Raw genomic sequence first — 57,671 nt, forward strand, 5'->3', positions numbered from 1 at the left:
CTCCTATCCCTGTTACTTCCTAATTCCTTTTTAGTGGGGGAGTGTGAACAGTTACACTCGTTTTCCTGCTATGTTTGAATACTTTATCCCTGAAATTTTTATCCCTATAGATAACCCATTCCCCATGTATACTGCACTAACGACTAGGGGAAGTACAGATACAAATCAGGAAAGACCTATTTTTGATGGTAGATTTTATATTCCTAATTTTGAAAACTTATATAGAGATAGTCAAAAAGATTGGTTTAAAAAAGATTTAAAATGGTCAATTGAAAACCTCAGATATATTCGCTTATTCCTTAAACATCTTACTTTATACCTCACCGCACACGCAGTTAAAAATCAAATTAAAGAAATTCAATGGTGTATTTCCTACCCTCCTAACTTTTCCCGTCGAGATAAATATGAATATGCTCAAATGTGGCAAAATATAACCGATGAGTTACAAAATCAAACAGGTATTAAACATCTTTCTCCAAATATCAATGATAACCAATATCTGCGATCAGAAAATTTAGCTTTGGCTCAATATTTCGCTGAATTTGAACAATATGACTTAGTAAATACGACTTGTATTGATATTGGTAATACAGTCTCTAATATATCTATTTGGCAAAATAACCAGCTTATTCATCAATGCTCACTTAATTTTGGTAAAAGAGATTTATTCTCTCAATTCATCACAACCAATCCTACTATTTTAACAAAATTTGATCCAAATTTTAAGCAAAGCGACTGGAAAAATTTACCAGAAGATGTTTTTTATCAAAAATTAGATGTATGGTTGCGTTTAGAATCTGCTAATTGGTTAGAAACAAAACGAGATAGATTTGTAGAAGATAAAGATTTTCAAGGACTAATTCGCTTAATGGCAATTAGTGTTTCTGGATTGTACTTTTATATCGGTCAAATTCTCTCAGCTTTACATAAAGAAGGTAAATACACTTTTAATGAAATTACTCCCGTTTACATTGGTGGAATTGGTTCACGTCTCTTGCATTGGTTAGCAGAAGGGGGTGAATTTAGCCACAATTCTGAAATCAATAGTTTACTTAGTAGCATTATCAGTGAAGGTTCTGGGTTTCCTAATACAGAAGAACTCACACGCATTAGTAAAAATCCTCAAGAAGAAGTGGCTTGTGGGTTAGTTTTAAAAGATAAGAAATTAGATGGGTTAGGTATAAAAGAAAAAGATCCTATCATTGCTGGGGAAGATTGTATCATTGGTCAAGAACAGTTTGGCTGGCAAGAACGGTTACAATTGCAAGCAAAGAGTATCAATAGAGGTGACTATCAAATTCCCACACTCAATCAATTGAAACTATTTCTAGATGCTTTTCATGTTAGTTTAGACCAACTCGGAATTGATGGTATAAAACCTTTAGAACGCTATGAATTAAAGGAACATTTAGATGATCATGAACCAGATTATAACGAGAAGTTATGGCGAGCGACAGAAAGGGAATTGAAAAATTCATTAATTACCATTGAAGGTAAAGTTGAAAACATTCGTGAAGAAGCTCCTTTCATCATTGGATTAAAGGCATTGCTGAAAGTTTTAGGGAAAGAATGGGCAGGAAAATAATGTATTTTTCTGGTTAATAAAAATATCAATTAGCGATTAAATCGCCCTATTATCTTCCCAATTAAATTCACATTTCAAATATTTTGGAGGTTAACAATGGTACAGCTAAAATGTCCAGTCTGTGGTCAAGAACATATTGAAAGTAAAGTTGAATTTTGTTTAAACTGTTCTTATTTGCTTACTACTTATTCGCCAAATTTATTGGAATATCCTGAAATACAGCAAAGAGAGAATAAAAGATTACTTTTAGCGAGGGAAGCTTGGAATAAATATTCAAATTTACAAAAACAATTAGAAACAGCTAATGAAGAAGAGTCACTTTTAAAGCAACAATTACAAGCAGCTAGTGAAGATAATCAACCTTCATTAAATAATTCATCAGTAGAACAATATTTGTCAAAGATATCTAGCAATATTCAGTATTTACCAAATATGCTGACTATTTTACAGCAAATACATGAAAATTTAGTTTCTCAATCTTTAGGTAATGGCTTAGTTTCTGCATATAATATTAATCCTCATTCCTTATCAGAACAAGCAATAACCGTTTATGAAACTGAATATTCATTTAAACAACGTCTTCTTGGAAAAAAGATTCAACCTATTCTAGAATCTGATAGTCGGGGTAATTATTGGATTATTACAGAAGGTAATGATGAATATCTTGTCCCAAAAGCAAATATTAAAATTAATGAACATAACTATTTAGCAACTATTTCTACCTTTTTTAATTGTTTAGGATATAATTCCAATTCTTCTAATACTTTTACTCTTGTAAAACCAGCAAAGGTATATAAAATAGGAGAACAATGGGAATTAATAAAAATCGGTGAATTACAATTCTGATTTATTTTGGTTTTAAGATATGATTCTAGCTAAGGATTGACATAATAAATGACTAACTTTGATAATCTGTTCCGTAAAGTTGAAACGTTGTACAAACTGTTATTTCCTCTTGTAGATAGAGTAACTCGTATAGAAAATCACCTGATTGAGCAGGTTCAAGACGGTGCATCCATCGTTACTGGACATTTCCAAATTGAAAAAATTACACCTCTAAATATCTCTGAATCTGAATTAGTACAGGTTTATAATGATGTTCCCAAGGTTTTATTAAAAAATTCAATTATTGCAGAATTAACAACTAAAAGTTATCGAGAAAGTATATACAATGAATCAGTATTTTTAGAAGAAGATAAAAATGGTAAATATTGGATTATTGTATGTAATCAAGATTATATTTGGCTTGTACCTAATATTAATATTAAATCAAAAATTCATAAATTAAAAACAGTAGCAAAATTATTTGATTTTCGTGGTGATACTCCTTTAATAGATACCCATTTTATCTTAATCAAACCTGCAAAGGTATTAAGTTTACCTAATGGAAAGGAATGGAAACTAGAAGAAAAAGGGATTTTAGAATTTAGTGATCCTTTTTCCCAGATTAAATTTGAACTTCCTGATTTTTCAGAATTGAAAGAAGATACTCATTTAGAAATTCAAAAAATTAACCAAACATTAGATAATTTAAAATTGCAGTTTGAACAATCTCAACAAGAACACATAAATTTAGAATCTCAGATCATTAATATATCAGAAATTAGGGATACTCAAGCAAATAGTCATTTAGAAATATTGAAAATTAACAAACAAATAAATGGTTTGAAATTGCAATTAGAAGAACTTCAACAAGAAAAAACAAACTTAGAATTGCAAATTAAAAATACACCAAAAATTAATCAACAATTAGATGATTTAAGATTAGAGTTAAATCGTTCTCATGAACTCCGAAAGAGTTTAGAATCTTGTATAGTAGAAATGTCTAAAGAATTAGATGATTTAAAATTACAACTATCTAATTCTCAAGAAAAACAGAAAGAATTAGAATCCCGTCTAGAGAAAATACCAGTTCTCAGAGATTATGCTTATCAACAAGACTTGCAAATAGACCTCCTCAAAGTGCGGATAGAATCTTTGGAAAACCGTAAAATTTAACAACAGTTAAATCCTGATATTATTTCACAATTAACACTGTTTTGCACTTTCTGGATTCACAAAATCATGTAAATCAGCATCCCAAATACTAATATAAATAAAATCACAGTTTTGTCGAATTATTTGACCTTTTACACCACCTTTACTAAAAGTAAAATTATCTATTTGTCGTTGTTGAACTTGTTCCAGTCCTTGTTTAATTTCTGCTGTAGCTTCTCCATTTAATAAACCATTGAGAGTTGTTTGCATAACTTCAGGTTCTACAGATGATGCAAAAGCTGCCTCTGTTTGTTTTAGCGTTCCAGTTTTCTTATCAAATAAGTAGCCTAAATCAATTTTATCAGGAACAATTTTATAAGTAACAGCGCGAGTATTACCCCATAATCCTCTTAAATCTTTCTTTTTACCTAGCGTTTTTTCTACAACACTTCTTGATGTACCTGTAGGAAATGCTGGTACAGTTTCTCTAATAATATTAGTAACTACTTGATCACGTTTTTCCTTTCTTTTTTTCTTTAATGTTTCTTTGATAGTTAAAGCCGGTTCTGGTGTGGGAACTACAGATGTTTGTTCCTCTTCATTTTTGATTTCTGGTTGTGGAGTTAATTCTATTGAAGGAGTAGGAGTATTGTCAGGAATTGACTCTGTGGGTTCAGGTAATATTGAAGGAGTCGGAGATAAAGTTACTTCAGAAATAGGGGTATTTGTATTTGTAATTGTTAGGGTTGGAGTTGGGGTTGGTGTTTCTGTGACGCTGGAATTAGTAGCAATAGAATTTGCAGTTTGTGGTCGGTTTATGCTAGAAATAGTTATTGCACCCATTAAACTCCCCACCATCACGCCACCAATAATAAACGCTGGTTTTTGCCAAATTTGAGGATTATTCCCAGTCTTAATCACGGGATTTTGAGAAGGTGAAGATATAGGTTGAATTGGTGCAGCAGGATTGATGCGAATTGTTGCTGCTGTGGGAGGAATATGATTAATCGGTGGAGAAGTAGCAATCCCAGAGTTTACAGCATAGAGCATTTTATTAGCAGTAGTAAAGCGATCGCCTGGACGTGGTTCAATCGCTTGAGTTAGTAACATTACTAATTGCTGAGAAATCCCTCCAGCAAATTGTTGCCAAATAACCTGTCCCGTGTGAGGATGAGTTTCTAACTCTTGAGGATATTTACCCGTAAGTAAATAAATTGCCGTTAAACCCAAACTATAAATATCAGTAGCATAAACCGGACGACCAATAGCTTGTTCACTAGGCATAAAACCAGGAGTCCCAATCACCAGAGACTGAGTAGGATGTCCCGCAGCATTGATAGTAGTCCGAATAGTTTCCTTAACCGCACCAAAATCAATTAAAACTGGTTTATTATCTATCTCCCGCAAAATAATATTATCTGGCTTAATATCTCGATGAATAATCCCCTTACTGTGGACATAATCCAACACAGACAGCAAACTTAAAAGAATATCTCTAACAGTATTTTCCCGTAATTGTCCTTGAGATTGAATCACATTAGTCAAAGTTTGACCATGAACCCATTCTTGCACCAGATAAAATAGACCATTTTCCGAGAAATAAGCATAAAGTTTAGGAATTTGGTCATTAGCTTCCCCCAAATACTCCAACGTCGCTGCTTCCCTCTCAAACCGTTGTTGAATTATTTGATAGATTTGGGGGTCATTGCTGATAGGTTTAAGTTGCTTAATCACACAACGACGACGAGAAGGCATATAAGTATCTTCCGCCAGAAAAGTTTCACCAAACCCTCCCGCACCCAAAACCTGAATCACCTGATAACGATTGTTTAGTAACGTCATAATTATGAAAAATTACCACTATATTTAATACCAACCTTATATAAAACAGCACAGAAAAATAATCATCCGTATTTATCTGTGTTCATCTGCGTTTATCTGCGTTCAATAATTCCGGAAATCTTAAGAACCAGGATAAACAGGATAAGAAAAAATCATTTAATCCTGAAAATCCTGATTCAGACAAAAACTATTTCACAGTCGCTAATTCCTTCTTAAAAAAAGCTTGTAAAACAGTTTCCGCAATTTGAGGACTACTCAAACCCAAAGCCGCAAAAGATTGATCCGGTGTAGCATGATCTACCAAAATATCAGGAACACCAATCCGCTTCACAGGCACAACAATATCAGCATCAAGTAAAGCCTCAGCCACAGCAGAACCAAAGCCACCCATTAAACAACCTTCCTCCAAAGTCACAACCCGGCCAATTTGTTTAGCCAAAGGTAAAATCAACTCAGTATCCAAAGGTTTAACAAAACGGGCATTAATCACAGTTGCCTCAATGCCATGTTCGCTGAGAATTTCCGCAGCTTGCATTGCCGGGTAAACCATCGTACCATAACCGACAATTAACACATCATCCCCTTGACGGAGAATTTCTCCCTTACCGATTTCCAACGATTCCCAACCTTCCTCCATTAAGGGGACACCGTGACCATTGCCACGAGGAAAACGCATCGCAATCGGTCCATCTGTGTAATTAATCCCAGTCACAACCATCCGTTGTAATTCCGCTTCATCCTTGGGGGCCATGACCACAATATTTGGAATACAACGCAGATAAGCAATATCATACATCCCTTGGTGAGTTGGACCATCAGCCCCAACAATCCCCGCCCGATCTAAACAGAAGAATACAGGTAGATTTTGAATGCAAACATCGTGAACAATTTGGTCAAAGGCACGTTGTAAGAAAGTGGAATAAATAGCCGCCACAGGACGCATACCTTCACAGGCTAAACCAGCAGCCAAGGTAACAGCGTGTTGTTCAGCAATACCCACATCAATATACTGATTTGGCAATTTAGCTTGTAGTTTATCTAAGCCTGTACCAGTAGCCATTGCGGCTGTGATACCGACAATTTTAGGATTTTGTTCCGCCAGTGTTACTAAAGTATGAGAAAAGACCTTAGCGTAAGCAGGAGGTTTAGGTTTACTAGAAGGAATCGCTTTCCCAGTAGATAAATTAAAGGGAGTTTGGGCGTGATAGCCAACTTGATCTTTTTCCGCTATTTCATAGCCTTTACCCTTAGTTGTGACTACATGAACCAAAACCGGTCCAGTAATTTGATGTGCTTGTTGGAATGTAGTAATTAATTCTTCTAAATTATGGCCATCAACCGGACCCATGTAAGTAAAGCCCAATTCTTCAAAAACTGCACCGACCTTGGGAACTGCTAACCGCTTCATTCCTTCCTTAATGCGCTCAAGTTCTGGAGAAATAGATTCACCAACAAAGGGAATGTGTTTTAGCTGTTCCTCAATCCCATCTGAGAGAAACTGCACCGGCGCACTCAGACGCATTTTATTCAGATAACGAGGAATTGCCCCTACGTTGGGAGAAATAGACATCTCATTGTCATTAAGAACCACCAGGAGATTAGTTTTAGGGAGGTGTCCAGCGTGGTTAATAGCTTCTAGCGCCATACCCCCAGTTAAAGCCCCATCACCAATCACAGCAACGGCTTTAAATTTTTCCCCTTTCAAGTCACGGGCTAAAGCCATCCCTAAAGCCGCAGAAATACTTGTAGAGGCGTGTCCTGCCCCAAAATGATCAAATTTGTTCTCACAGCGTTTGAGATAACCTGCAACGCCATCCTTTTGCCGGAGAGTATCGAAATTACTGTAGCGTCCGGTAATTAATTTGTGGGGATAAGCTTGATGTCCTACATCCCATATCACTTTATCCCGATCTAAATCTAGGGTTTGGTAAAGTCCCAGAGTTAATTCTACAACTCCCAAGCCAGGACCCAAATGCCCTCCAAAGGCTGCTACGGTTTGTAAGTGCTTCTCACGAATTTGACGGGCAATTTGTTGCAACTGCCGAATTGACAAACCATGCAACTGGTTAGGATGGGTAATTTCACTCAAGTGCATATTATCGGCTTTTCCTCTTTAGGTCTTCTTTTAGCATGATTTTATTTTCCCACTTCCGGTGGCTTCTAAAATCTGACTGTCGTTAATTGTTGTTGTTTCACTATAACTTTTGTAAGTTTTTAAGATTCATAGATAAATTTTTGCTTCATTTTTAGATGAGGGTAATATCAATGTTAAATCCTGGTTTTATCTGTACAATGGACAATTAACTTGCATAAATTGTAACTACCAAAATCCGCAAAACACCTTATCAACCGCTTTTTGGTGGTTTTTGGAACGTTATATGTAATCAGATCGTCACTAAATGCAGGATTGAATGGCAAAACATCAGGATATTCTTTCTTCTGGGAGAAGACATATAATAGGGTTTTCAGGCTTTTGGGTGGGATAATGGAAATGAATAGCCAAGCAAAAATAAAAATAAAATAACTTTAGTGTGTATATTCAGTTTCTACAGGTGATAATATCATCACCACCAAAAGGTTTGACAAAATCCTATTTCGAGAATTGATAGTTGATACCAAATAGCTACCATAAGTTTTTTGTAAAATAAATGGTTTGCTATATAACTAAACCTAGTTATTGGTTATAAATCTGACGATTCGTCTAAGTGCTGGCATTAATGAAATTATTGAGGTGAGGAGTGATCATGAAATTATTAGTACGTTGGGGATTGACATTGGGTTTAGCTGGTAGTGTGATGTTTGGAGGCGTATTGGGAATCAATAATCTCCCAGTCTTTGCCTTACCACAGGAGCAAGTGGTAAAAACTTTACAAGAAGTACCCGTTTTTACACTGACTAATCCCAAGGGGGAATTTGTAGTTATCTCTAGAAAAAATCAAGAAAAAACTATCTCTCAAGTAGGGTTTTTTCTGAGCAAGAAAGATGCTCAATCTTTCCTGGAACAGCGACTAAAAAAAGAAAATCCTCAGTTAGCAAGCACTATCCAAATCACACCTGTTTCTTTAGCGGAATACTATAAATTAGTCGTAGAAAATAATAAGAAGAAAGACTCTAATGTAGTTTTTACCTTAGTTCCCAAGAAAGAACAGGTAGATCAGGCAATAGCCATGCTGAATAGCAGCGGTAAAACAGACAAGAAATTTGATGGTATTCCTTTGTTTGTACCAAAATTTAAGCAAGAAAATAGCTATTTAACAATTCCCAAAGGACAAGCAGGAAAGGAGCGATTAATTCCTTTCTATTTTGATAAAGAACAAGCAGTGGCTCTTTTAGAAGAATTTAAAAAGGTTAAACCACAGGAAGCGGCTAATACAGAAATTCAAGTATTAGATTTATATAGAGTGATTGATACACTCAGTAGTAGTAATGATCCTAGCACTAATAAAATTTTCTTATTTCCTTCACGGGAATCAATAGAATTTATTCGTTCTATAGTTCCCACTCAACCGAAGAAATAGACAATTATTTTTACCTCCTGATATGTTAAAGCCAAATTATAAGGTTTCTGGATTAGAACTTTGGCAGTGGCGAAAGACCGCAATTCAAGCGGCTATAGCTGCGGATATATCCCCAATGGAGGTAGATTGGCTCTTATTAACAATAGCTGATTTAGACCGCTTGGCACTGCGTTTGGAGTCTTTCAAAACATGGCAGGAAATCCCCGTACAATTGTCTTTAACCGACTTAGAGCAATTGTGGCAAAGGCGATTAGATGACCGTTTACCGGTTCAGTATATTGCGGGGACGACGGCTTGGCGAAAGTTTCAACTCACTGTATCCAATGCGGTCTTAATTCCTAGACCAGAAACAGAGATATTAATTGATTTGGCTGTGACTGCTGCTAATGATGAGGTAAAAACAGGACATTGGGCGGATTTGGGGACGGGTAGTGGGGCAATATCAATCGGTTTAGCTGAAGTCTTGACAAATGCCACTATTCATGCTGTAGATATTAGTCCTGCTGCTTTAGCCGTAGCTGAAACCAATGCTGAAAATTTGGGTTTTGGGAAACGGATTCAATTTTATCAGGGTTCTTGGTGGCAACCTCTAGAATCTCTCAAGGGTCAGTTTAGCGGTATGGTATCAAATCCGCCCTATATTCCGAGTGATACGGTCTTAACTTTACAGCCAGAAGTGGTGAAACATGAACCCCATTTAGCTTTAGATGGTGGTAAGGATGGTTTAGACTATATTCGTCATTTAATTAATGTTTCCCCTGATTATTTGCGTCCTGGGGGGCTGTGGTTAATTGAAATGATGGCAGGACAGGCGGAAACGGTGCGGGAATTATTGGTAAGTAATGGTAATTATGGCAATATTTCTATTCATGCTGATTTAGCGGGAATTGAACGTTTTGCTGTGGCTTTTAAACAAGACTCTGACTACTGATTGGGCGCAGGCCCTGCGCCCCTACATCCTGCTGTATATTTTGGATTTTGGATTACTGGTATTAACCCAAAATCCAAGGTTGTTTAAGCTAGGGCTGGTACGGGAATTTCTAAGTGAGGATATAATGGGAAGCGATCGCACAATGCCGCCACTCTCATTAAACAATCTTTAGTTACTGTATCTGAATCGGGGGAAAGTAGGCGATCGCTAATAATATTCGCAACTTCCGTAAATTCTGCCACCCCTAAACCTCTAGTTGTCATCGCCGGAGAACCCAATCTTAAACCACTGGTAACAAAAGGTGATTCAGTATCAAACGGAACTGTATTCTTATTGGCTGTAATATTCACAGTGCTAACTAGTTGATCTCCTTTCTTCCCAGTCATGCCAATAGAACGTAAATCTACTAGCATCAAATGATTATCAGTGCCATCAGACACTAATTTAAAGCCTCTGTTTTGTAATTGAGTCGCCATTGCGCGAGCATTTTCAATCACCCGTCCAGAATAGTCTGTAAATTCAGGTTTGAGAGCTTCACCAAAAGCCACAGCCTTACCTGCAATAACGTGTTCTAGTGGTCCACCTTGAGTTCCTGGGAAAACTGATTTATCCAGCTTTTTACCCAATTCGGCATCACGGGTCAAAATCAAGCCACCTCTTGGTCCACGTAGGGTTTTATGAGTTGTGGTGGTAACGACATCACAATAGGGTAGAGGATTGGGATGATGACCAGTAGCGACTAAACCAGCAATGTGAGCAATATCTGCAAGTAAGTAAGCGCCAACTTCATCAGCAATACTGCGGAACTTTTCAAAGTCAATAATCCGAGGATAGGCTGAATAACCACAAATCAACAGTTTAGGACGTTCTTTAATCGCTAAATCACGGATTTGGTCATAGTCCAATTGTTCGGTTTCTTTGCTTACGCCATAATGACGGACTTGAAACCATTTACCAGAAACATTCACTGGTGAACCGTGAGTCAGATGTCCCCCATGAGATAAGTCCATACCCATAATTGTGTCTCCTGGTTGCAGCAGGGTCAGGAAGACAGCAAAATTAGCTTGGGCGCCGGAATGGGGTTGAACATTAGCATGAGCCGCACCAAATAGCTGTTTAGCTCGGTCAATGGCTATTTGTTCAATTTTGTCAACAAACTCACAACCACCATAATAGCGTTTACCGGGTAAGCCTTCGGCGTATTTATTGGTTAATACTGAACCTTGAGCAGCTAATACGGCAGCGGAGGTAAAGTTTTCACTGGCAATTAATTCTAAGTGGTCACGTTGACGCTGTAATTCTTGGTTAATTAGTTCGTTAATGGCAGGATCGGAGTTTTTTAGTAGGTCTGAGTTAGTTTTTGTCATTTTTGATGATGCTGATAAAGTTGATGAAAATTGAAATTGGGGTTAAACCTATTACCAAAGTTATAAATTAGGCAATTTGTTTATTATAAGAATTTAGACGGAAAACCATTGAGAACGGGGAAGGTCATTATCTAAGAATTTTTGACTTTAATCAACGTGGTAGTTGGAATTTAGGTATTATTTTGTACTCAATATTACAAAATTACCAGGAATACAAGATACAATAAAACTAGGTTTGATTAACAACTTTTTGTTATTAACTCAAGTTGCTAGTTATCTCGTTGAGGCTGGTAATGGGTAATTGGTAATAGGTAAAAAAAGCTCTGGTTTAATCCTGTTCATCCTTTAATCCTGGACATCCTGATTCTGACAATTTACCTAACTAGCGACTTACATTATTACCAAAATTTTTTAACATTGCTCTATTGAAAACCAGGAGGGGTTGAGATGTTAGTCATTTTCATGGACAATCAAATCCTTAGCTCTGAAAAGGTTTGTCAGTCTTGTTTACTAGCAAATGGTAGTGGACAACCTCGCTGGGGTGGAGGTAAACTGCGCTGTGGTCAAGCAATTAATAAGTTTACAGAACAACAGCCAGATCAATATGAGTGTGTGATGGGCTTTCGTGTCGCCAATATAAAATAGATTTGCCAGCAAGGTCAAGTATCTGCGTTATCCTAAGCTCAATAGCTATTGAAATTTAGCCACAGGAGAACACAAAATGTCTTGGCGCGAGTCTACAACTTTCCCTGATAGAATTTTCGCTTGTTTACCTTATTTGCTGCCTTTAATTGAGGTGTTTGCTTTCGGTCAGTTTTTGCTGAGAGATTTTCCCCTTTTAGGACTGATATTTTTACCTCTGTTCCCACTGTTAAGAATTTACTATGGTGTCCGCTTTGCCGGGATGATTATTTTCTTTGCTTTGTGGTTGTTGGTGGTTAGAAACGAGAAAATTCATCGTTTTATTCGTTTTAACACGATGCAAGCCATCATTTTAGATATTGTGATCTTTTTATGTAGCATCTTGACTGATATTGTCAAATTAGTTCCTGGTAGTGGATTTGCTATGCAAACACTGTATACAACTATTTTTATGGGAATAGTAGCAGCCGTTGTTTATTGCGTTGCTCAGTCTTTAATGGGGAAGTATGCGGAAATTCCCGCGATTTCCGATGCAGTGCATATGCAAGTACGCTAACGTCCCACAACTGTGTTTTCTAGGCGACCAATTCCTTCGATTTCCACACGGATGCGATCGCCTATTTGCAAAGCTCCTACCCCCATTGGTGTACCAGTTAATACTATGTCCCCAGGTAATAAGGTCATCACTTGACTGATATAAGACACCAAAAAATCTGGGGAAAATACCATTTGATCAATACAGGTAGATTGAACTGGGTAGGGATTATCATTCAAAAACGTCTGTAATTTAGCACCTGGGTTTAATTCTCGGACAATCCAAGGACCCAAAGGACAAAAAGTGTCAAAACCTTTGGCTCTAGTCCATTGAGGGTCTTTTTTCTGTAAATCCCTGGCTGTGACATCATTGGCAATGGTGTAACCCCAAATTTTACTTTGGGCTTGGGCTGGGGTACAATCACAGGTGCGATCGCCAATCACCAAAGCCAATTCTCCCTCATAGTCTACCCTTTGCGACTGATGAGGATACTTAATTTCTTTTGCAGACGCAATTACAGACGTAGGCGGTTTGAAAAAAATTAGCGGTTCAGCAGGTACAGGAGTCCCCATTTCTGCTGCATGATCAGCATAATTCTTGCCTACACCCACAATTTTGGAAGGCGCACAGGGGGCTAGAATCGTGTAAGAATTGGATGGCAGGATTAAATCCGTAGGTTGACCATCCAACCAAGGTGGAGCATCTAGCACCTCCACATTCTGAGTAAGCTGGAGCAACCCATAGTGAATTTTCCCTTCTTGACTTTGAACTCGCACATATCGCTGCGCCATAAGTTTGACAAATATCCTTAAATATGCTTCTTTTATGCAGAATGTGGTTAATGATTGCCATTGAAAACTTGTAAAATTATAAGATAAATATGGAAAACCTGATGAATTTAATTGACCAACTATAAACCAGTAGACAAATCTTGCTAAAAATTGTGTTAGTGTAGAATAGCTAAAAAATTGTCAAAATTCCTTGTTGCTTGAGATGTTGATCAATCAAAGTATCACTCACAGCAATCTTTGTGTGAATTAACACCTCTTCAGCCATTTTGTCCAAAAGGTAAATTTAAAAAACATGACCACAGTTTACGAAACCATGTACATCCTGCGTCCTGACTTGGGAGATGAACAGGTAGTACAACAAATTGCTAAATACGAAAACCTCATTCGTGAACACGGCGCTGAGAATATTGAAATTCAAAACCGTGGCAAACGTCGTCTAGCTTATGAAATTCAAAGACATCGTGATGGCGTTTATATTCAACTCAACTACACAGGTCCTGGAACAATAATCGCTATCATGGAACGGGCGATGCGATTGAGCGAAGAAGTAATTCGTTATATGACCGTCAAACAAGAAGTTCACAAAGAAAAACCAGAAGAAGAAGTTGTAGCAGCTTAATAACCGCGTTTTCCCAAGTGATTAGTTAGGATTTTAGCAGTATGGCTTGTGTCATGCTGCGACATCAAGAAGTCGGGAGTCAGGAGTCAGGAGTCAGGAGTCAGGAGTCAGAAGTCAGGAGTCAGGAGTCAGAAGTCAGAAGTCAGAAGTCAGAAGTCAGAAGTCAGAAGTCAGAAAGAAGAAGTCAGAAGGCACAAGGAAGAAGTCAGAAAGAAGAATTAGAGGGACGCTACGCTATCAGAAAGCCCTAATTAATAATTGTATAAATATTTCAGATACAAGCAACTACTTGTACTAGAGAAATCGCTAAATTATTTTAATCAAATTGCTCAGTATGTGATATGATCGGCGCAAGTCAGAAATCAAGTATAACTGTATATATATTAAGTAAGAGCTTTAAGTGCCGTGAGCCAATCTGATATACCAAACATCCAAGAACTGTCTACGGAAATATCCCAGTTGCGCCAAGACTTGCAACTGCGTGATCAATTAGTTCAACAGTTATCACAAGAACTATTTCGGCTAGTCAAGGGTAATACTAACTTTACACCGCCAAAATCTGAGCCAGAGATAGATTCCAGTCAATTGCAAGCTTTAAGAGATCAAATCCAGGCTGTAGAACAACAGGTAACGTTCTACCAAGAACAAATTACAAATCGTGATACAGAGATATATCAATTACGTCAGTCTGTGCAGGAACTAACTGATCGTAGTCGAATGTTAGAGCAAGTAGTACAGGAATTGCCCCAAATTTACCGTCGTAAGTTTGAGGAACGCATGACACCAGTACGAGACAAAGTCACAATACTACAACGAGAAAATCGCCAATTGCAAGCCGAATTGCAAAGTGTGAGTTATCGTTTAGCGCTCAAAAACCGCTACACAAATCATGGTGGTATTGATTTACCGACTTTTCCTCGTTCAGAAGTGACAGCCGATAGTATACCAGCGCCCCAGAATGCGTGATATATTCCTACACTGTACTCCAGAAGTCAGTGTAGGCTTGATATAGATTATAAACACTTGTTAAAAATCAGACTTAGGCAATTTTAAATTAAATTATTAGTAATACAATTTAGGGCGGGGAGACCCCGCCCCTACTGACCTTAGATATTATAGTAGCCGCCAAAACTTTTACTTTCTGTGACTCTGCGCCTCTGCGTGAAACAAATTCATATTTTCATTCACACCCACTTGTAATAAATCCAACCCTTGAGAAAAAATCTCATCAATTGGTAACATTTGCCCTTCTTCAGTCATGAATTTATGATCTTTTGTAGCGCGAATAATTGCCCCATTTTCTAATAAATATTCGTAAACTTCTTGTTGTCCTCGATTATGCCATTGGGCAATTGATTGAGTATAAAGCATTCCATTATGATCAACAGTATAGACTTTACATTCAATCTGTTTTTCGACAATTTCCCCAATCTGTAAAAAACCATATTCAACAGTTAAAATTTCTGTGTCATAACTTAAACAGTATTCGGCAAACTTCAACATATCAGCAAATAAATGTTCAGAAACTTGGGGTACTACACCGTTTTTTGCAGAACCATCAATAAAATTTTGTTTTTGTTTCTCCATTTCTGATACTTTCTTTTTACCCATAGCGCGACGAAGTAAATCAGCTTGTCCTAAACTATAACCAGCCATATCTTGAGCAATTTTCATAATTTGCTCTTGATAAACCATGATTCCGTAGGTTTCATTTAAGATTGGTTCTAAAATTTGAGTATCATATTCAATTTCTTCTCGTCCATGTTTACGATTAATAAATTTAGGAATTAATCCGGCATCTAATGGACCCGGACGATACAGTGCTAAAATAGAAGAAATATCTTCAATATTTGAAGGTTTCAAATCTCTAACTATCTGTTTCATTCCTGAAGATTCTAATTGAAATATGCCTTCTAAATCACCAGCTTCTAATAGTGAATATGCGTTTGCCACATCTTTAGGTAAGCTAGTATGATCACCTTTAGCTAATATTTTTTGTGACCTTCTTTCCTGTCCTGTAATTTCATCAGGATCAATTCTGTATCCTTTGCTTTGTTCAATTAAATCAATGGTTTTTTGAATTAGGGTTAAGTTCCGCAAACCCAAAAAGTCCATTTTTAATAATCCCAATGATTCTAAATCTTCCATGAAATATTGGGTAATTACAGAACCATCATTATTGCGTTGTAGGGGAACAAGTTCGTCTAATGGTTCTGCGGAAATAACGACACCGGCAGCATGAACACCGAAGGTTTTGTTTGTACCTTCAATTCGCATGGCCATATCAATCCAGCGCCGCACAGTGGGATCATTATCATATTTGGCTTTAAATTCTGGTTCGGGAGTTTCATCGGAAATCATTACTTTCAGTTTAGTAGGTTTACCCCGAACTACAGGAATCATTTTTGCCATTTTGTCAGAATCCCCGTATGGAATATCTAATACTCTAGCGACATCTTTTAAGACTGCTTTGGATGTGAGACGGTTAAAAGTAATGATTTGAGCAACTCTATCAACACCATATTTTTCAGTTACATAATCAATGACTTTATCTCGTTGTTCAATGCAGAAATCGGTGTCAATATCAGGCATTGATTTTCGTTCAGGATTGAGAAATCTTTCAAATAATAAGCCATGATGTACGGGATCTATATTCGTAATTTTCATGGCATAGGCTACTAAAGAACCTGCCGCCGAACCTCGTCCTGGTCCGACGGGAATATTATTATCTCGCGCAAATTTGATGTAGTCCCACACTACTAAAAAGTAGGTAGAAAATCCCATTTGTTGAATCATTTTTAATTCATATTCCAGTCTTTCTTTATAGACTTGATCTACTTCGTGGCGAGATTTACGATTTAATCTTTCTAAAAGTCCTAGCCATGCAACTTCTTCTGCATAAGTATCTGCTGTATGTCCTGAAGGGATTGTGGGGGTGGGAATTTGGGGATCTCCCATGATGTGATAAGGTTCGACTTTATCGGCAATTTCTTCTGTGGTAGCGATCGCTTCAGCAATGATATCATCGGGTAAATGGTCACGGAATAGTTGGTGCATTTCCTCTGATGATTTGAGGTATTCTGTGCCGCTATACCGCATTCTTTTATCTTCGCTGATGAGTTTACCTGTTTGAATACATAACAAGGCATCGTGGGATTCTACATCAAAACAGGAGATAAAATGGGAGTCGTTGGTGGCGATAAATTTAATTCCTAATTCTCTGGCAATTTTTACTATTTCTACATTCACAATTCGGTCTTCTTGAGAACCATGATCTTGAATTTCTAAATAAAAATCTTCACCAAATACATCTTTATACCATTTAGCAACTTTTCTGGCTGCATCTGGACGATTACTCATAATTGCTTGGGGAATTTCTCCACCTAAACAAGCACTGGTGACTATTAAACCTTCACGATATTGTTTGAGTAGATCTTTGTTAATACAAGGACGGGAAAAAATGCCTTTACCTTGTACTCCTTGAAGATGGGAAATGGTTGTTAATTTAACTAAGTTTTTATAACCTTTAGTATTTTTAGCTAATACGACTTGATGATATTTGGGACGGCGTTCTTGTTTGTCAATTTCACCGTTTAAAATATACATTTCGTTGCCAATTATTGGTTTAACGTTCTTGTTGCGGCAGATTTTAATGAGTTCAACTGCGCCATACATGACACCATGATCTGTGAGGGCGATCGCTTTCATTCCTAGTGCGATCGCTCGATCTACTAATTCTGGTAGTTGACTAGCACCATCAAGCAAGCTGTAATCACTGTGAATATGTAAAGGAACAAATGACATATTAGTATTTGGTAGATTAAGAGAATTTTAGATTAACAATGATATCAAGTATTTGAGTTAATGATAACGCGATTCCTACGGAGCGCTTCGCTATCGCACATCTTTCACAAAAAGCTACATCATTGCCAATAATAGAGGCTTGATGTACTGATAGAAGTACACGGCTATTAGCTGCTAAATTTGCATACATATCATATAATAACTTATTATGACTCACTACAAACTACTCGCTATCTCTTAATTATGAATCAATCCAATAATGGTGGTATCCTTGAACAGTTTGTCAACACAGTGATGGGTGTAAAAACTGGGACTCAACAACAGTCTCTAAATACATCAGCAGCGGATAAACAAGAACTAGATATCAAAGCAGTTTTAGTTTATAAATTAGGAACTATTCTGCAAATAGGAGTGATGATTCTTGTGTTGCTGGGAATGGAAAAATTAGTAATATTGATTGATAATAATTCTTCTTTTCCCAGTTGGGTTAGCACTGTAATCACGGCATTATTTTTTGGTCTATTAAGTATCCGTTCCCGAATTTTTTCGCTTTTAGATAATACTCGTTCTCGGACAACGTATGATCAAGTAATTAGACCAAGATGGTCTCCTCCACCTTTAGCATTTCCCATAGTTTGGATGTTCATTGCTTTATTGCGGGTCATTTCTTCTGTATTAGTTTGGCAGGAAATGAATCACAAATTTTTGGTATTACCTTTAATTCTGTTTGTCGTACATATGGCTTTAGGAGATACTTGGAATACGATTTTTACCGTAGAACGGAGATTAGGTGCGGCTGTTCCTGTGGTGATTTTAGGTCCTTGGTTATCGGCTGTAGGAGTGACAGCAATTTATTGGCAAACTGTTCCTTTAGCGGGAATGATTTTATGTTTTTCTTGTGTGTGGTTAACTGTAGCTGCTGTATTGGTGTTGAGAATTTGGCAATTAAATGGATCTGAGCCTTTGTATCCTTTAAAATTAGCTGTTGTGGAGAAATAAATACTCTAAGTTCACTAAATAAAGGTAGGGGAAATTAATTCTCTACCACTTTTTTTGTTATTATATTAACAGTTGCACACCCCTTATTAAAATACCATTTATCACCGATAATCACGCTCCATATCACCACAAAAAGAAACAGCAACTTTGTAGCCAATGCGAATACCAAAAAGTCGAGCTAATGGGTTTTTATTCCGTAAATAATGCGCTGATTCTATGCCTATTTTATCAATGGCATATTCACCTGTTTCTATATCAATAATTATCATTTTACCGATATTTTCTTCGGTGTCTACTTGCTGACGAATGCCATTTTCATATAATTCTTTGGCACGTTTTGCGACTTCTTCGCTGCTGAGGAGAATGGCTTGCATTTTGTTTCATCCTTTTTCGTGATTAGTTCATTATACTTTATCAAGCGATCTCCTTTGGCACTACGCTCCGCACAATCGCACACCTCCACCATCATCTAAATAAGAGCTAATCCTCATACTGCTTCCTCTTCCATATTGAACTCAACTCGACTTTGCAAAACAATTTCTTCAATTACTTGAATACCTCTCTGAAATTCCAGGACTTTATTAAAACGAAGTATTAGTTCTGGAATATTTATCACTTCCTCTATACATTCCATGTATTTCTTAATAATAGCCTTGATCTGATATCTTATTCTTGCTTGTTCCTCAATTTTATTGAGCAAATATTCAACTTCTTGCTCAGTTTTGATCACAAAAGTCACTGGATATTTTTGTACTTTATCAATATCTAAAAAATATTTGCCTGCATCTATAGTTTCTGTAACTTGAAAAAAACGTCCCAGAGGCTTCATTACAAAATCTATACCACCATCATTTGCATTTGTACGTCCAGTTTTATACAAAATCAAATGCTCAAGATTTAATTCATCTTCTGACCATCCCCAGTATATTTTTTGTTCAGCATAATACTGTTTTAAAATTGCATAGCTAACAATCTCAAATACTCTTGCATCTATATTTGGTTTTAATAAACTTCTAATAAATTCAATCGCTGTTTCCGATGAATCTTCTTGAATTTCCATCAATTTTTGACAATAAATCATAAATTCATTGAATGAGTTCATTCTGGCTTGAATATAAGCATCAATGATATCTCTAACAGATTCAGCAATATTGATGGTTTGATTATCAATTTTAATTTTTATAAGATTTTCATTAATCCAATATCTATTTGTTGTAGAATTTCTTATTATTGGTAAATAAAGTGATGTACGAAAATATCGTTTAAATTCTTCATTCAAACGATGATTTAAAGCGTGATTTTGAAGTTTACTTCCAAAAGGTAGTTGTCTTTGTCTCATTAAAAGCAAAGTATATTGTGCGCCTTCATAATCTTCATAGCCATTTTTAGTATGAAATTCTTTTTCTAAATAATCTTCAATCAAAACATATATAGCATAATGATTAGCAAAGCTGGCTCTCGATTTTGATCCACGATTTGCAGCCTTTGTTTTAATATTGATGTATTGCAATAATTGACTGTTACTTACAATAATATCTCCATACCCAGGAAAATATTTATTAACAGTATCTATTATAGTTTGCGTGAAATCATGCTGTAGTATTGGCATCAAAGATACTCCCTTGTATAAAATCCAAATCTATTTTTTTACCATTTTTATTTTTGACATTATGGTTTTTCTGCGGTGGTAAAAGTTTTTCTCCTTTACATTCTTGTAATTCTAAAACTCTTCTCAACCCGATTTTTAGATATTCTTCTTGTAATTCAATACTGATAGATTTTCTACCTAAACGTTTAGCTACAGCAGCAGTTGTAAAAGTTCCAGCGAAGGGATCAAGTATTAAACTTCCTTCATTAGTGCTTGCTAAAATGATTCTTTCTAGTAATGACTCCGGTTTTTGTGAAGGATGATTTTCATATTCTTCCATGCGATATCTTACACGAGGAAAATACCAAGCATTACCGGGGACTTTTTCTGTATTGTAGGGAGTTGGAACTGATTTTCTATAATCAATTAATTTACGTTGTGCGCCTGTTTTTGCTTCAATTTTGATATCATCTCCATTAAAAATATAATTATTTTTATCTTTTACGCAATGAAGAATAGGTTCATACATTGAACCAAAGTATTTTGTGGCTTGTACCCCAGAACTATCATAGTGCCATATTATGCGACTAAGAATAGTTAGCTTTTTTCTCAAGTAAAGGTCAAAATAAGGCATTGCTTGGGTACTTGTCATGACATAAATTGTACCATTTGGTTTGAGAATGCGAATACACTCATCAAGCCATTGATATGACCAATTTATATATTGTTCTTCCGATTCCCATTTATCATGGAAGTTACCAAATTTCTTACCTATGTTATAGGGAGGATCGATAAAAATTAAATCTACTGATTCTGAATAAATATGATTTGATAAAATGCTGATAGCATCACCGTAAAAAATAGTATGTTGTTGATTTTCATAGCGTTCAATCATTATTTTTAAGGAGTAGACAAAATTTTGACTGAGTAGATAAGTAGTATGTATATAAATACTACACCTTTTTGAATCATCCTGTCTGTCAATTTTTCATGAGCGATACCTCTGGTAAGCTATCTCTTTCCTTTGATACACGAACGAGATCGCACTTCTTCCAATATTAACTAAGAGCAACCGCCGTACTGAGTTCCACACAATCGCACATCTCCACCATAGTCTAACTAAGAGCGATCGCACTATTTTTTGATTATGTAAAATGTTTGATTATCTTTTATTTTAGGCTCAACGCTAACACCAATATTTGTTTTTTCTAAAACTGTAAGTTCTTGATATGATTCGTTCTTTAATTGAATTGTTAGAATAGGCTTTTTATAAAATTGCCCTTCTTTAGTTTCAACAATTAGCATATCTCCAACTTTTATCGTATAATTTTCAATTTCAAATGCTAATACTTTATTACCATAAGTATTAATCACATTTTCTATTTTTTGAAAAGTATGTCTGGATTCTTCTTTGATAACTTGTTCAAATAATGTCTGAAAAATAGCTTGACAATATTTCTCTAGAAATTGAATATAAGGTTCTAATGCAGAAATACCTAAAATATCTAAAACTTCCGAACCGTGAGCGATTTGGTTTCTTCTTTCCACTAAGTCATTGATTTTATTATATAAATCATCCTTGCTTGTCTGAGAAATAGTATTTTTATCTAAACCAATTTCATTATTAAGGTCTTCATTTTTTGATAATTCATTGTTCAAATCTAAGGTTAAATATTTGAATAGCTCTACAATTTTATTATGTTTTAAATTACCTGATAAAAGAACAAATGCTTCTGTGTTAATTTGATAGTTGCTAGGATTAACGATACATTCATTTAGCTTCTTTAATACCTCCTCTTTTGTAAGATGCTGATATTTGGCAGTTTCCCTACTGGTAATAGTATTAATCAATTTTAAAGAAAGCTCAAAATGATTATCTCTAATTTTCTGATCTATTTTATTATATTCAGGTACTACATTAGATAGGGAATCAAGATATTCTTTAATCCAGAGTTCTACATATTTTTCTAGCAGTCCATATAGTGAGATAATAGATGCTTTATATTCAAATATTCGCTTATCGGTTCTAAAACCTCTGTAGTGACTATTTAGAGTATTAAGTAAATTTTTGATTTGCTCATTATCATTATTTTGAACATGATAAGCAGCTACATCATTTACGTATTGAATATGTTTTAAATATTCTCTGATTTGATTAACTTCCTTTTTGAAGTTTTCCAATGATTGTATATTCATAATTTCTACCAATAATTAAATATAGTTTTGTAGGAAATTATGAAAATAGTTGATGCGTGCTTCCACATCTTTTCTGTTATTGTATCTACCATCAAACATTAATCTATTATTTTCTTCTTTGATGTTGAGTAATTCTGGATCTGAATATAAATTATTTTTAATAGCATTTTTATTTCTGAGTAGATTTTCCTTATAAGCAATATTATTTGCAAATACCTGCATTATTGGATCATATATAATTTTTAATGGCTTTGTTCTCTCACGTTCTCCTTTTGGAGGTATGAAAGCTGAATCTCCTAATATAGAATAAATCAACTGAATAGTTTCTTTGAAAAGATTTTCAAGATTTTCAATCGTTTCATCTGAATAATTATTTGCTTGTTTTAAGTATTCATCTAAAAATTTGTCCACAGGAGATTTTAAATTATCTATATGACGATAAGCAAAGAATCGCAAAACTAATTCTACATCTTCCATTTTGCGATAAGATTCACTTTTAAGTAATTTTTCTTCTCCTTCGCTTTCTAAAGGTAGTTTCCACATTTTACGGAAATAGTCATTTTGAGCAAGTTTTATACATACTTGGTTGAATTTACCATTGTGTAAGGCATTTCTCGTTTCTTGTGGAGTTAATTTATCTCCTCCACTATTCAATCTTTCAAAAACTATATGTTTTACATATTCAGCTTCTCTTTCATTTTTAGCTGTTTCTTGTAATAAGACAATAGATGATAAATAGCGTCTATCTATTCCTCTTCTAATTTGCCCAGGCAAATTTTGATAATTTCGCCCATTAAGTTCCTGCCAATATTCTAGACCTTCTAGGTTAAATTTTCCTTTATAAAAATCATATATAGCCGTTAGTCTTTGTTCTCCATCTATTACTTCATAAGTAGAATAATCTATTTCATACAGAAATATAGGTGAAATTGGCACATTCATTATTAATGATTCTATTAAACGAGATTTCTGAGTATAATTCCATCTTTTCCTGCGCTGGTATTCAGGATTTAGGATATACCTTTTACTGTCAAGCATAGTTTCTATACTATCAATTGGATAACGAGCCTGTTCCGTGACAATTCTTATCTCTCCTTTATTGTACTTTTCGTTAATTTCATCGTCGGAATGAGAGACTGAATAAATATCCAAGCTATTTTTATCAATAAATGTTTCACCTGAAATTAAGTGACTATTTGTGATCATATTTATTCTTCCTTATACTTTGCACTAATTAAATTTAGAACTTGAGAATTATATAATTTTAGATTTTTCTGTAACCCAGTATATCATATCCATTCACAAGTGCCTGCTTACTGAAGCATTATTCTTCACTTTCAATTAATTTTTTACCATTACTAAGACGCTGCAAAAACTCAGGAAAATTCATCAAATCATCAACAGATTCTGATGGTGGCATTTCTGCCCAATTTGCCTCAGCATTCAACTTATCCACATAAATGTAGAATGCCTCTTGGTCATCTCGATGAGATAAAACATAAGCACGTAATTCCTTTGTACTCATACTTTGGAAGTTAGGTTGACTCATACCACATACCTCCATTTACCATTAGGATATATTTCTATCATATTCTCTTCACCCGCGAGGATAAACACATTACCTGTACGTTTATCAACTCGAACCAAGTTTATGGGTAAATATAGTTTAGTTAACCAACAACACAGAATAAATAACTGCGTTTTTTGCTCAGATGTAGGAATGACCCGTACTTCTCAATAAAACTCATTATAACGAATATATCACTCCTTCTCTTCTTTGTGCCTTTGCTCCTTAGCGTCTTTGCGCGAAATAAAAAAACGGCAGAGAACCGAAATTCTCCACCGTTCAATTAACAATTAAAAATCCTAACTAAGACTCAACACCTTGGGGTAACAACTCCCGTGTTTGTTGAGAACTAACTTGAACAATACCATTTTCATCAACGTCAACAATAGCAGTATCGCCATCTTTGATGCGTCCAGACAGAATTTCTTCCGCCAAACTATCTTCCAATAAGCGCATAATTGCCCGACGTAATGGCCTTGCACCGTAGCTAGGACTGTAACCCTCAGTGATCAAGCGATCCTTGAAGCGGTCTGTGACTTCTAAGACAATGCCTTTTTCCGTCAAGCGACCAAAGACTTCCTTGAGCATGATTTCGGCAATTTGGGTAACTTCCAGCTTATTCAATTGACGGAAGACGATAATTTCATCTAACCGGTTCAGGAACTCAGGACGGAAGTATTGCTTCAGTTCCTCATTCACCAAAGAACGAATGCGGTTGTATTGAGATTCGTTAGCATCTTCAGCAAAATCGAAACCAATACCGCTACCGCCTTTTTCAATCACCTTAGAACCAATGTTGGAAGTCAAAATCAGCAAAGTGTTCTTAAAGTCCACCGTGCGACCTTTCGCGTCAGTTAAACGCCCATCTTCCAAAATTTGCAGGAGCATATTGAATACATCGGGGTGCGCTTTTTCGATTTCGTCGAATAGCACCACAGTGTAAGGACGACGACGGACAGCTTCTGTTAACTGACCACCTTCGTTGTAACCGACATAACCAGGAGGTGAACCGATCAATTTACTGACGGTGTGACGCTCCATGTATTCGGACATATCTAAGCGAATCATGGCTTCTTCTGAACCGAAGAAGTAGGAAGCCAAGGATTTCGCCAATTCAGTTTTACCTACCCCAGTTGGACCGGAGAAAACAAAACTAGCGATCGGCCGATTCGGATTTTTCAACCCGACACGAGCGCGACGGATGGCTCTGGAAACAGCTTTCACAGCGTCTTCTTGACCGATGAGGCGCTGATGTAAGGTGTCCTCCATGTGCAGCAACTTCTCGGACTCAGATTCGGTGAGTTTGTTCACCGGTACGCCTGTCCAGGAAGCGACAATGTGAGCAATGTCTTCTTCTGTAACTACAGGTTCAACACCGTCACCACTAGCGCCGTTACTCTTGGTTTGAGCAATGGTGCGGATTTCGGCTTTGATTTCCATTTCCCGATCGCGCAATTCTCCCGCCCGATCAAAGTCCTGGGAACGGACTGCATCATCTTTTTCTTTTAAGATTTGCCGTAGTTCCTTGTCTAACTCCTTGGCTGCTGGGGGCAGTTGGGAGTTAATCAGGCGCACCCGTGAACCCGCTTCATCCATTAAGTCAATGGCTTTATCTGGCAAAAAGCGATCGCTAATATAACGATCAGACAATTTCGCCGCCGCTACCAATGCTTCATCGGATATCTTCAGCTTGTGGTGTGCTTCGTAGCGATCGCGCAAACCATATAAAATTTCTATTGTTTCATCAACAGAAGGTTCACCCACCATCACAGGCTGGAAGCGTCTTTCCAACGCTGCATCCCGTTCAATGTGTTTACGGTACTCATCCAAAGTAGTCGCACCGATACATTGCAACTCACCCCGCGCCAAAGCTGGCTTGAGGATGTTCGCCGCATCAATCGCCCCTTCAGCAGCACCCGCACCAATTAAGGTGTGAACTTCGTCAATTACCAGGATGACATTACCCGCCGAGCGGATTTCATCCATAATTTTTTTGAGACGTTCTTCAAATTCACCGCGATATTTAGTTCCCGCTACGAGCAAACCAATATCGAGTGTCACCACACGCTTATCTTCCAAGATATCAGGGATATCCTTACTGGCGATACGTGAAGCTAAACCTTCAGCAATGGCGGTTTTACCAACACCAGGTTCACCAATCAACACGGGATTGTTTTTAGTCCGGCGACCCAAAATTTGAATAACTCGCTCGATTTCCTTGGCGCGTCCCACCACAGGATCAAGCTTGTTATCTATAGCCATTTGGGTCAGATTCGATCCAAACTCATCGAGAGTTGGGGTTTTAGTGCGACCAGAGGGGCCACCCGGCGTAACTTCCGCCGTTTCTCCCAACATCCGAATCACTTGGGTTCTCACCTTGGTCAAATCTACACCGAGGTTTTCTAGCACCCTGGCTGCGACACCTTCCCCTTCGCGGATCAGTCCCAACAGCAGATGCTCGGTACCAATGTAGTTATGCCCCAATTGGCGTGCTTCTTCCAAGGATAGTTCTAAAACCCGCTTTGCTCGTGGCGTAAACGGAATTTCTACGGCGACAAAGCCAGAACCCCGTCCTATGATTTTTTCAACTTCAATGCGAGCATCTTTGAGATTAACTCCCATTGATTTCAGCACCTTGGCGGCTACTCCCGTGCCTTCACCAATCAAACCCAAGAGGATTTGTTCAGTTCCGACAAAGTTGTGACCTAAACGGCGGGCCTCTTCTTGGGCCAGCATGATTACCTTAATGGCTTTTTCTGTGAAGCGTTCAAACATGGCATTTTTCCCATCACCTGCGTCGTGCCGGTATGCTGATTTTAGCACAGGCTAAAATTTTGGATATCTATATCAACAATAGTAGATATCCAATTACGATGACACAGGTTGATCGGTTAATGAGTAGCTATTAATTAATTTTTCTGGAGTTTGTGTACTGAGGAGAGTGATATTACCAGCATTTTGGGGACTAAATCCAAACAATAGACCATTGATGTTGCGATTTTTGTTAGTAGTCCCAAATAAACCTAGATATCATGAAGTGTGTGGCAATGTCAAATTAATCAACCTAATTATAATTTTTTTATATAGATAAAACTTTTAATATAAAATATTTTGATGTAAGATCAGGACAAAAAATCTATTTTATCTTCATAAATGTGGTTAACAGTGGTCGGATTGTTAAAATTTTTGCCTTTATTTGCAGAAGCGAGAATTAAATAAAGTAATTGTATTTAAACTTGGTTGTTCATAACAATTGTTCATTTAACAAGCAAGTATTTAGCTATCAGCAGCATTATGCACTTGACACATCATAAGCCCCCTCCTTGCTTGCGGTGAACCAGCGCTGTAGGCGGGTTTCCCACCGTAGGCGACTGGTGAACCCGAAGGGGGAGGGGGTTGGGGGTGGGTTTCTTGTATTTAGTCAGCCAAGGAACGACTACATTCCGACTGCTGAATCCTAATAGCCCTTTTAGACGTTAATCAACGCTCTGATGTTGCTAACCTCATAATCAAGATCAGCAAATTGTTTTTTATAACCTGCCAATATCTTTCTTAATTCTTCAGGAATATCATCATCTTCATTCTTGAGAATATAACCGTATTTAATGGCAGTGAGAACATTGACCATATAGATCAGATTAGTAGATTCTAGGACATTAGGAGCGATCGCTGGATCATCCTCACTCCCAAAACTACCACCGCGTAACGCCAACGAATTATAGAAAATTTCTCCACCCTCATCAGCTTGAGCATCATTCACCCAAGAATGCCAAAAAGTAAGGTGGAAAATCACATAACGACACAACTCTTTTAAATTCTCGATATCTGTAGCACTGGGTTGGTCAGAAGTAGTAATTGCACGAGTTGCCTTAACAGTACCATTAACCGTTGTTCTCGGTATCTCAGGATGATCAAGCTCATTATGATCATACCAATCATAGTCACCATCATCGCTTACCGCCAACGGTTGATAAGCCACACTATGCTCCACTATATCATCCGATAAACGGTGAATTTCCGCCCACTCCTTAATAATATCCTCCTGATAATCTTGAAAAAAACTATCAATATATTCAGTTAAAACCTGCCAGTAAAGATTAGCAATCTTCGCAAAAGTATGACCCTCAAAAAGTGGCTGACGAGGTTTCCAACCTTTCCAATCATAACTCGCCATTCTTTCCTTACAGACTTGTACCACAGAACCAGGAGTTAACGGTCCATTAGTAGTAACTAAACCCACAGTTGGCGATACCAAAACCTCATCAGCCCGTTGATTAATATTAACCAAACTTTTCACATGAGGAAATAACATCAAACGCACAGGATTTTTGCGTAAATTGCGGAAAGCAGCAATTGTATACTGTTCCATTTGTAAATGAGCCTTAATATAATGCTCAATCATTTCCGCCGCAAAGAAACTATTAGTACGAAAAATCCGTTTCGCTTGTAACCATTTTTCCCCATCATTAGGAGTATAGGTAACAGCATCTTTTAGAGGAGAATGGGGAGCTAAAGAATCAGGATAACGACTTTGCACCGTAATTGCAGTCACCACCAACTTATTTTCTTTCAGTTCCAAAAAGGCTTCCACATTATTCAGATCGTGGTCATTATCCTTTTCATAATTATCCCAATTGAATCCAGTCTTAAACAAATTGGGGTTTTGTTTATTCCGTTTCAGCAAACAGGGATTCATCCCATTAATTACCCGCAGCACAAAATATTCATCACTTCTGGTATAACCAGGATTTTTGCGATCTAATTTAATCGTCAAATTTGGAGGATAAGCCGCTTGAATTTCTGGTAAAGTTGGCTGATCAGGATGAAGAGTATTAGTGATAACGTGCTTGGCTTTAATAGGAACTAAACCACTAGCAGCATCATAACCTAGAAGAGTCCGACCAACAGAATAATCGTCTGGTGTTCCCTCTAATTCACTAAAAAACAGTCGTGCAAAGTGGCTACCTGGTTTATAAAGCCAGTAAGGAACAGTGCAAGTACCGAAATCATAATTTTTCTGAGTGACATTATCACCACCTTTGATAGTATAAACAATGCGATAGGTAGCAACTGGCTGATTATCACTATCAAAACGGATACGACTCTCTAACAATCTTAATTCTAAATCAGGTTGATCTATAAAACCGGCCTTACCTGGATCATAGTAAATTGTAAACTGCCCATTATAATCAGTTGCACCGCGACCTAAATAGTCTCCAGGTGTACCAATATCTCTGTCCCACAATTCTAATTGGATATTGTGTACAGGCTTATTGGTATCACTAAAAACTAATTTACCAGTGGCTTTGTGTAATTGCTCAAGAGGTTTATCAAATTCCTGTTCACGAATTTGAATAATACCTTTTTGAGCCTTCTTTATAGCTTTATTTTTTCCTAAATCGCTGTCAGCTACTTTAATTCCGAGAACTTGCTTAAGTTCATCAAGAATGGTTTTCAGTTTGGACATAATAACTCCTGAGAATAGTGATAAATTTTGCAAAAGCCGTAAATAAATCTGTTCAGAGGGAACAGGGAACGGGCAACGGGGAAGGGAAAAAACTCATGTTTCTAAACATGAGATTGAAATAATGACAGTGTTTTTTCGTGCTACGCATCTTTTTTTTTAACTGAGATTTAAACCCAGCAAATAAAGTTTCTTATCTGTTCCCTGTTCCCTTTTTTTGTAAGGTTTGATTATTTGTCATAACCAATCACAAAACGTTCAGGGATATAACCTTTATATTCAACTTTGCCTTCATCACCAGGAAGTAATTTTACGCCTGGACGTAATATAATTTGTTTGATTGCTTCAGGAACAATCACACCACCCAGATGTTCACCCAGGCAAGTATGACTACCATAGCCAAAGTGCATATAGTTATATTTTGGCCGTTCAATGGAAAATTCATCAGGATTCGTCACAACTGCGCCATCAAACATAGCTGAACCTACACCAGCTAAAACAATACTTTTAGCCGGGATACGGGTTTCTCTAGGAGTTCCTGCGGCTAAGGTGTAATCTGCTTCGCAAAACCGCACCAGAAAAGGGCTGAAAGGATTAAAACGAACTGCTTCCCAAACGTATTTATCAAAGGTTTGGTTGTCGCCAGATTGGGCTGCTGCTAAGGCTTTGGCGAAGATTTCTGGACGTTTGAGAATTTGTTCTACACCTTGAGTAATTACCTGGGCTGTACCTTCGATACTACCCACTAATAAAATGATCATGTGGCTGATGATCTTGGTTTCATCAAAGGAAATATCGCTGGCAAATGTTGTGTTTGCTAACCGAGTAAAAATGTCTGCTGGTGCGGTAGATTTGCTATTTTGAGAATTTTTATTACTTGTGGAAGTTCCGGGACTAAAAATTGATTTTAACCAGCCCTGGAATATTTCTCCTGATGATAAATCATCTAGGCTTTTAGGCAAATCTTGAGCAATTTGAGCTTTTTTTTGTTGCAGAAGTTGACCCAAGTAAACACGCATTTCTTGTCCGGCTTTTACCGAAGCTTCATGAATTTTAGGGTCGTTGGTCAAATTTCTAAACATATCGTCTTGGGTGGATTTTGCCCAGCGATACATAGTTTCTAAATCAGGACCAGGAAACCCAAAATAGTCGCCGCAAATTTTGATAGGAACATATTTTCCTAACTCACGAACAACTTCGATTTTACCGGTTTTTACAGATTCATCTAAACGGGCTTTAGTAATTTCACCTGCTTTTTTTCTGACAAGTGGTAAATCTTCCAATTGCAACATTGATCTCATAATTGACTTTTCTTGCCAATTATGTTCTGTGTTATCTCTAGCCAGCATACAAGGGCCGAAAACAGGGTCCATTTTGGGAGCAAAGGTTCTGACTGAAAAGTGTTCGGAGCGAGACAAAACCTCTTGTACGTCGGGAAATAAACTCACTAATGTAAATCTAGGTGTGATAAAAATGGGTCGTTTTTCTCTGAGTTCTTTAAACAATCCTTGCCAGTCAGTCCAAACTCCTTGATTGACTACTTTAACTCTATCGGCGACGTTTTCTGTCGGAATGCTATCGTATCTTTCTAAATAGGACATAAGGCCTCTTGAATTTTTGGAATTGACTGGAATCCGAATATGATTCACATCTGAGAGGTTGTTTGAAAAGTATTAGATGAAACCAATAATTTCCAAAAACCTAACCCCCCAGCCCCCATTCCCTCGCAGGGAAGGGGGGTTTCAAAGCCTCTCCCCGCGTCGGGGAGAGGTTTGGATAGGGGTTTATTTATACATGAGAAACTTTTCAAACATCCTCTGAGATAAATATTAATTGCTGCGTTGGTACATCTGATTTAACAACGCAGTTAATTTTTACCTAAGATACAGAATCTACGTCATGAATTGTTCCCACGATTATTTTCCAGCGCTCGTCTACTTTACGCATGGTATAAGTAAATCCAAAGCTAGTTAGTAGTTGATTATCTTTGGTGTAGCGGGTGGCAACTGCACTAACTACGGCTAGATTATCACTGAGTAATTTAACTTTGAGGGGACCGGTTTCACTTTTACCATAGTTTTGTTTTTTTAAATCAGCTACGATTTTTGTAAAAACAATCCACAGTTTGAAGCCATTGGTGATAGTGACGGCTGTTTCTGGTGTAATTAGTATTGATGGATAGTGATAAAATGGACCTAATATACTAGGCTTGAGCGTGGCAAATGCTTTGTTATATTCGGCAATTGTTTCTGCTACTTTTTTCGTTTCATCTTGCATAGAAAGATTCTCTAAAACTGATACTGCTTAAAGATGTCGGTTTTGAATTAAATAATTAGACGGGGAATATTCTGCTTTTATGGATCATTAATTCAGATTCAATTCAGAAATAATTTGTGCTAAATTTTTAGGTCGGTAATCTTCACGCTTTTGCAATCGCTCGATTGTGCTTTCATGAAGATCATGAGGTTGATTGCTAACATCACGAAGTTTAGTTCCTACTAATTTATAAATGCCTGGATCGTTAGTAAAATCAATGGTAGGATCTGAATTAATACTTGTTGAATTGAAATCGAATTCTAGTCCCAAGTTTAAGTCTTGTATGGACTCTATCATCCATTTCAATGCGCCATCAGATAAGGGGGTGTGTTGTTTAGTGCCACCACCAACGCAACCATGATCACCTGGAAACCACTTTTCAATTAGTTGTTGGTTGTTAGCATCGGGGTTTTTGTGCATACGAGTTACATCAAAAATTTCCCGAACTTCATCTATAGCGATAGCGTGGACTGCATTTTGGATATATTGATTTAAGGTTGTGTCATAGAATTTGTAACGGCTATGAAGTATTGGTGTAAACATTTTGAACAGAGGGAATACAGGAATTCCCAACGCACCTACAGTATCGAAACAACCAAGTAAGGTAATATTGACTGGTTTGCCTTCATTTTTTGCGTAATCTTTACGATATTCACGAGCTTGATTATCTTTAGGTTTGATATCTCTATTTCGATAAAGCTCGTAGGCTTCAGACACTCGAGTAATATTTTGGCGGCTGAGAAGACCTGAGCAATAGATCATCCCTGCTAAACTTCTGACTGTGTATGCACCACGACTAAAGCCAAATAGGTAAATTTCATCACCATCAACATAGTTGAAACAGAGGAATTCATAGGCATCTTGTATGTTTTGATCAATTCCTAGTCCAGTAATACCACCCAAAAACTTTTGATTCTCCGAACCGATTCCTGAACCATAAAAAACGATTTGTGGTATCCCATCGTTGGCAATTGGTTTTACATACTCACTCAGCTTGACTACATTGGTCGGGCAAACATTGGTTAAATCTTGCCAAGTTCCATCACAGCAAACAACTAGGCGTTTCATATTTATATTCTCAAACTCCGTTACTTAACCAGAGATAATTAGGTAAACTGAATTGTCCTTGGGATAAGACAGGGTATAGGGGGAAGGAGTTTGAGCTTTTTTTACTCTTCTTCATATACCTTGAAATTTTTCCGTTAACTTACTTAAGTACAGTATAATTAACAAGATATATATAAAAATAGTAGCCTTTTCTAAAAAAAAGATTAAATTATGGGAATTTACTTAAGTACAAGTATAGGCAAAAACCACTATTGTATGATTGCTATGCCATTAGTGACAAGTTAAGTCCAAGGTAATTGTATCAATTCGTAATAATCTGTAGATATTCACAAAAACGAGGTATTAAATCTGCAACTTATCAGAAATGTTGGGTTACTATTTTTCGGCGTTGCTGATTGAGGTATGAGAATTATTTTTCATGAGATTAAAACCCTTGTAGAGACGTTCTATGGAAAGTCTCTACACTTAAATTCATACTTGGTTTCAGCAACGCCCCATTTTTCTAGGATCAATGCCCACCATGAAAAAGATCCCCGACTTGTTGGATAAGTCGAGGATCTATGTTTTGAGTGTTATTCTTTGTTCTCTACTATAAGTGGAATTGATTAAGCACTGTACTCACTAAATGATGAGTAATGGGTAAACTATCTACCACCATTGCTAAACACAAGAGCATCATGTAGGAAATGGAATACAAAAATAACTCGCGGGCGATGGTTTTATCTTCGGGATTTTGCAACAACCGCCAAGATTTATGGACAAATATTCCCCCTAAAGTCAAGGCAATAACAGCATAGACAATGCCACTGGCGTGTAGGGGATAAAACAGCAGGATGGTCGCTGTGACAGTAATTACCGTATAAAACCAAATTTGTCTGACGGTTGCTTCATCGCCTACAACTACGGGTAACATGGGGATACCTACCTTGGCGTAATCGTCACGAATCATAAGTGCCAAAGCCCAAAAATGGGGGGGTGTCCATAGGAAGACGATCGCAAAAATTAGCCAAGCTGCCCAGCTTAAAGTATCTGTGACTGCTGCCCAACCGACTAAAGCGGGAATTGCTCCTGCTGCACCACCAATGACAATATTTTGGGTGCTATGACGTTTGAGCCAGTGAGTATAGACTAAAACATAAAAGATGATGCCAGAGAAGGCTAAAAATGCGGCTAGAAGATTGGCAAAGACGGTGAGGAGGGTAAAAGAAAGTACAGCTAGGGCGATCGCAAAAATTAAAGCATCACGGGGTTGGATCTTCCCGGAAGGCATAGGACGGTGGCGTGTCCGCTCCATGTCATAATCTATATCTCGGTCATAGATACAGTTAATTGTTTGAGCGCTCGCTGCTGCTAAAGTTCCACCAATCATGGTAATAATTAACAACCAAGGATCTACCTCACCTTTGGCGGCTATCCACATACTCCCAGCAGTAGTAATTAATAGCAGGGGAATAATCCGGGGTTTGGTTAGCTGGTAGTAACTTTGAACGACTTGGAGAAATGTGTCGTGTTGACGACGAGAGACATTAGTCTCAATCATGTTGGGTCTTTTTCCTTATTTTTCAAGAACTGGTCAGTAAACCGCTGGCTTCTGCTGTAGAAATGAGATTTTATGGATTTACGCCATGAGTTACTGTGTTGGTGACGGAGGAAGTAAACCATCTCGCAGTGATAAAACTGTAAATACTACCAAAGTCCCCAGTAAAGTCGCACCGATAGCTTGGTGAGAAACAGTGAGAGGTTCAACTTGTAAATGTAGACGGAAGGTAGCCACACCCAAGAGGAGTTGTGAAATCAACAAACCACCGGCCATATTTGCTAGTTTTCGCAAAGCTGGATGCAGCGCTGGTGTCCGCCAAGAAATGAAAACAACTGCTAAAGTAGCGATGGTTGGCGGTACTAAGCCAAAAATATGGCTGTACATGACATCACAAAGCTGTTCCCCTGCCAAACATTGGTGTAAAGCCCAACGAGAACCGACTAAAGCACCTAATAAACTTTGTAAGTAGACACAAACACTAGCAGTTAAACCCACCCAAGGCAACTTTCCTACTGTTCCTGTGCCTTGATAGGGACTCAAACTTGTACCGATAATTAACAAAGTGGTGAAAAATAGTAGTGCTGTTCCTAAATGGGCGGTAACGATATCAAACCGCAATAATTCAGTTACAGTCAGTCCTCCCAAAATCCCTTGGAAGACGATTAAAAACAGGGCAAATGTGGATGCCCAAGGTAGCCACTTGGGTAAATGTTGACGATGCCACCAGGATAGACCACAAAGGGCGATCGCACTAAAACCAATTAAAGCCGCATCCAGACGATGAAACCACTCCAAAAACACTTGGAGATTCATTTGCTTGGCTGGAACTAACTCCCCATAGCACAAAGGCCAATCAGGGCAAGCAAGTCCAGCATTCATGACGCGGGTAGCACTGCCTATAGCCATCAAAATTAAGGTGGCTACGCATATTTTCCACACCAAGCGACGAATCGTCTCCTGGGGCTGTTGTGCTACTGTGGCCGCTTTATTTTGTTGTTCTAAGACAAATTCATTCATTAACAATACCTTCTTACCCGCTTGTGCTGGAAGTTGAAAATTTTCTCTTTTGATTTAGTACCAACTTCTACTCACCCTAACGTATCGGTCAGAATATAGAAATCAGCTTTCCCTTATACTTTGGATCACTTTAGCTAGTTTTCGCTGTAAGATTTCGTGCTGTTTTGCAGATGGAAATAATTAATCAACGGGAATTAATGGAAATTTCGGAAAAATTTTGCACTAATTGTCATCTAACCTGGGCAAGACAACTTATCTCCCTTGTACTCAAAATTGTGTTCTTAATCGAAAAAATTAATAAAGATTTCAGACCAGCGGATACTATATCTCATAGCCTGCACTACCTTAGTAGGTAGAGTTACTTTAAAAATTAAAGTAACTTACAGATAAAAATGCCTTTGCCATTTTTTGTTTTGTTGGGTTGCGCTGTTGCCTAACCCAACCTACGAATCAAAGGTATTGAGATAAAATAGTCAATTAATCACCAAATCAGCCGTGAAAATTCCAAATGCAATCTGGACATTACTCATTGGCATTGTCCTCACTCTCACCAGTCTCTGGTACGGTCAAAATCACGGTCTGTTACCTGTAGCGGCCTCCGACGAAGCCCCTTTGGTAGACGGTCTATTCAACACCATGATGACTGTTTCTACAGGCATCTTTTTGATTGTTGAAGGTGTTTTAATTTACGCTGTTATTAGATATCGTCGTCAGGCTGGAGACAATGAAGATGGGCCAGCAATTGAAGGTAATGTACCCCTAGAGATACTCTGGACAGCGATCCCCGCAATTATCGTTATCGGTATTTCTCTCTACAGTTTTGATGTATATAACGACATGGGCGGCTTTGATCCCCATTCGGCTCATGCTGCACCCATGATGGACAATGCCATGAATATGCCGAAAAAGGCCATGGCTGCCACCCTGATCAGTACAGAAGCATCTGAACAAGGATCACAATTAGATACCAAGTCTGATGCAATTACCAAACCCGCAGAATTAACCATTAACGTCACTGGACTCCAATATGCTTGGTTATTCAACTATCCAGATAAGGACGTAACAACGGGTGAACTACATTTACCCATTGGCAAAACAGTAGAAATCAATATGACAGCTAACGATGTCATCCACGCTTTTTGGATTCCTGAATTTCGGGTGAAACAGGATGCCATTCCTGGTAGACAAACCAATTTGCGGTTTACTCCCAGAAAAGCGGGCGATTATGACCTAATTTGTGCTGAATTGTGTGGGCCATATCACGGAGTGATGAAAAGCCAAGTAGTTGTGGAGACACAGGAAGCTTTTGATAGTTGGATGCAAGAACAGCTAATTGCTGCTAAAGATATTCCTAATCAAGCGGTAGCTGTCAATTCTATGTCTATGACTGCTGATGAATTTCTCTCTCCTTACACTCACGATATGGGCATTCACTCAGAAATTCTGCATCAAATTAAGTAGTTTAGGAATTACTTGAGTTGCAGGGGTTACAAAATACATGGGCGCAGGCCTTGCGCCCCTACAAACTTTTTTAAAATATGACACAGGCACAGTTAGAAGAAATTGCTAATGTCCCTAACCATGCTGAAGAACATGAGGAAAGGCATTGGCGAGACTTTTTTGGTTTTAGTACAGACCATAAGGTAATTGGGATTCAATATCTGGTAACATCTTTTGTTTTTTACTGCATTGGCGGCGTAATGGCTGATTTGGTGCGGACAGAATTACGGACTCCAGAGGTGGATTTTGTTACGCCAGAAATCTATAACAGTCTGTTTACTCTCCATGCCACAATCATGATTTTTTTGTGGATTGTGCCAACGGGGGCAGGATTTGCCAACTATTTGATCCCGCTGATGATTGGGGCGAGAGATATGGCATTTCCGCGCCTGAATGCGGTAGCTTTTTGGATGGTTCCTCCAGCGGGTGTATTACTGGTTGCTAGTTTGGCGGTAGGTGATGCCCCGGATGCTGGTTGGACTTCTTACCCACCTCTGAGTTTAGTAACAGGTCAGGTGGGTGAGGGGATTTGGATTATGAGTGTGCTGCTATTGGGGACTTCTTCGATTTTGGGGGCGATTAATTTTCTCGTCACTATTTGGAAGATGCGTGTTCCCAGTATGGGTATTTATCAAATGCCGTTGTTCTGTTGGGCGATGATCGCAACTTCGGCTTTGGTGTTGGTATCTACACCAGTATTAGCTGCGGCTTTGATTTTGCTGGGTTTTGATTTATTGGCAGGAACAAACTTTTTTAATCCTTCAGGTGGGGGAGATCCTGTTGTTTACCAGCATATGTTCTGGTTCTATTCTCATCCGGCGGTTTATATTATGATTTTGCCTTTCTTTGGGGCAATTTCGGAAATTCTGCCAATTCATGCCCGCAAACCGATTTTCGGCTATAAGGCGATCGCTTTTTCATCTCTAGCTATCAGCTTTTTAGGCTTAATCGTCTGGGCGCATCATATGTTTACCAGTGGTGTTCCTGGTTGGTTGCGGATGTTTTTCATGATCACGACAATGATCATCGCTGTTCCCACTGGAATTAAAATTTTCGGTTGGTTGGCAACTATTTGGGGTGGCAAAATCCGCCTCAATAGTCCCATGTTATTTGCCATCGGCTTTTTAGCCACTTTTGTGATTGGTGGCATTAGCGGGGTCATGTTGGCCGCAGTTCCTTTTGATATTCACGTTCACGATACTTACTTTGTGGTGGCACATCTCCACTATGTTTTGTTTGGTGGCAGTGTCTTAGGAATTTTTGCCGCCATTTACCACTGGTTCCCAAAAATGACGGGACGGAAACTGAACGAATTTTGGGGTCAGGTGCATTTTGCCTTAACCATGATTGGTTTAAATATGACTTTCTTACCCATGCACAAACTAGGATTAATGGGTATGAACCGTCGTATTGCGGAATATGATCCTAAGTTCACGTTTTTGAATGAAATCTGTACCTACGGGTCTTATATATTGGCGGTTTCGACCTTACCATTTATCATCAATGCGGTTTGGTGTTGGTTTTATGGGGAAAAAGCGGGGAATAATCCTTGGCAAGCGCTGACTTTGGAATGGATGACTTCTTCTCCTCCTAGTATTGAGAATTTTGAAACTCTCCCTGTTTTAACTACAGGTCCCTACGATTACGGGGTAAGTGAGGAACGGGTAGAAACTGAACCTGTGTTAACTCCCCAAACTGAATCAGCACTTTAAGAGATAAGGGGGAAAGGTAAGGGGAAAAAGGAAATAAAAAACCTTTCACCCATTACCAATTACCCATTACCAATTACCCATTACCAATTACCAATTTATGCAAGGTCAAATTATTGACACGACGACAACGGAATTAAGTCACCATACAGCCGTTTCTCATCACGAAGCACATCCAGATCATCGTATGACTGGTCTATTTATGTTTTTGGTGGCTGAGGGCATGATTTTTATGGGTTTGTTTGGTGCATACCTGACTTACCGTTCAACTATTCCTGTGTGGCCACCGGCAGGAACACCGGATTTAGAATTGTTGTTACCGACTGTGAATACTTCTATTTTGATAGCTAGTAGTTTTGTGATGCACAATGCTGATACGGCTATTAAAAAGAATGATACGAAGGGAATGCGGCTTTGGTTGGCAATTACCGCAGCTATGGGGGCGATTTTTTTGGCGGGTCAGGTTTATGAATATGCTCATTTGGAGTTTGGTCTGACTACCAATTTATTCGCTAGTACGTTTTATGTGTTGACTGGGTTTCACGGTTTGCACGTTACTATCGGCGTTTTAGCGATTTTAGCAGTTTTGTGGCGATCGCTCACCCCCGGACACTACAGCAATGAAAACCGCTTCGGCATTGAAGCAGCGGAAATTTACTGGCACTTTGTAGACGTAATTTGGATTATTTTATTCGGATTACTCTATTTACTCTAGGTATTTATTACTTAGTTGTTCACTCCACTCGAATAACCTACAATCCCCCCAAGGGGGTTTTTTTGTTTGTACTGGTTATTATTCCTGCTAAATGCCAATTAGTCCAAACTCAAGTTTCATATTCAGCGGTAGAAATAATCACCGCAATTTGTTTACCTGCTTGGGTAATTTAGATTTGTTCACCTTGTTCAACTTCCTAAATCATTTTGTTGAAGTTGACGGGAATTTATTCAATTGAATATTGCATAAAACATAAAAATTATCCTGTACTTTATCCAAAATACCAAAAATCTCACGCCCAAACACAAAAACTCTCTCCGTGCCTCTGCGCCTCTGCGTGAGATAATATCCTAACTTACAACCACCGAACCGCATCCTTAGCATGGTAAGTCAAAATCAAATCAGCACCAGCCCGTTTAAAACCAGTCAAGGTTTCCATCACAACGCGTTGCTCATCAATCCAACCATTTAAAGCCGCAGCCTTCACCATTGCATATTCACCAGAGACATTGTAAGCCGCCACAGGTAAATGAGTAGCTTCCTTAACGCGCCAGATAATATCCATATATGCTAAAGCTGGTTTAACCATCAGCATATCAGCACCTTCAGCAATATCCAACTCAATTTCTTTCAGTGCTTCCCTAGCGTTACCGGGGTCCATTTGGTAAGTGCGTCTATCCCCAAATTGTGGTGTTGAGTCCGCTGCATCTCTAAATGGCCCATAATAAGCCGAAGCATATTTAGCAGCATAGGACATAATGGGGATATCTTCAAATCCCGCTTCATCCAAACCTGCGCGAATTGCTTGCACAAAACCATCCATCATCCCCGAAGGTGCGATAATATCTGCACCGGCTTGAGCTTGAGAAACTGCGGTTTTCTTTAATAATTCTAAAGTTGGGTCATTTAAAACCCTTCCAGTTAAATCACCAACTTGTAAATAACCACAATGTCCATGACTTGTATATTCACATAAACAAGTATCAGCCATGACAATTAAATCAGGGACGGCATTTTTAACTGCGGTTGCTGCTTTTTGAACAATACCACAATCATGCCATGCACCAGTAGCATCTATGTCTTTATCTGCCGGAATTCCAAATAAGATAATTGCCGGAATTCCTAAGTCATAAACCTCTTTAGCTTCTTCAACAATCTTATCTACTGAAAGTTGATAAACACCGGGCATAGATTTAACTTCCTTGGCAATACCTTCTCCTGGTACAGCAAACAATGGATAAATCAAATCGTTAGTAGTTAAAACGGTTTCACGAACCATACGGCGTAATTGGGTATGGCTACGCAGACGGCGAGGGCGATGTATAGGAAACATAAATTTTGATCACTGATTTAACAGATTTAATGATTTCACGGAATAAAGGATTGTATTCGTAAATAAAGGAGTTTAAATTCCTTTTTGATCACTGATTTGACGGATTGAAGGATTTCACGGATTAAGAGTTGTCTTTGTAGGTAAAGCAGGTTGAATTCTTTTCCAAGTATTCGTAAATAAAGGAGGTTAAATTCCTGTTTAAATGCGAATAGTGTGCTGTAGATCAACTGTTTTTTGACTGAATGTAACAAAAAAGAATGCAATGGACACAGAATAAAGCGTCACAAAAGCAAGTTTCTAGCTTGCTCTATTCAGACAAACTACAAGCAGTGCTTTAACTGTCTTTTGCCCTACTGTTGATGAAGCTGTGGGGCAATTTTATATTTTACAACTTGATAGACATTTGCTTATAACAAATTTGCAAAAAACAATCTTAAAAAATCATGCAATTAATTTTGGTAAGTTGTTTAATCACAAGTCTATGATTAATTAAATTACCATGTTTTCCCTGATTTGATCTAAAGAACTCGAAAAATAAACGGATAACGGCAGGGTTGATTAGGATTGCTAAAAACACCAATTAGCGCCCAAATTGTCAATCCCCAGTGGAGGATATAACCTAAACCTGCGAGTGGTAACAAGATGATTAGGGGTAAAACTAACCAACCAATCAGAAAAAACAATGCTCCCAGAATTGCTCCATATAACCAAACGTTAAAATGGAAATTTATAGATTCCTTGGCATTGTCTTTGACGACAGGATCATCTGATACAAATAGTATGGCTATGGGTAATCCAATGGAGACAATGGTGGTGCTAAAAAAAATTGCTCCATGACACAATGCGGATAATAATTTACGTTTATCGCTGTCGTACATTGTTTGCTCCCATTCAATTCTAGTTAATTATTATATCAAATATGGGTGCGGCAGGCATCGCATATTCCCTCAACTGTCACTTCATACCGTTCTACTTTTAACCCCTGTCGCAGTTGACTAAGATCAATATTCGGGAAAGTATTCCAGTTGATATCTTCAATAGCACCACAGCAGTTACAGCGAAAATGATGATGGGGGGCAACGTTAGCATCATAACGGGAGATACCTTGTTCTAATAGCACTTCTCGCACTAAACCCGCCTCACGCAGCGCCTGGAGTGCCGCATATACGGTGGCTTGAGAAGAAGTGGGTGCTTCTTGATTTAAGTCCCTCAGAATTTGATCAACTGTCGGGTGATCTTCTCTTGCTAAGAGGTTAGCATAAACGCCAAATCTTTGGGGGGTGACTCGCAACCCTCTATTTTTCAGGGTTTTGATAATATCATTAGCTTTTTGCTGCATAGGATTTACTTAGCTATATAAAGATATAAACTCCTATTATAACTTTTCCTTTTTAAGAACTAAGCTTTTTTAAAAAATACATTATAAAATAAGTATTTATAACTATTGACTAATTCCTAAATCAGAATTATTCTGAGTTACAAGATGAGCTACTGATGCTCTAAGCAGAAGCAGCAACACGAGTTAAAATCTTCCATCTAAAAAAGAGGTATTTATGACTGCTATTACTCACGTTCCAAATGTAGTATTCAAGACTCGTGTGCGGGATGAATCTATAGGTGGACCCAATCCTTACACTTGGAAAGACCTAACCACACAAGAAATTTTTGCTGGTAAGAAAGTAGTATTATTTGCTCTCCCAGGCGCTTTTACTCCTACCTGTTCTTCTACACATTTGCCTCGCTATGAAGAACTCTTTGAAGAATTTAAAGCGCAAGGTGTTGATCAAATCATTTGTTTGTCAGTTAATGACGCATTTGTAATGTTCCAATGGGGCAAACAACAAGGTGCTAAAAATGTCTTCTTGTTACCAGATGGTAGTGGAGAATTTAGCCGCAAAATGGGAATGTTAGTTGATAAATCTAACATCGGTTTTGGAATGCGTTCTTGGCGTTATGCAATGGTTGTCAATAACGGCGAAATTGAAAAAATGTTCATTGAACCTGGTTTTGCAGATAACTATGGTGATGACCCCTTTGAAGTATCTGATGCGGATACTGTTCTTGCTTACCTCAAAGGTGTAGAACGTTCTGCTGCTGTTGCACCTCGTTTAGCATTTGTTGGTTAATTACTAAAGCTAGAAAGAAATTTCAACCTTTTGACAGAGGTTGATAGTTTTTAATTCATCTAAGGCAAGGGAAGTTACTTTTAGGAAACTTCCTTTGCTTTTTTGTTTACATAGACAAAATACCCTTGTTTGGGTCTAATAAATTAGTTTCAAATCATTTATTTTGTCAGATACTATTCCAAAATATAAGAGCAGGATAAATTTTTAGCCTGATTCCATGCAAATGGAGTATTCAAGGAGGTGAATGAATAGTGAAAATTACAATTTCTGAATTAAAACTGAGGATTTCAGAACCGATTCTGGATGAACTAACACCTTGGGAAATGAAGACTCTTAAAGGTGGTTACACGATGAGAAAAGACAGAATAAATCCGCCAATAACCACTAATACAACTGATCTTTCAACACTATTAAAGGAACTAGACAGTAGTATGGAACAGTGGAAAATCAGTCTCAAGGATACAACAGATAGTTTGATAAACAGGCTTGATTTTTAATATCTGCTGTGAAAAAATTCAATATTTTCCTGATTTTCGTGTGTTTTCAGATTTAGTAACCTGAAGATGCACGATTTCTTATTTGGTAGGGGTTTAGCTCCGCTAAACCCTCGAAATTGCATCGTTTTCGGCTTTGGGAATAACTTATGGAGTAAGGTGCGTCAGATAAAGGAAATCTATTGTTTACCAAATTATCGGGTCTGACGCACCCTACAAGAGATAAAATCCACATTTCATATTTATGAATCTTTGTCAATTCGTAAGCTTTATAAAAGACAGAATTTAGATATTTGTGTCTTTTTTACTGGGTTCAAATCCTTGATTTTTCTGTTTCTGATGAATAAAAATAGTTGTAACGGTTAAGGAAACACCAACTTAACCAATTCACAAATTCCCACTTACAAAAGACAAGTTTTCTTGGAGGAAATTATGGCAAGTATTACTCTTTCTCAATTAAATGTAACTGGTTCTGAATTATTTCAAGATTCCGAAAGCTATCTTAATGATTTGAATGATGCAGCTTCTGTATCAATCAATGGTGGTGGTAGCGGTTTTAGCGATTTTGGTGTTTATGGCGATTTTGGTGTTAAATACTTGGAATTCTTAGTTGATGGATATGCGATCGCTAGTATTAAGCATATTGCTAAATCCTTCAGTGGTGATTCCTACCGCGGCTACTAATTACTTGGCTTTGTAGTTGACTACAAAGCCCCATACAACAATCCAGGGTGAAAAGTAAAAACCAATCTATGTTATTAACATCAGATTGGTTACTAATAATCCTGGATAGTTAATAAAATTGGAGCTGATATTCAGACTGGTGGGGTACATAAATTTACAGACATAAAAATTTAGTTTTTGTAGAGGGAAGAAATGGCTAATGTGACAATTTCTGATCTACATAATGCTCATGAAAAGAAGTTTATTATCAATCTAGATGATATGGATTCTATATCTATCTTTGGTGGTGAATATAATGATGTTCATCAAATACTTAATTATGGTGTAAAAGCGTTGGAATTTGTCGTGGCTATCTATGCTATAGATACTATCTCATTATTAACAAGGGCATTTAAAAAATAAATAATTTTTCATTTATTACGTTAATTATTTACCTAAATCTAGAAATTGACTAAACAATAGGGATTTATTGCACATATTACTATCATTTGAAATCATGCCATTTTTCATAAGTTCTAGTAATGTTTTCAACTACCTGATTGAAAACAAAATTTGTCAGCCAGAAGAGCAGTCATTAAGTAAAATAGAACTTAAATCTGCTAAAAACTTTAATTTATTAATTAGTTTATCAGATGGTAGTCAACTCCTAGTAAAACAAGAGCGTTATGATCGAAATGGCAAAACTTTAGGTGAATTTATAGATGAGTGGAAAGTTCATGATTTTTGCCAAAAATTCCCAGAAATAAGTCATTTACGAGTATCTTTATCAGAAGCCATTCATTTTGATTTAGAAAACTCCATCATTGTCTTTAACTATCTTAATGAATATCAAGATTTAGCCGAATTTTACGCCAAAAATCAGGAATTTTCTGCGGAAATTGCTCAATCAGTTGGTACGACTATTGCAGCTATTCATAGCCTGACAATAAACAACCAAAGCTACCAAAATTTCTTGGGAAATTCTCTAAAATTTCAAAATATTACCAAAGGATTAGATAGAATTACACCACAAATATTTGGTCAACTTCCGGCTGATGGTTTAAAGTTTTTTGCTCTCTATCAACGTTACGATAATTTAGGAAAAGCAATTGCACAATTAAATCAGGTTTTTACTCCCTCTTGTCTTACTCATAATGATCTCAAACTCAATAATATCCTTTTATCTTTGAACTGGGAAACAGAAATTGAAGAGAAATTACCTGGAAATAAAAATATCGTCCGACTAATTGATTGGGAAAGAGGTAATTGGGGAGATCCTGCTAATGATTTGGGAACCATAATCGCTAGTTATCTGCAAATTTGGTTGTATAGCATAGTCTCTAGTAAAACTATACCAATTGAGGAATGTTTGCGTTTAGCTGCTATTCCCCTATCAATGATTCAACCTTCTTTATCAACATTAGTTACGGCTTATTTAACTACTTTTCCAGAAATTTTAGAACTGCGTCCAGATTTTTTGGAATTAGTGATGCAGTTTAGCGGTTTAGCTTTAATTAGAGCTATTCAAGCTAGACTTCAACATGAAAAAACTTTTGATAATTCAGGTATTTGTATTCTCCAAGTTGCTAAGAGTTTATTATGTCGTCCTCAAGCATCTATTCCTACAATTTTGGGAATGGAATTGTCAACAATAACTGCTAAAAATTTATCTCTTGTTTAGAGAAGGAAAGTTTATATGCAAGTATTAGATTCTGTTTATAGTCAACTTTTTCACCTTCCGAAAGAATTACAAACAGCACTGCAAAATATTGTTGATTATTTGGAAATTGAGTCATTTTATGCTATTAAGCATCCAGATTACAAATTATTAGAATTGCCAGAATCATTAATCGCTCGGTTTAAGAATTTATCCTTAGATATTCAAACAAAACATTTGAGTATCCAATTGCGTAATTTTCTTTATAGTGCTTACTACAATGGTTCTTGGGATAACTCCCCTAGTGCTGATACTCAAATAAATAATCTTAGTAATAATAGCTTGTTTGGCATGGATTTGGAATTTTATGAAAGACTACATACAAGTAATACAGGTGGAGGTTATTGGAGTAATAATTGGTTGGTAGTTGAGGAAGAAGAAGATAGTTGTTTAGCAATACAAAAAAATGGTTTAACTTTGCATATTGAGCGGGATTTATATTTATCAGAAATTGATAAATCAGCTAATGTTGGGAATTTAGTGGCAATTAAAATGCCTAAAAATCTAGTTCAGAATGGATTCTATATGGCAGTATCTAATTTAGGTACTCAAGACAATCAAGATATTGTCAGAATCTACTTTAATGTATCCTCAGAAGGAGCAGTATCGGTGATGGAGAATGTGACTAGAGAATTCAATAATATGCAAGTTGCTTTCTCTTTTAAAGCTCTCTATAGTCCTGATCAATATAGACGTTATGATTCAGCAGTGCTTTATTTTAATAAACATGAATATCAAACTATTTACCCGATTTTACAAAAGATATATTTAGAAAATCAAGATAGCTTTTCTCAACAAGTACCTTTGTTTACAAAGCAACTAGCACCGGGGTTAGGTTGTGCTGAAGAACCAACCAATAAACTGGCAGAAAAAGAAAGTTTTGGCACTAATCGTTGTCAAATGATTGCTAATGGTTTGATTGCTGCTTGGCAAGCGGGTAATAATCATCCTGAAAGTCGCATGACAGCTATTTTTGAACAATTTGCATTGCACAAAATTAATCTACAATATCCTTATCTTAATGCTTATTCAGAGGATATTTATACGACCTTAAGTAGATAATAACAAGATCCCCGACTTCTTTAAGAAGTCGGGGATCTAACTTTTTTCAATTTTAACTAGCTTCACTAAATATTTCTATTGGGGAAGGAGGAGAATTTATTTCATCTCCTAATGTGGCGACAATTTCTAATTTATTAATTTGCTCTTTTAACCAATTAGTAAATAAATCTCCGAGAATAGCTACGCGCATTTGTTCATTCAATTCGGGAGCAATAATTTCTTCAACTATAATGATATGGACTCCTTTGGGTGTAATGACTGGTTTAATAATTTCTGGGGGATTAGCGGCAAAAACTGCGGCAGCAATTTCTGGTCTAAAATCACTACGTTTGCGGATACCTTGATATCCTCCAGCGCGACGGATTTCTGGATTTTCGATATATTGACGAGCTACTTCTTGAAAACTAATTTCTCCTTCTTGGAGAGCATAAAATATTTCTAAAGCTAAGTCTTCATCATCTAATATTACTTCATAGGTAACTGCTCCACTATAATCAAGTTGGTGAGCATAAAAGAATGATTCAACTTTCTCGGCAAACAAATGATGAGCTAATTTTGCTGATAGGAGATTGAGATTTGCGATTTCTTCAAAGTTATCTAAGGAAAGATAATGTTTTTGCAACCATGCCCAGGTGTCTTCTGCTTTAATCAGGTTGTTAACTAATCGTAAACTATCTGCGGTTTGTTGTAATTCTGCTATTTCGATGGTAATGCCTTCTTTTTGGGCAGTTTCTGTAATAATGTTTCTAGTGGCGATCGCTTCTAATAAATTAGGGATTTGACAGGATATTTTTAGGTGATAAATAATATCTTCTTGGGATATTTTTACAATATTAGACATGATTTAATCTCCTTGATTTACTAATTTTATTAAAAATTATTTTGAAAAAATAATATTTCAAGAATAATTAACCGCAGATGAACGCAGATAAAGATGGATAAATTAATGGATTTAATAATTTTGTTCTGACTCCTGACTCCTGCTATGGCGTATCTATCATATTTACCTGATATGTTATTTTCTTATCTCTATCTAATGGTAGTTTTAATATTTTTGATAATTTATAGCCGCAGAATTTGAAAATAAAAAACAAAAAAAACAAGATCCCCGACTTCTTTAAGAAATCGGGGATCTAAAATTGTTAACCGAGAGAAACAGTTAAACTTCCTGGTTTAGCTAAATCACCAGTTAACACCACACCCCGATTATTGATGTGTAAATGACGGAGAATTTTGTAAATTGCTTCCACTTCTTCCGCAGCGCCGGACATCTTTGCAAGTTCAGAAATAGAAAGTGCTTTTTTCTGGGTTTGCAACACTTCTAAAACTCGTTTTTGTAAATCCAGAATCACAGCGGCAGCTTTTTTACCAGCTTCCACACCTGGTTGGTGATAAGCATTGACATTTACTAAACTGGCATATAAACCCACAGCCCGTTCATACAATGCAATTAACGCGCCAACTGTGCGAGCATTAACTTGAGGAATGCTGACTGTAATCGAATCGCGGTTATTCTCATACAATGCTTGACGAGTTCCTAACAAGAAACCACAAAGATAATCACCGGAAGTGACTCCAGGATCAACTTCTGTGGATTTTCCTTGACGATCTTCTAAAACTTCAATTAAGGTAGCAAAGAAATTAGGGACACCTTCGCGTAATTGTTGCACGTAAGCGTGTTGATCGGTTGAACCTTTGTTACCATAAACTGCAATCCCTTGAAATACAGTTTTCCCATCTAAATCTTTTTCTTTACCCAAAGATTCCATGATGAGTTGTTGCAAATAGCGGCTAAATAGCAACAGGCTGTCCTTGTAGGGGAGGACTACCATATCTTTTTCACCTTTGCCATTTCCAGAGAAATACCAAGCAAGGGCTAATAAAGCGGCGGGGTTGTTTTTGAGATTGGGGACGCGGGTGGCATCATCCATTTCTTTTGCCCCGGACAGCATGGCACGGATATCTATGCCCTGTAATGCCGCAGGTACTAGCCCGACAGCGGACATTTCTGAGGTACGTCCACCTACCCAATCGTACATGGAGAACCGGGCTAACCAATTTTCAGCTTTGGCGACTTTATCCAGGTTGCTATCTTGTCCGGTAATGGCAACTGCATATTTAGCAAAGTCTAATTTTTGGGCTGTGTAGGCTTGTTTAACCTCAATCATGCCATTGCGAGGTTCGGGTGTGCCTCCAGATTTGGAAATGACTAATACCAAGGTTGTGGCTAGTTTATCGCCAAGTTGGGCAAGAACCCGATCAATTCCGGTGGGGTCAGAATTGTCTATAAAGTGAATTTGTAGGGGTGGTATGTCGGGAGATAGGGCTTGGGCGACAAATTGGGGACCCAAGGCTGAACCACCAATACCAATGGAAATAATATCTGTGAAGCGGCATTCCTTGGGGGGATGAATTGCCCCGGTGTGTACCTGGTCGGCAAAAGCTTCGATTTGTTCTAAGGTTTGAACTATTTCTTGGGTGAGTTCGGGGGTGGGGGCTAAATCTGGATTCCGCAACCAGTAATGTCCTACCATGCGGTTTTCGTCGGGATTGGCGATCGCCCCTTTTTCTAATTCCACCATATCCGCAAACGCTTTGTCAAATTTAGGTTGTAACGATGCCACAAACCCATCATCAAACTGCATCCGACTGATATCTAAATACAGTCCTAATCCCTCGTGTAAATATAACCAATCTTGGTATCGTTGCCAAAGTGCCTGAGCATCCATAAGAGGGAATTCTCAAATATATTGATCAAACTCCAGTTTAATGTATGGTTTTGGCGATCCCTGCTTTGTCTTATACAGTTTGTAATCATCTGCCGAAACATAGGGAAAATGTAATATATATCATCAGTAATTATTCAGATCCATATTTTTCTAAAAAGTTCGGAATTTTGTCCTTCAGTTCAACTCTTCACTATGTTTACTGGGTAAGTATCAAGAGCTTTAATCACTTGACTCATTCTTTCATACAGTGATACTATCTACCCACAATAGGATAAGTAGGTGAATAGAAAAATTTAAAGGTATATAACGAAATGTAAATTCAATAAATACCTTGCACATAGGTTATTTCACCGTTTTTACAAAACTAAACATATATTGTTTTTATTGTGTCTACCTACTTAAACAACGTGGAATATTATGCAATATTTCCCCGAATTTTCCAATGTCCTCTAAGATTAAGGATCAATAAAATGCTAAATAAGATATTATTTTTATTGATATCTTTCAAGAAAGACACAGTAGAACACTTGCTATCTTTAATTAAAAAAATAAATATTAAATTTCTAAAAGTTAACTCAGAATCCCATTCATCGAAAACTAAAAACAACCAAACAGATCAAATACTTGGTGAGGTTCAAGAGTTCTTACTTTTATTACAAAGAGAATGTCATTTATATTTATCTGAAACTCAAAGATTCACAGATATACAAAATGAAATAAAAGCAACAGGAACATATTGGCAAACTTATGACGAGTTAGCTTATGGTGCTAAATTGGCATGGCGGAATAGCACTAGATGTATAGGTCGTAACTATTGGGATTTATTGTCAGTTAATGATTACCGCAGTTTAAATAAACCAGATGAAATATTTGATGCTTTAGTAGAACATTTAAGGTCGGCTACTAATGAAGGTCGAATTAAACCTTTGATCACTGTTTTCGCACCGCAAGAACCTAATCAACCAGGAATCAGAATCTGGAATGAACAACTGATTCGCTATGCAGGTTATGAACAATTTGATGGTTCTATTATTGGTGATCCAAAATATGTAGAATTCACAAAAATTGTTCATAAAATGGGATGGAAAGGAAGTAAAGGCACTCCTTTTGATATTTTGCCAATTGTCATTCAAATGCCTAACCAGCAACCTCATCTGTTCGAGTTACCTTCTGATGTAGTTCTTGAAGTATCAATCCAACATCCTGAATATCCTTGGTTTGCTGAATTGGGTTTGAAGTGGCACGCAGTCCCATTAATTAGCAATATGATGTTAGATATTGGTGGAATTAAATATACATCTGCTCCCTTTAACGGTTGGTATATGGGAACTGAAATTGGATCTCGTAATTTTGGCGATGAATCTCGTTACAACTTGTTATTTATCGTGGCACAAAAATTAGGTTTGAATCCTCGATCTAACTACACATTATGGCGAGATCGTGCTTTAGTAGAATTAAATATCGCTGTTCTTTACTCATTTCAAAAAGCTGGCGTAACTATCGTTGATCATCATACAGAAAGTCGTCATTTTATCCAGTTTGAAAAGAAAGAAAAATTAAATCAAAGATGTGCTTATGCAGACTGGTATTGGATTGTGCCACCGATGTCTGGGTCTGCAACTCCAGTTTTTCATCGCACTTATGAAAATATTGAGTTAAAACCTAATTTCTTTTATCAACCTGACCCTTGGCGACAATCTGATGTTGACCTCAAATTAAAGTGTCCCGTTACCTAAGAGGATGTTTGAAAAGTCCCCCTCCTCGCTTGCGGGGAGGGTTGGGGTGGGGTTCTTGTATTTCACTCAGCCAAGAACCGCTATATTGATGTATCAAAAACTTTTAGATCCCCCTAAAGCCATTTTTCCTAATTCAATCAAGACAAGATTATACACCCGTGCGGGTTCTAAACTTTTGAAGTCCATTAAAAAAGATTCAAAATACACTACAATTTATGGCACTAAGAAGCAGGGCAGCAAATAAATAATTATTACTGACAACTAACTAAACTATGATCGAATATCTGATTTTTCTTGCTATTTCTACCGCCACCTTCGCCCTGTTCGGACTAGGACTCAATCTCCAATGGGGTTTTACCGGTTTAATTAACTTTGGTCATATTGCTTTCATGACTTTGGGTGCGTATACGACGGTTTTATTAAGTCTCAAGGGCGTACCGTTACTGCTATCGGCGGGAATCGGGGCAATTGTTGCCGCAATGCTTGGGTTAGTAATTGGCTTTGCAACTTTGCGGTTACGCGAAGACTATCTTTCAATTGTCACCATTGGTACAGGCGAATTAATTCGATTAATAGTCAATAATCAGGATTTACCCGTAGGTAATACGTGGATATCGGGATCTTTCGGTGTGCAAAGTTATGTTATCCCGTTATCAACAACTCCCAATTTATTTTTCCGCTTGGTGATGATTGGGGTACTAACTTTATTAACAGGAATTACCTTATTTTCTCTATGGCGTTGGGTACGGACTGCTCAAATTTCTGCAAATAATAATATAATTAGAAATAGTAGTCTTAAACAAGAATTTACCTCTCGGTTAATAGTCGGAATTGCTTTAGGGTTATTAGCTACTGCAATTTATATTTCTGGTGTAATTGGACTCTATAATTATAATCCCAAAGCCGGGTTAATGTTGTTCATATTGTTAATTTTAGCTTTTGTCTTTTGGCGGTTGGAAATTTTAGTGCGATCGCCCTGGGGAAGAGTGCTAAAATCTATTCGGGAAGATGAAGAAGTCCCCAAAGCATTAGGTAAAAACGTCTTCTCCTATAAACTCCAATCATTAATGTTAGGTGGGGCAGTTGCCGGCATAGCTGGAGCATTTTTCGCTTGGCAACTAGGCGCAATTTACCCCGATAACTTCCAACCTCAACTCACCTTTGATGCCTGGATTATGGTAATTTTAGGTGGTTCTGGTAATAATCTAGGAACTATTTTAGGTGCGGTTATTTTCTTTGCCTATGATGCCCTCACTAGAGAATTTTTACCCAAAATTGTTCCCCTAGATGTAGAACGGATTGGTGCATTTCGGATTATGTTTATTGGGTTACTGTTAATGGTATTGATGATTTGGCGACCTCAAGGTATTTTAGGGAAAAAGGAAGAACTAACTCTGGGTAAATAATTATAAAACCCGATTAAGAAAAAATTACGGGTTTTATTGTTAAAATAGTTGATACAAGCCGTTTATGGGAAAAATAGCCATGACAGTTGCAACTGCTAAAAAGATGACTTTGGAAGAATTTCTTAATTATGACGATGGGACCGATAATTTATATGAATTTGAGAACGGAGAATTAATTACTATGCCTTCTGAAAGTGAGCTAAATTGTCGGATAGCGATGTTTTTAGTGGCCTATTTTCTGAAATTAGGTATTCCATATTATCGGTTAAGAATGAAAACAGAAATTGCTGTGAATAGTCGGCAGGTGGGGGTGCGTGTTCCTGATTTAGTGGTGTTTTCTGAAGAATTAGCTCAGGTGATGCAGGGGGCTACACGCTCGCTAATTTTAATGGATATGCCGCTGCCTTTGTTGGTAGTTGAGGTAGTGAGTCCAAATCAGGAAAATCGTGATTATCGTTATAAGCGTTCTGAGTATGCAGCGCGGGGAATTACTGAGTATTGGATTGTTGATCCAATTGGGCAAAAAGTGACGGTTTTGGAATGGGTGGAGGGTTTTTATGAGGAGCAGGTTTATACTGGGGATGATATGATTTGTTCGCCTCTATTTAGTGATTTAAAGTTAACTGTGGCTGAGGTTTTACAGGGATGAAATTTGATTAACTCTGACAATTTTTATTTGATAACAATAATTAAAAACCAACAAAAAACCTAAAAATGGTAAATAATATCGAATCACCCCAACTACCTCTTTTAGCTGCAACTGGACTTTGTAAAAATTTTGGCGGCATTAAAGCAGTTCAAGAAGCTAATATTGAAGTGATTAAAGGTAGTATTACTGGATTAATTGGTCCCAATGGGGCAGGAAAAACTACTTTATTTAATTTACTCTCTAATTTTATTCGTCCCGATAAAGGGAGAGTGATTTTTGATGGTGAACCTGTTCATCAATTACAACCATACCAAATTGCCCAACAGGGATTAGTGAGAACTTTTCAAGTTGCCCGGGCTTTATCGAAGTTATCAGTATTAGAAAATATGCTTTTGGGGGCGCAAAAACAAACCGGCGAGAACTTTTGGCAAGTGCAATTTCAACCCCATATTGTTGCTAAAGAAGAAAAGCAACTAAAAGAACGAGCAATGTTTTTGTTAGAATCTGTAGGCTTAGAAAAAAAAGCCCATGATTATGCCGGTGGTTTATCTGGGGGACAGCGGAAACTTTTAGAAATCGGTCGGGCATTGATGACCAATCCTAAGTTAATATTGCTAGATGAACCTGCTGCTGGCGTAAATCCCAGATTAATTGATGAAATAAGCGATCGCATTCTAGCCTGGAATCGTCACGACGGCATGACATTTTTAATTATCGAACATAACATGGACGTAATTATGTCCTTATGTGATCGAGTTTGGGTATTAGCTGAAGGACAAAATCTAGCTGTTGGTAGTCCTACAGAAATCCAAAATAATACCAAAGTTTTAGAAGCATATTTAGGACAATGATATTATATTAGATATGCCCAAAAAAATTAGAGAACTGAAAAATTTATTACTGCAATCAGGTTTTACTTGTCGGACTGGAAAAGGTAGTCATACTAACTGGTACCATCCTTTATTATCTGGACGAGTTACTATATCAGGTAAAGACGGAAAAGATGCGAAAGAATACCAAGAGAAAGATGTTAGTAACGCCATCAAAAGAATAGAAGAAATAAAAAAACCTCAAGAGGAAGCACAAAATGAATAATCATTACACAATCATTATTCAATGGTCAGAAGAAGATAACTGCTTTGTGGTAAGTCTTCCTGAATGGGGAGAATTTTGTCACACTCATGGAGACACTTATGAAGAGGCTTTAAAAAATGCCCAAGAAGTTTTAGAAATGCTGATTTCATCTTATTTAGAAGACGGACAACCAATCCCCGAACCGCAAATTTTAGGGAAGTCATTAACAGCAGCTTAATTAGATCAATTAGATCAGATCCCCGACTTCTTAAAGAAGTCGGGGATCTAGAAATCCACAATCCAACACCCTATGAATCGTAACCTACAAGAAACCCATTTAAACCGCGCCCGTGCTAGTCTTAGACAAGCATTATCTTGGTATGGATATCTCCGTAAATCGGGACAACTAGCCGCAAATCCAGAATTAGCAAGTTTGCTAAAACCAGAAATAGAAACTTTAAATACCACACTCAATAAATTAGATGCCAATGTCATCAGAATTGCCGCTTTTGGTTTAGTCAGTCGGGGAAAATCAGCAGTATTAAATTCACTTTTAGGAGAAAAAATTCTGCAAACCGGACCTCTAAATGGTGTCACTCAATGGCCGCGTTCTGTACCTTGGAAACCCGGAGATAAGGTATTAGTCGAATTAATTGATACCCCTGGTCTAGATGAAATTGCTGGCGATTCACGAGCGCAAATGGCACGAGACGTAGCGCGTCAAGCTGATTTAATTTTGTTTGTGGTTTCTGGGGATATTACTAGAACTGAATATCAAGGATTATTAGAATTACGTCAGGCACAAAAACCCTTAATTTTAGTATTTAATAAAATTGATTTATACCCAGAAACAGATAAAAATGCAATTTATAAAAATCTCCAACAATTAGGCGCAGGAAATATCCAAAATAAACCCTTGTTACCAGATGAAATTGTCATGATAGCGGCTGAACCTGCACCAATGGAAGTGAGAGTAGAATATGCAGATGGAAGTATCACTTCTGAATGGGAAACACCACCACCGCAAGTAGATGAATTAAAGCAAACAATCTTAAATATATTAAATAGAGAAGGGCGTTCTCTTTTAGCTTTAAATGCACTAATTCAAGCTAGAGAATCCGAAGAAAATATTGCTCAAAAAACCGTTCATATCCGCGAAAAAGAAGCAGAAGATATAATCTGGCGATTTAGCCAATATAAAGCCTTAGCTATTGGTTTAAATCCTATTGCTTTTTTAGATGTAATTGGTGGTTTAATTACCGATTTAGCCTTAATTCGGGCTTTAGCTAAATTGTATGGTTTACCTATGACAAGCTATGAAGCCAGTGAACTATTAAAAACAATTTTATTCAGTTCCGGTGGTTTATTATTAAGCGAAATTGGCAGTAGTTTTATATTAGGTTTAGGTAAAAGTACCGCAGCGATCGCCAGTGGTGATAATCCTCTCAATATTACCACTTTTTTCGGAAGTGCGATCGCCCAAGGTGGAATTGCCGGTTATGGTGCTTATACAGTCGGTAAAGCCGCACAACTATATCTAGAAAAAGGCTGTACTTGGGGACAATTAGGCGCTAATACCGTCATTCGGGAAATTCTATCTCAAGTAGATAAAAATACTATTTTGTATCGCTTACAGCAAGAATTGGGCAGTAATTTTGGTGAATTATAAAATTACCTTAACTGTAGGGGTAAAGCACAATGCTAAACCCTGCCTTCTAACTCTTGACTCCTGCTGTATCATGTCATGATTATATCATCATAGAATAAAAAAGTATATAAACTAACTAAAAATAATTATTTGAATTGTTACTCTGAAAAAGAGTTTACCAACTCTGAGTAAAAATTATTCATTATCAATTCTTAAAGCTCCTCATTAACCTTTATCTCCACTAACAAAGGTAACATTATTATGGTATCCCTAAACGAAGTTATCAATGGCAAAAAACCCATTGAAGAAGCGATTCTAGAATCTATTGCAGAAGCCAGAATAACCTGCGAAGAAAATGGTAATAATTCCGCTAATTGTGCAGTAGCTTGGGATATTGTCGAAGAATTGCAAGCAGAAAAAGCCCATCAAAAACAAGCAAAACACCGCAAAACAGCCTTAGAAACCTACTGCGAAATGTATCCAGATGCCTTAGAGTGTTTGATTTACGATCTTTAATTTAGACCAGCAGCAATTCTCATTAAAAATTACGAGGGGGGATAATTCTTCCCTCATAAAACTGCCTTTCTAACTTACTCAAATTCCACCATCCTGCACCGAACAACAGAGGAACAAATGTTTCCATCATCACGAATAAAATTGATTTTGTCTCCACCAAAAAAGCCAACAAAGGACTACTAGCTAAAGCAACGATGCTAAGAACACCACACCAAAATTTTAACTGTTGAATTTTCTTTAAAGCCTGACGACAACTAACACATTTTTCTGTGTGGGAATGATATCTTTCTAGCAGTAATTCTCTATTTAGTAACAGTGGTGGTAAAGATTCGCCCGGAAATGTTTCTCCATGATATTGATTTACCCACTTACGTAACTCAGCCACAAAAGTATCTGCTTTTGTCGCCAAATAAAAGGCTTTATTAAAATTAGCACTACCACCTTTATCTGCTAAATAACGTTCTTGATAATGGAGAAAAATTTGATCATCTTCTAAAACGCCATTTTGACCAATATGGACATACCAACGGGGTCGAATTTTAATAAAAAATCCTGGTAATTTAGACTTGAAATTAAACGGGAAACGGGCAATTATCCGACATTCACCTTTGCGAATCGGCACAGCATAAACAACAGTTAAAATTCTGCCTTTTTCAGCATTAATATCATGCCACATCAACCCAGGAGCAATAAATGTTGTGGAAAGTTTTCCCGATTGTCCCGCTTTTAATCCTTGTTTCCAAATCCCTTCAAAACCATGTTTTCCTGATTCAACTATTTCTAATTCCAAAGGTGCAGCATTGGCACGATTTCCCACTGTCAGATGATGGGTAAAGGCAATATGACTAGGATCAAGGATATTTTCTAATAATGTTAAAGCATCATAAGGAACATCTCGAAAAGTGTTCATAATTACCCATCCTTCTGGTGCTGTTTCTATTGGTTCAATTAGAGGAATTTTTGTATTTGCAGCATTTTCTGGATTCCCAGCATAGACAAATAATAATCCTTGTCTTTCTGTTGTTGGTAAAGATGAAACACAAGCTCTTGGAGAAGTTTCTGCTTTCGCACCTGGTACTTGTTGGGGAATTTTTTGACAACTTCCATCTCCAGCAAATGACCAACCATGATAAGGACATTCTAATAGTCCATCTTCATTAATTCTGCCTTCCGAAAGAGGTGCAAGACGGTGAGGACATTGATCTATAAATACTTGCCAAGATGAGTT

General features: G+C 37.4%; 53 protein-coding genes (1 of these 53 running past the window's edge). 28 read left to right on the plus strand and 25 right to left on the minus strand.

The features are described from left to right. The first annotated feature begins 43 nt into the window (after positions 1–43). From FJR05_RS17495 to FJR05_RS17505, 3 genes are all read left to right on the plus strand, one after another. Positions 44–1,585: a hypothetical protein gene (locus FJR05_RS17495; RefSeq protein ID WP_168645291.1), complete on the plus strand. Its 1,542-nt coding sequence runs from the start codon at positions 44–46 to the stop codon at positions 1,583–1,585. Positions 1,586–1,681: 96 nt separating this feature from the next. Continuing rightward, a complete protein-coding gene (locus FJR05_RS17500; protein WP_168645292.1) occupies positions 1,682–2,431 on the plus strand; it encodes a hypothetical protein in 750 nt (249 codons plus the stop codon). A 48-nt stretch (positions 2,432–2,479) separates the two neighbouring features. Continuing rightward, positions 2,480–3,583, plus strand: a complete 1,104-nt coding sequence (locus tag FJR05_RS17505; protein ID WP_174783759.1) for a hypothetical protein — start codon at positions 2,480–2,482, stop codon at positions 3,581–3,583. Positions 3,584–3,613: 30 nt separating this feature from the next. Here FJR05_RS17505 and FJR05_RS17510 read toward each other — a convergent pair whose 3' ends face one another. Together FJR05_RS17510 and dxs are read right to left on the minus strand one after the other, a co-directional pair. Further along, entirely contained in the window at positions 3,614–5,404 is a 1,791-nt protein-coding gene (locus FJR05_RS17510) for a serine/threonine-protein kinase (protein WP_174783760.1), read from the minus strand. 187 nt (positions 5,405–5,591) lie between these two features. After that, positions 5,592–7,499: a 1-deoxy-D-xylulose-5-phosphate synthase gene (gene dxs, locus FJR05_RS17515; RefSeq protein ID WP_168645293.1), complete on the minus strand. Its 1,908-nt coding sequence runs from the start codon at positions 7,497–7,499 to the stop codon at positions 5,592–5,594. 649 nt (positions 7,500–8,148) lie between these two features. Here dxs and FJR05_RS17520 point away from each other — a divergent pair. Together FJR05_RS17520 and prmC are read left to right on the plus strand one after the other, a co-directional pair. Continuing rightward, positions 8,149–8,922, plus strand: coding sequence for a Tic22 family protein (locus FJR05_RS17520; protein ID WP_168645294.1), 774 nt, complete (start codon positions 8,149–8,151; stop codon positions 8,920–8,922). Positions 8,923–8,944: 22 nt separating this feature from the next. After that, entirely contained in the window at positions 8,945–9,853 is a 909-nt protein-coding gene (gene prmC / locus FJR05_RS17525) for a peptide chain release factor N(5)-glutamine methyltransferase (protein WP_168645295.1), read from the plus strand. Between the two features lie 83 nt (positions 9,854–9,936). On the opposite strand, the gene glyA is transcribed toward prmC, so the two are convergent. Beyond that, positions 9,937–11,220 (minus strand): serine hydroxymethyltransferase, encoded by a 1,284-nt coding sequence (glyA, locus tag FJR05_RS17530; protein ID WP_168645296.1) that lies wholly within the window; start codon positions 11,218–11,220, stop codon positions 9,937–9,939. 447 nt (positions 11,221–11,667) lie between these two features. Between glyA and FJR05_RS17535 the strand changes: the two genes are divergently transcribed. Then, positions 11,668–11,865 (plus strand): hypothetical protein, encoded by a 198-nt coding sequence (locus FJR05_RS17535; protein ID WP_039205056.1) that lies wholly within the window; start codon positions 11,668–11,670, stop codon positions 11,863–11,865. Between the two features lie 76 nt (positions 11,866–11,941). Further along, on the plus strand, positions 11,942–12,418 hold the full coding sequence (locus FJR05_RS17540; RefSeq protein ID WP_168645297.1) for a Tic20 family protein: 477 nt from the start codon (positions 11,942–11,944) through the stop codon (positions 12,416–12,418). Here FJR05_RS17540 and FJR05_RS17545 read toward each other — a convergent pair. After that, on the minus strand, positions 12,415–13,188 hold the full coding sequence (locus tag FJR05_RS17545; RefSeq protein ID WP_168645298.1) for a fumarylacetoacetate hydrolase family protein: 774 nt from the start codon (positions 13,186–13,188) through the stop codon (positions 12,415–12,417). The genes FJR05_RS17540 and FJR05_RS17545 overlap by 4 nt on opposite strands. A gap of 292 nt (positions 13,189–13,480) precedes the next feature. Here FJR05_RS17545 and rpsF point away from each other — a divergent pair, with 292 nt between their 5' ends. From rpsF to FJR05_RS17560, 3 genes are all read left to right on the plus strand, one after another. Continuing rightward, positions 13,481–13,807, plus strand: a complete 327-nt coding sequence (gene rpsF / locus FJR05_RS17550; RefSeq protein ID WP_168645299.1) for a 30S ribosomal protein S6 — start codon at positions 13,481–13,483, stop codon at positions 13,805–13,807. 41 nt (positions 13,808–13,848) lie between these two features. Further along, complete coding sequence (locus FJR05_RS17555) at positions 13,849–14,058, plus strand: hypothetical protein (RefSeq protein ID WP_217385618.1); 210 nt, start codon at positions 13,849–13,851, stop codon at positions 14,056–14,058. A 154-nt stretch (positions 14,059–14,212) separates the two neighbouring features. After that, entirely contained in the window at positions 14,213–14,773 is a 561-nt protein-coding gene (locus tag FJR05_RS17560) for an Npun_F5560 family protein (RefSeq protein ID WP_168645300.1), read from the plus strand. A gap of 168 nt (positions 14,774–14,941) precedes the next feature. Here FJR05_RS17560 and FJR05_RS17565 read toward each other — a convergent pair whose 3' ends face one another. Further along, a complete protein-coding gene (locus FJR05_RS17565) occupies positions 14,942–17,611 on the minus strand; it encodes a DNA polymerase III subunit alpha (protein WP_168645301.1) in 2,670 nt (889 codons plus the stop codon). Positions 17,612–17,854: 243 nt separating this feature from the next. Between FJR05_RS17565 and FJR05_RS17575 the strand changes: the two genes are divergently transcribed. Further along, positions 17,855–18,610, plus strand: coding sequence for a TspO/MBR family protein (locus FJR05_RS17575; RefSeq protein WP_168645302.1), 756 nt, complete (start codon positions 17,855–17,857; stop codon positions 18,608–18,610). Positions 18,611–18,711: 101 nt separating this feature from the next. On the opposite strand, the gene FJR05_RS17580 is transcribed toward FJR05_RS17575, so the two are convergent. From FJR05_RS17580 to FJR05_RS17640, 14 genes are all read right to left on the minus strand, one after another. Further along, positions 18,712–18,984, minus strand: coding sequence for a hypothetical protein (locus tag FJR05_RS17580; protein WP_168645303.1), 273 nt, complete (start codon positions 18,982–18,984; stop codon positions 18,712–18,714). A 113-nt stretch (positions 18,985–19,097) separates the two neighbouring features. Beyond that, entirely contained in the window at positions 19,098–20,219 is a 1,122-nt protein-coding gene (locus FJR05_RS17585) for a restriction endonuclease (protein WP_168645304.1), read from the minus strand. After that, on the minus strand, positions 20,200–21,093 hold the full coding sequence (gene yhdJ / locus FJR05_RS17590; RefSeq protein WP_168645305.1) for an adenine-specific DNA-methyltransferase: 894 nt from the start codon (positions 21,091–21,093) through the stop codon (positions 20,200–20,202). The genes FJR05_RS17585 and yhdJ overlap by 20 nt, the downstream gene beginning before the upstream one ends. A 239-nt stretch (positions 21,094–21,332) precedes the next feature. Beyond that, a complete protein-coding gene (locus tag FJR05_RS17595) occupies positions 21,333–22,394 on the minus strand; it encodes an MAE_28990/MAE_18760 family HEPN-like nuclease (RefSeq protein ID WP_168645306.1) in 1,062 nt (353 codons plus the stop codon). Positions 22,395–22,409: 15 nt separating this feature from the next. Next, positions 22,410–23,600, minus strand: a complete 1,191-nt coding sequence (locus tag FJR05_RS17600; RefSeq protein WP_168645307.1) for a DUF262 domain-containing protein — start codon at positions 23,598–23,600, stop codon at positions 22,410–22,412. 118 nt (positions 23,601–23,718) lie between these two features. Next, positions 23,719–23,943 (minus strand): hypothetical protein, encoded by a 225-nt coding sequence (locus tag FJR05_RS17605; protein ID WP_168645308.1) that lies wholly within the window; start codon positions 23,941–23,943, stop codon positions 23,719–23,721. Then, entirely contained in the window at positions 23,940–24,116 is a 177-nt protein-coding gene (locus FJR05_RS28025; RefSeq protein ID WP_371416113.1) for a hypothetical protein, read from the minus strand. Before FJR05_RS28025 ends, FJR05_RS17605 begins: the two co-directional genes overlap by 4 nt. Before the next feature lie 148 nt (positions 24,117–24,264). Further along, positions 24,265–26,736 (minus strand): ATP-dependent Clp protease ATP-binding subunit, encoded by a 2,472-nt coding sequence (locus tag FJR05_RS17610; RefSeq protein WP_168645346.1) that lies wholly within the window; start codon positions 26,734–26,736, stop codon positions 24,265–24,267. Between the two features lie 694 nt (positions 26,737–27,430). Further along, positions 27,431–29,428 (minus strand): lipoxygenase family protein, encoded by a 1,998-nt coding sequence (locus tag FJR05_RS17615; protein ID WP_174783761.1) that lies wholly within the window; start codon positions 29,426–29,428, stop codon positions 27,431–27,433. A 227-nt stretch (positions 29,429–29,655) separates the two neighbouring features. Next, positions 29,656–31,026 carry a cytochrome P450 gene (locus tag FJR05_RS17620; protein WP_168645309.1) on the minus strand — a complete coding sequence of 457 codons (1,371 nt, stop codon included), beginning with the start codon at positions 31,024–31,026 and terminating at the stop codon, positions 29,656–29,658. 277 nt (positions 31,027–31,303) lie between these two features. Continuing rightward, on the minus strand, positions 31,304–31,702 hold the full coding sequence (locus FJR05_RS17625) for a hypothetical protein (RefSeq protein ID WP_168645310.1): 399 nt from the start codon (positions 31,700–31,702) through the stop codon (positions 31,304–31,306). Positions 31,703–31,789: 87 nt separating this feature from the next. After that, a complete protein-coding gene (locus tag FJR05_RS17630) occupies positions 31,790–32,809 on the minus strand; it encodes a DUF2235 domain-containing protein (RefSeq protein WP_168645311.1) in 1,020 nt (339 codons plus the stop codon). 589 nt (positions 32,810–33,398) lie between these two features. Continuing rightward, positions 33,399–34,349 (minus strand): heme o synthase, encoded by a 951-nt coding sequence (locus FJR05_RS17635; RefSeq protein ID WP_168645312.1) that lies wholly within the window; start codon positions 34,347–34,349, stop codon positions 33,399–33,401. Between the two features lie 90 nt (positions 34,350–34,439). Beyond that, complete coding sequence (locus FJR05_RS17640) at positions 34,440–35,366, minus strand: heme A synthase (protein WP_168645313.1); 927 nt, start codon at positions 35,364–35,366, stop codon at positions 34,440–34,442. A gap of 495 nt (positions 35,367–35,861) precedes the next feature. Here FJR05_RS17640 and FJR05_RS17645 point away from each other — a divergent pair, with 495 nt between their 5' ends. The 3 genes from FJR05_RS17645 (at position 35,862) to FJR05_RS17655 (ending at position 39,290) form a co-directional block, all read left to right on the plus strand. Beyond that, a complete protein-coding gene (locus tag FJR05_RS17645) occupies positions 35,862–36,827 on the plus strand; it encodes a cytochrome c oxidase subunit II (protein ID WP_168645314.1) in 966 nt (321 codons plus the stop codon). 77 nt (positions 36,828–36,904) lie between these two features. Further along, positions 36,905–38,578, plus strand: coding sequence for a cytochrome c oxidase subunit I (gene ctaD, locus FJR05_RS17650; protein WP_168645315.1), 1,674 nt, complete (start codon positions 36,905–36,907; stop codon positions 38,576–38,578). A gap of 97 nt (positions 38,579–38,675) precedes the next feature. After that, entirely contained in the window at positions 38,676–39,290 is a 615-nt protein-coding gene (locus FJR05_RS17655) for a heme-copper oxidase subunit III (RefSeq protein WP_168645316.1), read from the plus strand. A gap of 355 nt (positions 39,291–39,645) precedes the next feature. Here FJR05_RS17655 and hemB read toward each other — a convergent pair whose 3' ends face one another. The 3 genes from hemB to FJR05_RS17670 form a co-directional block, all read right to left on the minus strand. Then, on the minus strand, positions 39,646–40,623 hold the full coding sequence (gene hemB / locus FJR05_RS17660; RefSeq protein WP_168645317.1) for a porphobilinogen synthase: 978 nt from the start codon (positions 40,621–40,623) through the stop codon (positions 39,646–39,648). 518 nt (positions 40,624–41,141) lie between these two features. Continuing rightward, positions 41,142–41,501: a DUF4870 domain-containing protein gene (locus FJR05_RS17665; RefSeq protein WP_168645318.1), complete on the minus strand. Its 360-nt coding sequence runs from the start codon at positions 41,499–41,501 to the stop codon at positions 41,142–41,144. A gap of 35 nt (positions 41,502–41,536) precedes the next feature. After that, positions 41,537–41,962 (minus strand): Fur family transcriptional regulator, encoded by a 426-nt coding sequence (locus FJR05_RS17670; RefSeq protein ID WP_168645319.1) that lies wholly within the window; start codon positions 41,960–41,962, stop codon positions 41,537–41,539. A 214-nt stretch (positions 41,963–42,176) separates the two neighbouring features. Here FJR05_RS17670 and FJR05_RS17675 point away from each other — a divergent pair, with 214 nt between their 5' ends. From FJR05_RS17675 to FJR05_RS17700, 6 genes are all read left to right on the plus strand, one after another. Further along, positions 42,177–42,749: a peroxiredoxin gene (locus tag FJR05_RS17675; RefSeq protein WP_168645320.1), complete on the plus strand. Its 573-nt coding sequence runs from the start codon at positions 42,177–42,179 to the stop codon at positions 42,747–42,749. 251 nt (positions 42,750–43,000) lie between these two features. Continuing rightward, entirely contained in the window at positions 43,001–43,246 is a 246-nt protein-coding gene (locus FJR05_RS17680) for a hypothetical protein (RefSeq protein ID WP_168645321.1), read from the plus strand. A gap of 429 nt (positions 43,247–43,675) precedes the next feature. Next, positions 43,676–43,927 carry a hypothetical protein gene (locus FJR05_RS17685; protein WP_168645322.1) on the plus strand — a complete coding sequence of 84 codons (252 nt, stop codon included), beginning with the start codon at positions 43,676–43,678 and terminating at the stop codon, positions 43,925–43,927. 192 nt (positions 43,928–44,119) lie between these two features. Further along, positions 44,120–44,329 carry a hypothetical protein gene (locus FJR05_RS17690; protein WP_168645323.1) on the plus strand — a complete coding sequence of 70 codons (210 nt, stop codon included), beginning with the start codon at positions 44,120–44,122 and terminating at the stop codon, positions 44,327–44,329. A gap of 94 nt (positions 44,330–44,423) precedes the next feature. Continuing rightward, positions 44,424–45,587: a phosphotransferase family protein gene (locus FJR05_RS17695; protein ID WP_168645324.1), complete on the plus strand. Its 1,164-nt coding sequence runs from the start codon at positions 44,424–44,426 to the stop codon at positions 45,585–45,587. 15 nt (positions 45,588–45,602) lie between these two features. Then, the gene (locus FJR05_RS17700) at positions 45,603–46,685 is read left to right on the plus strand and encodes a T3SS effector HopA1 family protein (protein WP_168645325.1); all 1,083 of its coding nucleotides are present in this window, start codon (positions 45,603–45,605) and stop codon (positions 46,683–46,685) included. Positions 46,686–46,737: 52 nt separating this feature from the next. On the opposite strand, the gene FJR05_RS17705 is transcribed toward FJR05_RS17700, so the two are convergent. Beyond that, positions 46,738–47,526 carry a peptidylprolyl isomerase gene (locus FJR05_RS17705; RefSeq protein ID WP_168645326.1) on the minus strand — a complete coding sequence of 263 codons (789 nt, stop codon included), beginning with the start codon at positions 47,524–47,526 and terminating at the stop codon, positions 46,738–46,740. 301 nt (positions 47,527–47,827) lie between these two features. Further along, the gene (locus tag FJR05_RS17710; RefSeq protein ID WP_168645327.1) at positions 47,828–49,414 is read right to left on the minus strand and encodes a glucose-6-phosphate isomerase; all 1,587 of its coding nucleotides are present in this window, start codon (positions 49,412–49,414) and stop codon (positions 47,828–47,830) included. Between the two features lie 470 nt (positions 49,415–49,884). On the opposite strand from FJR05_RS17710, the gene FJR05_RS17715 reads away from it, so the two are divergent. From FJR05_RS17715 to FJR05_RS17750, 8 genes are all read left to right on the plus strand, one after another. Then, the gene (locus tag FJR05_RS17715; protein ID WP_174783762.1) at positions 49,885–51,150 is read left to right on the plus strand and encodes a nitric oxide synthase oxygenase; all 1,266 of its coding nucleotides are present in this window, start codon (positions 49,885–49,887) and stop codon (positions 51,148–51,150) included. Positions 51,151–51,422: 272 nt separating this feature from the next. Then, positions 51,423–52,556, plus strand: a complete 1,134-nt coding sequence (locus tag FJR05_RS17720; protein ID WP_168645328.1) for a branched-chain amino acid ABC transporter permease — start codon at positions 51,423–51,425, stop codon at positions 52,554–52,556. Positions 52,557–52,635: 79 nt separating this feature from the next. Further along, on the plus strand, positions 52,636–53,205 hold the full coding sequence (locus tag FJR05_RS17725; RefSeq protein WP_168645329.1) for a Uma2 family endonuclease: 570 nt from the start codon (positions 52,636–52,638) through the stop codon (positions 53,203–53,205). A gap of 65 nt (positions 53,206–53,270) precedes the next feature. Next, positions 53,271–54,056, plus strand: a complete 786-nt coding sequence (locus FJR05_RS17730; RefSeq protein ID WP_168645330.1) for an ABC transporter ATP-binding protein — start codon at positions 53,271–53,273, stop codon at positions 54,054–54,056. A 13-nt stretch (positions 54,057–54,069) separates the two neighbouring features. Beyond that, positions 54,070–54,300: a type II toxin-antitoxin system HicA family toxin gene (locus FJR05_RS17735; protein WP_168645331.1), complete on the plus strand. Its 231-nt coding sequence runs from the start codon at positions 54,070–54,072 to the stop codon at positions 54,298–54,300. Next, on the plus strand, positions 54,293–54,517 hold the full coding sequence (locus FJR05_RS17740) for a type II toxin-antitoxin system HicB family antitoxin (protein ID WP_168645332.1): 225 nt from the start codon (positions 54,293–54,295) through the stop codon (positions 54,515–54,517). Before FJR05_RS17735 ends, FJR05_RS17740 begins: the two co-directional genes overlap by 8 nt. A gap of 72 nt (positions 54,518–54,589) precedes the next feature. Then, positions 54,590–55,948 (plus strand): GTP-binding protein, encoded by a 1,359-nt coding sequence (locus tag FJR05_RS17745; protein WP_168645333.1) that lies wholly within the window; start codon positions 54,590–54,592, stop codon positions 55,946–55,948. Positions 55,949–56,188: 240 nt separating this feature from the next. Next, positions 56,189–56,443: a Calvin cycle protein CP12 gene (locus FJR05_RS17750; RefSeq protein ID WP_168645334.1), complete on the plus strand. Its 255-nt coding sequence runs from the start codon at positions 56,189–56,191 to the stop codon at positions 56,441–56,443. A gap of 22 nt (positions 56,444–56,465) precedes the next feature. On the opposite strand, the gene FJR05_RS17755 is transcribed toward FJR05_RS17750, so the two are convergent. Continuing rightward, a protein-coding gene (locus FJR05_RS17755; protein ID WP_168645335.1) for a Rieske 2Fe-2S domain-containing protein crosses the window boundary here: on the minus strand, positions 56,466–57,671 show its 3' portion. The gene runs 189 nt beyond the window's last position; only the last 1,206 of its 1,395 coding nucleotides appear in the window; the start codon falls outside the window, past its right edge; it ends in the stop codon at positions 56,466–56,468.

It is taken from the genome of Dolichospermum sp. UHCC 0259 (genome assembly GCF_009711935.1).
Lineage (GTDB): Bacteria > Cyanobacteriota > Cyanobacteriia > Cyanobacteriales > Nostocaceae > Dolichospermum.

Coding starts and splice junctions, on each gene's coding strand:
- FJR05_RS17735 (WP_168645331.1), top strand. CDS start 54,070: ATGCCCAAAAAAATTAGAGAACTGAAAAATTTATTACTGCAATCAGGT.
- glyA (WP_168645296.1), bottom strand. CDS start 11,220: ATGACAAAAACTAACTCAGACCTACTAAAAAACTCCGATCCTGCCATT.
- FJR05_RS17730 (WP_168645330.1), top strand. CDS start 53,271: ATGGTAAATAATATCGAATCACCCCAACTACCTCTTTTAGCTGCAACT.
- FJR05_RS17665 (WP_168645318.1), bottom strand. CDS start 41,501: ATGTACGACAGCGATAAACGTAAATTATTATCCGCATTGTGTCATGGA.
- FJR05_RS17695 (WP_168645324.1), top strand. CDS start 44,424: ATGCCATTTTTCATAAGTTCTAGTAATGTTTTCAACTACCTGATTGAA.
- FJR05_RS17715 (WP_174783762.1), top strand. CDS start 49,885: ATGCTAAATAAGATATTATTTTTATTGATATCTTTCAAGAAAGACACA.
- FJR05_RS17685 (WP_168645322.1), top strand. CDS start 43,676: ATGGCAAGTATTACTCTTTCTCAATTAAATGTAACTGGTTCTGAATTA.
- FJR05_RS17725 (WP_168645329.1), top strand. CDS start 52,636: ATGACAGTTGCAACTGCTAAAAAGATGACTTTGGAAGAATTTCTTAAT.
- FJR05_RS17655 (WP_168645316.1), top strand. CDS start 38,676: ATGCAAGGTCAAATTATTGACACGACGACAACGGAATTAAGTCACCAT.
- FJR05_RS17610 (WP_168645346.1), bottom strand. CDS start 26,736: ATGTTTGAACGCTTCACAGAAAAAGCCATTAAGGTAATCATGCTGGCC.
- FJR05_RS17620 (WP_168645309.1), bottom strand. CDS start 31,026: ATGTCCTATTTAGAAAGATACGATAGCATTCCGACAGAAAACGTCGCC.
- FJR05_RS17675 (WP_168645320.1), top strand. CDS start 42,177: ATGACTGCTATTACTCACGTTCCAAATGTAGTATTCAAGACTCGTGTG.
- FJR05_RS17575 (WP_168645302.1), top strand. CDS start 17,855: ATGAATCAATCCAATAATGGTGGTATCCTTGAACAGTTTGTCAACACA.
- FJR05_RS17565 (WP_168645301.1), bottom strand. CDS start 17,611: ATGTCATTTGTTCCTTTACATATTCACAGTGATTACAGCTTGCTTGAT.
- FJR05_RS17545 (WP_168645298.1), bottom strand. CDS start 13,188: ATGGCGCAGCGATATGTGCGAGTTCAAAGTCAAGAAGGGAAAATTCAC.
- FJR05_RS17555 (WP_217385618.1), top strand. CDS start 13,849: ATGGCTTGTGTCATGCTGCGACATCAAGAAGTCGGGAGTCAGGAGTCA.
- FJR05_RS17705 (WP_168645326.1), bottom strand. CDS start 47,526: ATGTCTAATATTGTAAAAATATCCCAAGAAGATATTATTTATCACCTA.
- FJR05_RS17750 (WP_168645334.1), top strand. CDS start 56,189: ATGGTATCCCTAAACGAAGTTATCAATGGCAAAAAACCCATTGAAGAA.
- FJR05_RS17520 (WP_168645294.1), top strand. CDS start 8,149: ATGAAATTATTAGTACGTTGGGGATTGACATTGGGTTTAGCTGGTAGT.
- FJR05_RS17670 (WP_168645319.1), bottom strand. CDS start 41,962: ATGCAGCAAAAAGCTAATGATATTATCAAAACCCTGAAAAATAGAGGG.
- FJR05_RS17540 (WP_168645297.1), top strand. CDS start 11,942: ATGTCTTGGCGCGAGTCTACAACTTTCCCTGATAGAATTTTCGCTTGT.
- hemB (WP_168645317.1), bottom strand. CDS start 40,623: ATGTTTCCTATACATCGCCCTCGCCGTCTGCGTAGCCATACCCAATTA.
- FJR05_RS17635 (WP_168645312.1), bottom strand. CDS start 34,349: ATGATTGAGACTAATGTCTCTCGTCGTCAACACGACACATTTCTCCAA.
- FJR05_RS17615 (WP_174783761.1), bottom strand. CDS start 29,428: ATGTCCAAACTGAAAACCATTCTTGATGAACTTAAGCAAGTTCTCGGA.
- FJR05_RS17535 (WP_039205056.1), top strand. CDS start 11,668: ATGTTAGTCATTTTCATGGACAATCAAATCCTTAGCTCTGAAAAGGTT.
- FJR05_RS17605 (WP_168645308.1), bottom strand. CDS start 23,943: ATGAGTCAACCTAACTTCCAAAGTATGAGTACAAAGGAATTACGTGCT.
- yhdJ (WP_168645305.1), bottom strand. CDS start 21,093: ATGATTGAACGCTATGAAAATCAACAACATACTATTTTTTACGGTGAT.
- ctaD (WP_168645315.1), top strand. CDS start 36,905: ATGACACAGGCACAGTTAGAAGAAATTGCTAATGTCCCTAACCATGCT.
- FJR05_RS17595 (WP_168645306.1), bottom strand. CDS start 22,394: ATGAATATACAATCATTGGAAAACTTCAAAAAGGAAGTTAATCAAATC.
- FJR05_RS17580 (WP_168645303.1), bottom strand. CDS start 18,984: ATGCAAGCCATTCTCCTCAGCAGCGAAGAAGTCGCAAAACGTGCCAAA.
- dxs (WP_168645293.1), bottom strand. CDS start 7,499: ATGCACTTGAGTGAAATTACCCATCCTAACCAGTTGCATGGTTTGTCA.
- FJR05_RS17600 (WP_168645307.1), bottom strand. CDS start 23,600: ATGATCACAAATAGTCACTTAATTTCAGGTGAAACATTTATTGATAAA.
- FJR05_RS17630 (WP_168645311.1), bottom strand. CDS start 32,809: ATGAAACGCCTAGTTGTTTGCTGTGATGGAACTTGGCAAGATTTAACC.
- FJR05_RS17500 (WP_168645292.1), top strand. CDS start 1,682: ATGGTACAGCTAAAATGTCCAGTCTGTGGTCAAGAACATATTGAAAGT.
- FJR05_RS17640 (WP_168645313.1), bottom strand. CDS start 35,366: ATGAATGAATTTGTCTTAGAACAACAAAATAAAGCGGCCACAGTAGCA.
- FJR05_RS17745 (WP_168645333.1), top strand. CDS start 54,590: ATGAATCGTAACCTACAAGAAACCCATTTAAACCGCGCCCGTGCTAGT.
- FJR05_RS17740 (WP_168645332.1), top strand. CDS start 54,293: ATGAATAATCATTACACAATCATTATTCAATGGTCAGAAGAAGATAAC.
- FJR05_RS17625 (WP_168645310.1), bottom strand. CDS start 31,702: ATGCAAGATGAAACGAAAAAAGTAGCAGAAACAATTGCCGAATATAAC.
- FJR05_RS17505 (WP_174783759.1), top strand. CDS start 2,480: ATGACTAACTTTGATAATCTGTTCCGTAAAGTTGAAACGTTGTACAAA.
- FJR05_RS17710 (WP_168645327.1), bottom strand. CDS start 49,414: ATGGATGCTCAGGCACTTTGGCAACGATACCAAGATTGGTTATATTTA.
- FJR05_RS17720 (WP_168645328.1), top strand. CDS start 51,423: ATGATCGAATATCTGATTTTTCTTGCTATTTCTACCGCCACCTTCGCC.
- FJR05_RS17510 (WP_174783760.1), bottom strand. CDS start 5,404: ATGACGTTACTAAACAATCGTTATCAGGTGATTCAGGTTTTGGGTGCG.
- FJR05_RS17690 (WP_168645323.1), top strand. CDS start 44,120: ATGGCTAATGTGACAATTTCTGATCTACATAATGCTCATGAAAAGAAG.
- rpsF (WP_168645299.1), top strand. CDS start 13,481: ATGACCACAGTTTACGAAACCATGTACATCCTGCGTCCTGACTTGGGA.
- FJR05_RS17585 (WP_168645304.1), bottom strand. CDS start 20,219: ATGCCAATACTACAGCATGATTTCACGCAAACTATAATAGATACTGTT.
- prmC (WP_168645295.1), top strand. CDS start 8,945: ATGTTAAAGCCAAATTATAAGGTTTCTGGATTAGAACTTTGGCAGTGG.
- FJR05_RS17700 (WP_168645325.1), top strand. CDS start 45,603: ATGCAAGTATTAGATTCTGTTTATAGTCAACTTTTTCACCTTCCGAAA.